Genomic DNA, 57,671 nt, shown 5'->3' on the forward strand with positions numbered 1-57,671 from the left:
TGATATTATCAAATGGAAGATAGGAATATAGAGACGTTCTAAAAGAAGGTGGTAGTGCGTTTCCGGTCGGCAGAGCAGCGTCTCTCATTAGCCGAGCTATTGGCCACACCTGCATCCTCTTGCTGGATGAAAGCGACCAGCACCTGGACGTGGTCACAGAGCAAATGGTGGCGCAGACTTGAGCATTGCCTTGCACCAGATTTTATCGCCCACGTTTAAGTATGTTCGTCATGGCTCGAACTTGATTCTGGTCATAGGACAGGGACAATTGTCGAGAGCGGTACCGCATCAGGACCTGCGCTGCAAAAGAGGCTTTATATACCAATCTGGTGAAAAACAGTGGAAGTAAGGCTCCCGCGTCCGTTTGCTCAGAAGAATTTTAAACCAGTACCATTTACACAGGTTACAGAAGCGCCCCCTGGGTGATATTGTCAGGGGCGCTTTCTGTACCTGTGTAAAAATTTTCTTTGGCATGTATACGCAGTAAATGATCTTTAACTTGTACCGGTGCGGTCACTGTTTCCTCGTGCTTCTGCTCTTTTTTCAACTGATGCTTACGCTGGAGAGCGGTCACCCAGCGATAGAGAGAGATCATCAAGTACAGCCAGAGCATTCTGAGAGATAGCCACCAAGGACATCTGTCAGCCAGTGTTCACCTTCTAATACCCGTGAATAGCCAATACCCAGGATAGCCGCAAAAGCAAAGATCTGGAAAGGAATAAGGATCCAATGATAGCGCCACTCGCGAACGGCTTTGGTAAAGGTAATGTAGAGTAATGAGCCATAGAAAACCACATCATGTTCTGTATGGCGGATGGAAAACTATTAAACATGAGTGGAGTATAAACATGAATGAGTTTCCCACTTGGACGCGGGCGTACCACATAATCAGCGATTAAAATGTTGAGACCGTTGCCCAGTCCTATAGTTAACAGGAAGAAAAGAGCATCTTTCCACCAGCGAATCAGCAAGAAGAATACAAACACAACGCTGACTTCGATGATCGAGGGCGTAATATCGTTTAAAGTGCTGAAAAATGTCAGTATCGCAAGCGCCAGGATGGATAATGAATCGCCTGTACGCTCGTGAAAAATCTACCTCACCTGGCAAGGGTCCTTTATGGGAATGAAAAAAGTAAGCGGCCCCGGCCAGAATACACAAACCAATAACCCAGAGTACTTTCTCTATGATCCGACGCACGCGCGTATCATGTACATCTTCCCCACCCAACGTCCTGTTTTCGTCGTGCGCGTCTCGGCAAGCGTCTGCCCCAGTATCATAAGTTTCGGACATACTGGTCCTCCTATTGAGTTATTTTATAGCTAATAAATAGCTATTGTGTACACGTTATTGCTGTGTATCAAGATGCAAAAGGAGAATTTCAGACTCGTAACTAAATAAATATTTTGCCAAAGCAGACGTATAGCAGTCTCATTGTAAGAAAGCATGCTGCTTGCTCACCTTGCATATTTCAGCGGCGCTATTATATGCTTTAACCTACTGTCATTTAGAACGTACACCATAGCAAGTACCAGGCTGAATAGGAGGCGCTCTGATGACGATTAGTATTTTGATTGTGGATGATTATCGTGTGGTTCGAGAGGGTTTACGGGCACTCCTTGTCTCTGATGAAGAACTCCAGATTGTGGCAGAAGCCAGCGACGGGCTGGACGCCGTAGAGCAGGCTCGCAGATGGCGACCAGATGTTGTGTTAATGGATGCTGAACTACCAGCTATGGATGGTATTGAGGCTACTGCCATCATCCGACAAGATTTGCCCACGACAGAGGTGCTTGTTTTAACTGAAACCCATGCAGGACTGGACATTATCAAGGCTATTCGCGCAGGTGCAATTGGCTATCTCCTCAAAAATGCCCAGGCCACAGATCTGCGTACCGCGATCAGGGCGGCAGCGGCAGGTCAGGTCTATCTTTCTCCCGTGAACTCCTGGCTGGCCCCAGATTTCGTCCGGCCATCCATCAGCCCATCTGGACACGATTTCTTTGCTTTGTAGCGCATCCGAAGCGAGATGATTTTAGCCTTGATGCAGGATTAAGCACGCAATGCCTGGAATTTCCAGGGTGTGTGCAACCTGGCGTATACCCTGCTCACTGATCTGATCGCTTGAGCCGACCAGTATCCACGTACCTGCTGGCAGCTTGAAGGGGATCGTGGCGGGGGTCGGATTATAGATCACCAGGATCTGTTTCCAGCTATCTTGATTGGCATGTGGGCCAAGTTGGAAGATCAGGGTATTGTGTGGACTATCTATAAACTTCAGGTGCTCCTGAATATCCTCTGCTGTTCGCATACGAAAGGCTGAATGGTTTTTGCGTAGCCGGATCAGCTCACGATAGTATTCAAAGACATCTTTATGGAATGCTTTACGCGTCCAGTCGAATTGATTTACCGCATCGCCTGCATTATAACTATTGTCATTGCCTCCCTTTGAGCGTAGAAACTCTTCGCCACCCTGGAAAAAAGGAATACCCTGCGAGGTCATAATAATCGCCTGCACCAGCTTATCCATTTTAATGCAGTCTGACTCGCTGGCCTGACTATTGCTGGCGGAAATTTTATCCCAGAGCGTGAAATTATCGTGACTGGAGGCATAATTGATGGTTTCCGCTGGCCGGTCCGTGAAATCATGGATACTGCCCAGCACGCCCTTCTTCACGGCATCAATCCGACTGGGATCGCCGGTCGCAAAACCTTTGGCCTCGCGTGAAAAGACGCTACCAGTCAGTGCATTGCGCAGATGATCATTGAAGGTTGCGATATCCAGACCCCTCTGTTTGCCTTTCAAGAATACTTGCTGATCTGCTAAGGCCGATGTCCCACCTGTCCATGGTTCACCATAGAGGAGCATATTGGGGTTAATCTGAATAAGATCCTGCGCAATCTGGCGCATCGTGTCGACTCCCAGTAATGCCATCAGATCAAAGCGGAAGCCATCGACATGGTACTCCTGCATCCAATACATCAGCGAATCCCGGATAAACTTCTGTACCATGGGTCGCTCACTGGCCAATTCATTACCACAGCCTGAACCATTGGTGTAGTGTCCAAACGCATCTGTGCGATAATAATACTGCGGGACAATTTTGTCGAAATCTGAATCCCCGACGGCAAATGTGTGATTATAAACGACATCCATGACGACCCCCAGTTGAGCATCATGGAGACTTTTAATCATCTGCTTATACTCATGAATCCTGGCAGTTCCATGGGGAGTCGTGGCGTACGCGCCTTCCGGTACATTATAGTTGCGTGGATCATAGCCCCAATTGTATTGATAATCTTTAAACTCATCGACGGTGGCAAACTCATAGGCGGGTAGCAACTGGACATGGGTCACGCCCAGATCTTTTAAGCTGGTGATTCCAGTTGAAAGTTGATCTGGACTACTGGTATTGTGTTCTGTGAAGGCCAAAAACTTCCCACGGTACACCATACCGGAGCTTTCATGGATCGAGAAGTCACGTATATGGAGTTCATAGATGATAGCATCCACGGGATTCGCCAGCGGCACATGCCGGTCAGTATCCCATCCCTCGGGCTGCGTTCCGGCCAGATCGACAATCATGGTCCTGGTTGCATTGACTGCCAGCGCTCGCGCATAGGGATCGACCGCCGTGTGTGTTTTTCCCTGGACCGTAATCAGGTAGAGGTAATACCAGTTCTCCAGTGACTGTGCAATGCTGGCTGTCCATGTCCCTGCTCGGCTCTCTGCATAGCAACTTGCTGGCTGATTGGCCCTGTTTCACTCTCGAAGAGGAGCAGCTGGACATCGGCCGCGCCGGGGGCCCAGAGGCGAAAGCGGGTTGTATCTGAAGTAAGGGTACAGCCCAGATCATTGCCAGCGTAGATGAAGCGTTCGGCATCCAGAATATGGCGTGGAATGATTGGCACCTCGGACATACCATGCAACTGTAACGCCAGACTATGCGTTACATCTGGAGTTGTAGCCAGGGTTATCTCTAGCAGATTTGTGGTTACATCCATGCTAGAGGGCAAGATGGCATCAGGAGTATTAATCGAGTCATAGACATGGGGCTGCTGCGTCTGGAGATCAAATGGCACATAAGAAAAAGTCACATGTGTATTATCGGCAGGTATGGTCAGGCCAATGTTGGTATGTGGTATGACATCACTCCAACTATTATTAAAGGCTACTTTATAATGATATCTACCGGCTGGAAGCGTGGCTGTATATTGATACAGATCAGGGTTAACCTCGTGCATGCGCGTGTGATCGTCTTCTGTACTCCAATCAGTGGCTGCACCCAGCAATTGCTGCAGATCACCAACCACACTGGCATGATAGGTATGAGCATTTTTCACTGCCCTGACTGCGAGTTGCTGGTTGCTGGTCGTATCAGTAACAGTGACATGGCTGATCGCATACGGTAGAGGAACGCCCGTGGTCAGTGCCACCAGGAGTGTGTTATCGCCATCTAGATATGCATTCATTATTGACGGCAGGATTTTTTCAGAGGTATTCACGTTTGTAATGTTCTCCCCAGATTCAGGAAAAGTAATTGTTCTGGTTGAATTATATCTCTATTTATGACTGAAGCACATAATTAATTGCCCCTGGTCTTTTTTGCTCATCTACTACAAATTATACGCCTGAACCGAAAAAAGTAGATGTAAAAAAAAAGGTCTCAAAAAGTATTGACAAAAAAATGCTGAGCGTTTATTATTATTTTCATCAGTGAGAGCATTCCTCGATAGCTCAATGGTAGAGCAATCGGCTGTTAACCGATTGGTTATAGGTTCGAGTCCTATTCGGGGAGCCAGCAAAAAAAGGGCCACTTCATAAGTGGTCCTTTTCTTTTGTCCGCTGGTTTATGCTCCTTAATTCGAGCCTTCATCTTTAACGCACCAGGCGCTGATAATCTGCTCCAGTTTTTCCTGGCCGCTCAAGAAATGTTCAACGGGAATACTCTCATTAGGTTGATGCGCTTGAGCCAGGGCCCCAGGACCACAGATATACGAGTTTATGCCCAGGTGTTGGAAGTTACCTGCGTCGGTGCCATAAGGAGCACCAGTTACGACTTTTTTCTCCATTACCCGACTGAGCAGGGCACTGAGCGAAGTGTGCATTGGCGATTTCATCGGTGGGGTGGAATGGAGATGTTCAATCACCACATCGCATTCTGGATCAAACTCGCGCATCTTGCTGGCCACTTTCTTTTCGATGCGCTCTTTTAACGTCCCAATAATTTCTTCAGAGCTATCACCAGGTGAGACACGCAGGCTCATCTTCAATCTGCAGGTGTCCGCAATCATATTGCCCGCCAGACCGCCATTAATGATGCCGCAATTGAAGGCAGAGGGAGGACACTCAGGAAAGAGTTCGATGTTTTCTGGCGTGATGCGTTCCTCTAGCTCTGCATCGATACCAGCAATAATCTGGATCACATCGCCCATCTTTTCAATGGCATTCAGGCCCTTTTTCGGTACGCTGCTATGGCCGCCTTTCCCATGCACGACCAGATCAAAGGTGGCATATCCTTTATGTGCCGGGAAAATCTCAAATTCTGTTGGCTCACCAATCAAGGCCACTTCTGGCATTGGTAAGGTCTCTTTAAAGAACTGTGGGAGGATCTTGATCAACCTGCCAGAACCCTGGCCAGCTACCTCTTCATCATAGGTAAAAATAAAGAGTAGCGGCCGCTTGAAATCCTGCTGCTGTTTCAGGACCTGTTTGGCGGCGACCATTGCCTGTGCCATGGCTATCTTCATATCTGCGGTGCCGCGTCCATAGATGCGCTTGCCATCCGTCTGCATCACCTGTGGATCAGTTTTCCAGCCCGGTTGTCCATCGAAGGGAACCACATCAATATGTCCCGAAATCATCAGGCCATTGCTCACCGCCGGACCATACCAGGCCAGCACTGACGCTTTTTTTACGCCCTCTACATCATCGACAAGTATCTTTACATTAAAACCAATCTCTTTCAGATAGTTTTCAAGATAAGCGACGGCTTCCAGATTGCTATGAGCACTGACCGTATCAAAGCCAATCAACTGGCGCGAAACTTCCCATAATTCGCTTTGTTGGATATCTGTATTACTCAAGTATATTTTCCATCCTTTTAAAGATATGCGGGCTGCATCCTTAGTAATAGTAACACAATAGCTAAATCCAGGCATAGAAAAACACAGGTATTTTTTCTATTAAAACTTTTAAACCTTGTAGTGTTGCTGGTGATTCATGACATACGTTGTCATATTTATCTGTTAGGATTACAATAGTGAAGCGAATGTATAACCATTGCGGGGAGTGTGCTATGCGTGCAGATCGTTTGTTATCTATCATGTTGCTTTTGCAAGTATATCGCAGAATGACGGCTCGTGAACTGGCGCAGCGGCTAGAGGTATCGGAGCGCACCATTCATAGAGATATGGAGGCACTCAGTATTTCTGGTATTCCCGTGACGGCCGAGCGGGTACTGGTGGTGGTTGGAGTTTGCTGGAGGAGTATCGGACCAATCTGACCGGACTGAGCGAGCCGGAGATACAGTCCCTTTTCCTGGCTCAGCCAGCGCATCTCTTAAATGATCTTGGCCTGCACAAAGCTTCTGAGGCGGCGCTGATCAAGTTGCTGGCTGTCTTGCCTGCTATGCATCGTCGTGATGCCGAATATGTGAGCCAGCGCATACATATCGATGGGAGTGGATGGCATAATCGCGAAGAGGCTATTCCTGCCCTACCCCTTCTTCAGCAATCGCTCTGGCAAGAGTGCAAGATCTGTTTTACCTATTTACGGGGTGACAACCAGGTCGAGCGCCTGGCCGATCCGCTTGGACTGGTGGCGAAAGGGAGCACCTGGTATTTTGTGGCTGCGATTGATGAACAGATACGCAGCTATCGTGTGTCGCGGATCCAGGCGGTTCAACTATTGGAGCAAGCGTGTGTGCGGCCACCAGATTTTGACCTGGCCGCCTTCTGGAAACAATCATCCCAGAACTTTACCTCCTCACTACGTTGCTATCGAGCCAGCATCAACGCGAGTCCTGAAGCCTTGCCACGTATCTATGGATCGAGCAGATTATTTCGTATCGAGCAAACCGACATCGTCGATGCTCATGGTTGGACCACCTTTCACCTGCGCTTTGACAATGATTATGAAGCATGTGCCTATATCTTAAGCTTTGGTAACCAGGTCGAAGTACTTGAGCCTGCCGACCTCCACCAGCAAATCATCCAGCTCGCCCAATCAGTCCTGGCGTGCCGGCAGCACTAGGGCGTGTTTGCAAATAGCCGATAGAAAGGAGTATGAGAAGAGGCGAATTGAGCGATGAGCAATGGGAAAAGCTGGCCCCCTTGCTGCCGCCGCAAAAGCCCCATGTGGGTCGTCCAGCACATGATCATCGTCTGATTCTGAATGGCATTCTTTGGATTTTACGGACGGGAGCCCCTTGGAGAGATCTTCCCGAGCGATATGGTCCGTGGAGAACCGTGGCAAGCCGATTTTATCGCTGGGTCAAGGCGGGAATCTGGCAGCACGTCCTGCAAGCCCTGCAGCAACAAAGCGATGCCGCAGGCCACATTGATTGGGAAACGCATAGCGTTGATAGTACCGTGATTCGTGCCCACCAACATGCAGCAGGAGCAAAAGGGGGATCAAAATCAAGAAGCATTAGGCAAGAGTCAAGGCGGTTTCAGCACGAAAGTGCATTTGCGAGTGGAAGGTCAAGGGAAACCGATGACGGTTGTGCTTACGGCAGGACATCGCCATGAAACGACCAAATTCGAATGCCTGATGGAGCAAGGGGCTGTCAAGAGAGCAGGACGAGGCCGTCCCAAGCTACGGCCAAAGCGGGTCCTGGGAGACAAAGCCTACAGTAGTCGTAAGATCCGGCGGTACCTCAAAAAGCGAGGAATTGATTACACGATTCCCCGCCGCAGCGACGAGACGCGCACCGGGCCATTTAACCGAGCCGTATATAAAAAGCGGAACCGCGTTGAACGCACGATCAATCGTCTCAAGCAGTTTCGGCGAGTAGCCACCCGCTATGAGAAGCGGGCGGTCAACTTCCTGGCTATGGTCACGCTTGCCTCTATTCTGCTTTGGTTATGATTTGCAAACACACCCTAGTAGTCTGTCAGAAATCATGTGATGGGGAGGCGGGGATGCTAGCGAGCATGCCGGGGGCATGATCAAGCGGCGAGCCCCTTGACTGGGGGATCGGGGCTGTGCCCCGGCCATCTCCCCCATGCCGCCCGCGTAGCGGGCGCACAACTCATCACATGGAGTTTGACAATGTACTAGTACTCTGTCATCCTTGATTTGATAAATGGGAACAAAAGGAGTATCCTTGAGTCACGAATCAAAAAACCGATCTCAAGGAGGCATCCATGAAGAAGTATAGCATCCAGTTAGACGCAGAACAACGCAAGCTGTTAGAGAGTATGCTCACCGGAGGCAAAGCTTCAGCGCGCAGCCAGACCCATGCGAGGATTTTACTGAAAGCCGATCAAGGAGAGCATGGAGCGGGTTGGGAAGATCAGCAGATTGCTGAAACCCTAGGCGTGGGAACGGCAACCGTAGGACGGGTCCGTCAACGCTTTGTGGAGGGAGGGCTGCTGGATGCACTCGTGCGGCGTCCCCAGCCGGAACGACCGGAGAAACGGAAAATGAATGGGGAACTGGAAGCGCAGTTGGTCACGCTCGCGTGTAGTCAGACGGAAGGAGGGCAAAAGCGCTGGACGATGCGCATGCTCGCGGACAAATTGGTGCAGTTGGGGTACGTCGATCAGATCAGCCACCAAACGGTGTGGGTGACGTTAAAAAAAATGAACTCAAACCGTGGCTAAAGAACCAGTATTGTATTCCCCCGGAGGCTAATGCAGATTTTGTGTATCATATGGAAGATGTGCTGGAGGTGTACCAGCGTCCGTATGATCCAAAGCGTCCAAAGATCTGCATGGATGAGGGAAGTAAACAGGTGTTGGCCCATACCCGCGAGCCGATTCCGATGGAAGCGGGTGAACCCGAACGCATCGATTATGAGTACGAACGGAAAGGAGTGTGCAGCGTGTTTGTGGCGATGGAACCCGAAACCGGGACCTGTCAGGTGCGTGTGAGTAAGCGGCGCACGAAAAAGGATTGGGCACTCTTTTTGCGCGAGATCATTGACGTCCAGTATCCCCATGCGGACAAGATTGTGTTGGTGATGGACAATCTCAATACCCATACCCCCTCTTCGTTTTACGAGACGTTTGAACCAGCCGAGGCCCGCCGATTGACCGAGAAACTAGAAATCCACTACACGCCCAAGCATGGGAGTTGGCTGAATATGGCCGAGATCGAACTGTCCATTTTAGCGCGTCAATGCTTGTCCGATCGCTTTCCAAGCAGAGAGGCGCTTGCCGCTCAGGTGGATGCCTGGCAACGTGAGCGCAACCAGGCAAAAGTAACGATCAACTGGCGTTTTACCACCGCGGATGCGCGCATCAAACTCAAACGCCTTTATCCATCAATTGAACAATGACAAACTACTAGCCACTGCAACCAATGGACATCTGAGCAAGAAGCGCTAAACATTGACGAGCGGAAAGGCGAAGCGTTTCTGGACACGTCAACGTGTGCCCTATATAATTCACACGATGTTCACATCCAAAGGAGGCTTACAATCGATACGCAAATGAAAACGCTAACTATTCATACCAGGAAGAAAGACGAGATCAAGGATATTACCGAGACGGTTGAAGAATATGTACAGCAAGGCAAAAATGATAGCGGTCTCTGCATGCTCTTTGTGGCCCACACCACCTGTGCTATTACGACAGCTGATCTCGATCCAGGAACGGACCTGGATTTTCTGGATGCTTTAAGAGCCATTTTGCCTGATCTCAACTATCGCCATCCGCATGATCCGGAACACGCTCCTGATCATATCCTCTCCTCCCTGATCGGGCCTTCCCTGGTTATTCCCTATACAAACCGTCGCCTGTTACTTGGCATCTGGCAGCGCATAGTGCTGGTTGAGCTTGATGGTCCCCGTCAGCGAACGGTCCAGATATCCTGCCTCTAACAGCATTTCGTCTATTCCTCAAAATCCCCGAAAGAAAGAGAAACCTTCGGGGATTTTTGCTACCCACGGTTCTGCAGATCACTCAATCGTAACTATTAGACTGTCAGACATTATGTGATGGGGAGGCGGGGATGCAAGGGGCGGCGAGCCCCTTGACTGGGGGATCGGGGGCTGTGCCCCCGGTATTTCCCCCCCCCTCCCGCCCGCGTAGCGGGCGCACAGCCCATCAAACGAAGTTTGACAAAGTACTATCGCTTCTTAGGCATGGTTCATGGTGAGCTTGAAACAATGTGACAGTTTGGAAAGTCAAAGATCATCCTTGCCAGGCTCAAAAAGCTTTTTTATGGCCTGGCACTACTGTTCAAAGTGTCACATTGATTTGAACCATGCCTTATATTAAAAAGGAAAATGTCGATAAAATTATATTGCAATTTTAGAATATATTAATGCTTTTTTGATGAAATTTACATGCATTTTCAACTTCTAAAGCTTTATAATCCTTACAATAAATACCAGTAATATATGTGCTATGACGAAAGGCTTATCTTTTATGTTTGGATTTCGGCCTGGCAAACAGGCAATTATAGATCAAGCAGTTTCGAGGTCCGTGCAGAAAAATGGCATGAGCGTAAGGCCTTCAAATATGTCTCATATATTTGCTAAAGATGCGAATGAGATCAAGCGTTTGGATTTTCAGCACTTTATTTTGCGCACCGCACTCGGCGGCAATTATCTGGCCCCGATTGTGGCGATGCAGAAGCCACATATGATTCTGGATGTCGGCAGTGGCACAAATTTGTGGGGCTGTGAAGTCTGTCGCGTTTTTCCCGAGGCAAAGATCTATGGATTGGATCTAGAGTTGGCGCCACGGCCGGATATGCCCGCGAATTATCGTTTGATAAAAGGCGATATCCGGCAACGCTTACAGTTCTCACGTGGAACATTCGATTTTATCCATCAACGTTTTGTGCTTGGCTCCGTGCCTGCTCAAGAGTGGCCTGTGATTATCAGTCATTTCTTGCAGATTACGACTCCAGGAGGATGGATTGAACTGGTTGATACTGGCAGTGAGCCATTAAAATCTATGGGGCCAATGACCGCGCAGATGATGGATAATATGGCGCAACTGGCTCCTATCCAACGTAATGATATGCTTTCAGGCAGTAAAATGGACGATCTCCTGAAGAGGGCGGGTATGATTAACCTGCATAAAAAGGTGGTGTATTTGCCCGTGGGAAAATGGGGAGGCCGCATGGGATCCCTGATGGCGACAAACCTGACGGCTGCTTTGCAATCCTTCAAAGATGTCTCTATGACATACTTTCACTATGCTCCCGAGTACTTTGATATTTGCCTGGCTTCCGCTGTCAGAGAATGGGATGAATATCATCTGCAATTTCCCGTCTATATATGTTTTGCCCAGAAGCCATAATCATCCTTTCCAGCTAGCATAGAAATAACATGAGGAAGCAAACCCGGACAATCTGTCCGGGGTTGAAAAGAAAGAAAAAAGAAGTGGATGTGTTCCTTTTGTTAAAGTAGAAGGCGTTACGTCCGTCATAATAGTACCTATTTTTTGTATTTTTCAATAAAATAGTAGTAAAATTGTTTTATGGGATAAGAAGATAGATATCAATCTGTAGATCAAGGCTGCCAGTGCGCACGATGGCGTAAAGATTGGGGCCCGAAAATATTGATGATTTTAAAATAATATGATACCTTCAAGAGTCTAGGCGTAATGCGCTCTGGTAGCAGCAATCTGTAACACCGTATCATTTTTTTGCTCTGGCAAAGATTTTGTGGCATACAAAAACGATATGGATCTGAAAGAGGAGCATGTGGCATGACCAGCATGGTAATAGGATCACTTATCATCAGCAAGTGACGTATTGTGGTAAGCCACGGTGTCGAAGATGTCGGGAGGGGATTGGACATGGTCCATACTGGTATGCTTACCAGACGGTGAATGGGCAGACTACACGCACCTATATTGGCAAAAATCTTCCGTCCGATATGCAATCAAATCCGGAAACACCATCTACCACTGCAGGAGATAGTGCTATGGACTCAAATCTCTCTTCTGTTACCTCGCAGCCAACGGCGGCAGAGCATACAGTATTGCGTATCTCAACGTTGGGCCAGTTTCGACTGGAGGAACGTGCTCAGGCGCGTAGCAAGCAAAAAAATCGTAGCTGGCATGTCATTGATGATGCTGCCTGGCAGCAGCGTTCCGTTCGTGCCTTGCTTGCCTATTTGATCTGTTGTCCAGGACGACGTTCGACCAGATCACAGGCTATTGTGGCCCTCTGGCCTAATGATGATGTCAGTACGGCCAGAAATACCCTGAATAAGACCCTGAATGTGTTGCGCAAAGTGTTGGGACATGCATCGGTCAAGCCTGGACAGGTGTCTCAGACTGATCAAGTTGAGCGCTTTTGGACGGATGGTGATTGGTTTATTCTGGGTGATCAAGAGCGTGTCTGGCTGGATGTGGATGATTTTGAGAAGCTGGTAGAGCAGGTAGAGCAGACTGATAGCCAGTCACCAGGGTATGAAGAGTTGCTCCAAAAGGCCATTGCTCTGTATAGTGGTGATTTTTTGCCTGAAGAGCGCAGTGCTGAATGGGTTATGACGCGTCGGCAGGCTCTACGCCGGAAGTGGATAGAGCTTCTCCTGACGCTCTCCAGCTGGCATATGGCGCATGATAAGTATTCGCAGGCGATCAATGTCCTGAATAGTCTGCTGGTAAAAGATCCGACTAATGAGCTGGCAATTCAGCAACTCATGATTGCGTTGATGTATCTGAAGCGCCGTGGTGAAGCTTTGCGGGCCTATCAACGTTTTGAGAATACGTTGTCGCGTGATTACAAGGCGACGCCAGCGCCGGAGACGCTCAATCTGTATCAGGTGGTGCGTTCAGGTGAAGGCCTGACAAATGGAAATCTGCTGACAACGTTGCCCCTCACGCTGAGTTTAAGTACAACCCCGCAGCAGGGGAAGACTTCTGAGCATGCGTCGCCTTTCTCCGGTTTGCGCCATCTCCTCACTCCCTCGGCCCCACATGAGCCGATTGGACGTATCCATTCCGGTCGGTTGATTGGTCGCGATACTGAATTGCAGCTTCTGCGGACAATGTTGCAGAACATTGAGCAGAACGCACGCTTGCAGCTGGTGGGATCGCGTCGCGCAGGCAGTATTCCATTAGATACCCAGCGCCAGCCGCAGTTGCTGTTCTTGAAGGGTGATGCAGGTATCGGCAAAACCCGTCTCGCTGAGGAAGTAGGACGCGAGGCCCAGCAAAGTGGCTGGAGCGTAATCTGGAATCATATCTATAACCAGGAGAGCGGCGTCCCTTATCGCGTCTGGATTGAGGCCCTGCGCAAGATCCTGAGCGCAAGCACTAATGTGGTATCCCTGTTAAGCATGGAGTCTTTGCGCGCACTCTCAACCTTGCCTGGATTACTGGACCTGCTTCCGGCTGGTATCGACGCGGATTCGACTCCCCATCCCCTCCTGCCTCAACAGGCCAAATATACGCTCTATAACGCGGTCAGTGAGCTCCTCAAACAGACAAGCGAGAATGGACCCCTGATGATCGTCCTGGATGATATTCAGTGGGCTGATGTGAGTAGCTACGAATTGCTAGGACACCTGGCACGTCAGCTGACAGGCTATCCCATCGTGTTTTTCGCCACCTGCCGCGAGAGTGAGGTTCCCAAGGATGTCTCGCATCCGCTGCGTAAACTCATCCTGGAGATGCAACGCGAACACACCATCAAAACGCTGGATATCGAACCACTGTCTCGTGAGCAGATCAAGCTCCTGGTGACCAATCTCTCAACATTGTCTGAAGAGACTGTCACCCATATTCAAACGTATGCGGGCGGCAATCCCTTCTTTGCTGAGGAACTGGCCCGTTCACAAACGGCAAACTTGCCGCTGACGATTACAGAGGCCCTTGGCTATCGTATGAAGCATCTGAAGCCGAAGTGCCGTGAATTGCTTGCCCATGCGGCCGTGCTGGGAGGCTCATTCGAGCTACCAATTATTTGTATGCTGGAAACAGGTTCAGTTATCGACGAAGATGATACGATCCTGCCATTATTAGAGGAGGCTCTGGAGGCACAGGTGCTTGCGGATGAGGGGAGTGGTACCCGCATCAGCTATCATTTCTGGCATCCTTTGCTGGTCACCTATCTGTATGAAGAAGGCTTATCCTCGATGCGTCGCGCCCGTCTGCATCGCCGGGCTGCCGATGCTATTCTGCATATGAATAAGGGTCGCGAAGATGATGTGGCGGCTACCGTCACGATGCACCTGGAGAAAGCCGGAGCCGAAGCCGAAAAGATTGCTCACTATGCGGAACTGGCTGGCAATAGTGCCTATATCATTTCGGCTTATGCGGATGCAGCCACCCATTATCAAAAAGTGGTTGATTATCTGGAAGCAGACCTGGAAGCGGAGGCGGTTCCGCGTTTGATTTCTCTGTTGGAGCGTCTGGCTGAATGTACGGTCAACAGCGGTGGCAATTATGGGCAGGTCTGCGAAATTTTTACTGGTATTCTTGAGCTGCGCCGCCGCTATACGCTACCAACTGTGGATCCTCAAGAAGAGGCACTGATTCAAGCCCTGCTCTGGGATCAAATCAGCTGGACCTGGCGCTATCGTGGGAATATCCGTCAGGCCTGGGATTGCCTGGATCAAGGCGAGCAGCTTTTATCGGCCGCTAACATTGCCGGTGGCCCTGTCTGGGCTCGCCTCTACTATACGCGAGGGAATCTCTATCAATCAGAGGGCTTGTATGATCAGGCGTTGAGTAGTGCGCAGGAAGCTGCTACCCTCTTTGAAGCTGATCAGACGCAACGTATCTTGCCTGTTGCCTCTAATCGCAAGATGTGCAAAACTCAGATTCAACGCATCATCGAAGGTGATCCTGAGCTATTTGGACGCATCCAGCGGCATATGGGCGCGATTGCGGTCGATATGGGACAGCTTAGCCAGGCGCTGGCATATCATAATAAAGCGCTGGCCTTTTTTGAGCAGTCAGACGAATTACGGCAGATTGCGCATATCTCTACCAATATTGGCTTTATCCATTTGAAAATGGCCCAGTATGAGGAAGCTAATGCCGCGCTGCGACGCGCCTTGAACCTGGCAGAGAAAATTGGTGACCTGGCTTTAGTATCCCTGGTGCATAGTAATCTGGGAGAACTCGGGGCTGCTGTCGGCAATCTCGAAGAGGCAGAGGCGCAATACAACAGTGCCTTAAAGCTGAATAGTCTGCTGGAAGATCCGCAGTATATGAGCAAATGGAACTCGGGTCTGGCTGGTATATTACAGGCACGTGGCGATCTACAAGGGGCCACTCGTTGTATCCGTACCGCTTTTTTTGTGGCTCGTTCTGTGTCGAATGCACCATGTATTGGACGGGCGCTGGTTGCTCTTGGCAATATACGGATTGCCCAGGCCATGCTGGCACGTCCAGGTCAGAAGCAGCGGACGCTCCTCCTGTCACATGCACAGCAAGATATCGAGCGTGCATTGGGTCTGGGGGTAGAGGCAGAGATCCGTATGAAGGGGGAACTGGCATTGGGCCAGATCATCTTGTTGCTTGGTCAAGCGCAAGAGGCACGAGAGGCCTTTGAGCAGGTCCGGGGAGAAGCCAGGAAGTCAGAGCATTTACAAATAGTAAAACAGGCTGAACAGCTTTTAGCGCAACTCTAAGTACAGCAGAGCACGACGTAGTGTTCTGCTTCTGGTCACAAACTGACCATGTATAGTAAATATCCTGCGCGATAGTAACAAGCCAGTTATCATGGTCAGGTAGCTTGTGTTGATGTTTTTATGTTTAGCGTTGATAGACACGAGCAACAATGGCTGTGATATTGTCGATCCCACCTTGAGCGTTGGCATATTCAACCAGGTGATACACACTTTCCTGCGGACCAAATTGTTCCACGATACTGGTGATTTCCTGATCGGTGATCATCCCGCAGAGACCATCGCTACACAGTAGCAAGGCATCGCCTTCTTCAACTGGCTCAACGAATACATCCACCTCCACCTCCGGGAAAGGTCCGAGGGAACGTGTAATAATATTGCGCATCGAGTGCAGTTGAGCCTCTTCCTCGGACATTTGACCCATCCGAACCTGCTCGGCGACCCAGGAATGATCCTGCGAAATCTGTCGTACGCTGCCGCGATGAACTAAATAAGCACGGCTATCACCGACATTGGCAATATAGGCCGTCGCCCCGCGTAAGACGGCCACCACACAGGTGGTACCCATGCCGCTGTGTTGCGCATTTTCCGTGGCGCGCTGGTAGATAGTAGCATTGGCATATTGAATAGCTCTGGTGATACTGGCAGGCACATCGGTATCCGCATCCTGGTAATAAAGCGTACACACCGTATCGACAGCGATCTCGCTGGCAACCTCACCGGCCGCATGTCCTCCCATACCATCCGCCACGATAAAGAGCGCACCCTTGTGTTCCAGTAACTGCTGATCCTTAGGAATAATATATGCCACACTATCTTCGTTATGCTGGCGCTTGCGCCCAACATCTGTACGTTGCGCAACATTCAGACCGAGGGGCCTGCTTTTCTGCCTGGCCTGTAATGATTCTGACTGCTTGAAGAAGCGGTTCCGAACACGCGAGATAACACCCTGGCGTGGCTCTTTCTGTATGGATACGTCATGAATGGTATGCGAAGGAAATATCTCCATGATGTTGCTCCAATTCCCATCATTTATGGAATATATGTGCTATATTGCTCGCTTATTATCTACCATATAATGATTGTGATCATGCTACTCACTTAATCAAAAGAATATCACAATTGCCGCAATTTCCAAAATTTTAGCCAGCGATCCTCTCAAAATACCAGTATACTCTTTAAACCAAGTTGAAATTATTCTATCCTTGAATCGCAGTATGCCAATGTTTATAAGATATGCAAGCTGCGATCAAGAATACAGCAAAAATCCCGTAGGCTATACAGTATTTACGCTGATTGGTGCGTTTCTATATAGAAATATTTTATACTACGAGGAGGTGAATTAGTATACTCTAACCCTCCCAAAGTACTACCTGTGTGTATGTTTTTGTTGCTTAGAATGATCAGGCGTCCCAAATTTTGACGATGTGCTGACACAGATTCTCGGTCACCAGGTCCAAATTTGTAATGGCTTTCTAGTTTTGCTCCGCTAGCATGCACAGGCAATTTGTAGACGAATCCGCCCCATTGCTTGCCTGCCCTCAAGTATACTTTTGACAGGGTGTGTGAATAAGAACTTGAGAAGCGTATCGGATTACTGGAACAGGTTCGCTCATTGGGTGTTTCTGCTTTCTCGTACATCATCATACGGTACACCGCTTCCTACCGCCTTACGCCTGTTAAGTTCTTTGCTCAGATTGGCTGCGCTCTAGCTATCTGAGACGCCCATGCACCCCATGATTTTTGCATATCTCATGTATTGAAATACTTCAAGTGATAGATGTTTACTCATGGTGAAAATAGTAGCTGCACTATAAGGTAGGTGTCCTTGTGAAGAAATTGAAATGGCTGGCGATCATCGCCTTTGTGCTCAATACATTTCTCTTTGGCTCCTATTACTCTGTTGGAAAAGCGATGCTGGGGCGTATCGATCCCATTGTCTTTACTTTTCTCACCATGATGACGCTGGTGCCTGCTGCGATCTGTATTTTGATTTTCTCCAGGCGACATATTACTCGCGAGGCGGTCAAGAGTGGTTTCTTATTAGGAACCTGCCTGTGCCTTGGACTCTTTTCCCTGGCGGTCGCCTTAAAATATAACAGTGCGACTGGCACTGCTTTTTTTTCCTTCGCTGAATGGTTTGCTGGCAGCGATTTTTACCTGGCTGTTCCTGCGTCAACCAATCACGAAGGCTACCTGGTTTGCTGGCATTGTCTCTGTGACCGGGGCGCTATTGTTGATGGCCAATGCATCGATGGGGGGAGCTCGGGGCGCGATTATCGCTTTTATTGGTGGCATGCTCTGTACCTTCTATGTGTTTCTGGCGGATCATGAGCAGCGTGACCAGTCGGCTTACTGGTCGCTCTTTGGGATTGAGTTGCTGACCATGGCGCTGTGGGCGAATCTCCTGGCTTTGCTTTTCGGAGACTGGCATACGGTCAATATCTCTATGCCCTGGGATATAGGTGTGATTGCCTATATCGGTTTAGGCACTATTTTTCTGCCGACCTTATTTACGGTATTACTGCAAAAATATATCTCACCGGTCACGGTCTCTTTTATCTATATTCTGGAACCTATCTTTGGGGCCCTGGTGGCTTATCTTTATCTCCATGAAGTATTGCCGCTGGATGGATATCTGGGTGGTCTACTGGTGGTCTCGGGTGTGCTTATTCACACCTGGGGAACAGTCGAGCGTCCGGAGCGCAGGCTCAAGAGGATGCAACAGCAGGCGTTGCTGGATGTACGTCCACAACCATCCTGGCTGCAGTCTTTCATGTATCCATTGATCCTGTGTATTCTGGGAGCCTTTGTGGTGGCCAGGCTTGGTGGTTTTCCGCCGACAGCCTGGCGGGACTTATATCGAGACTGGCCATTGCTCGCCAGTCAATTGCACAGTTCGCAACGCATGGATGCCATCTTGTTATTGGCCCAATCGCTATCCTGGTTGATGGCCTGGTTTGCTTTAGTCGTGATGGCGCTCTTAGTCTGCTATCGGGTGGGAAGCAAGCTTTTCCACACGGCCGCACCTGTTGCCGCGGTAGATGGGCGCAGTATGCGACAAATGGGGTATATGCCCTATGAACCTATTCCCCAACCAACCACACAGTATTGGGGAGAAGAAAACGAAGAATTTTTCCAACGACGCCGTCTCCATCGTCGAGTTCGTCTGGCGCATATCGAACCCAACGATGACGAAATATATGAAGCTCCAACCCATGTCCCTGGTAGACGTACGATGGTAACGCGAAAGCAGGATTACAGCGAAACAGTGAGCGATCGCTGGCCATAGGGGCGAGCATGGAGCTATGGAAGCGAGGGAATGATGAAAAAAAATGACTCGGGTGATTTCAGTGTCTTATATGTAGAGCCAGAAGATGATAAGCTGGCGCTCTTTCCAGTTATTGCTGGTCAGAAGAAGCCAATCGTCTTGATGCTGGCTGAACAGGCTCGCACGTTCCAGCGGCCCGATGACTTTACGATGCTGAAGCATATCAAGCGGCAATATGAGCTGACGATCATTTTTGTCATCTCCCATAGTGGTCAACTGGCCCAACTGGCAGCGAAAAATGGCTTTCCAGTCTATCAATCGATGGAGCAACTGGTGCAAGCTGTCAGTAGCGGTCAACTGGTCCGGCAGCGTGCCCTGACACGCCCCACTATTCCTCTGGAGAACCAGGTAGCAAGCGGGATCCCGACCAGGCCGCTGCAACAGCCTCCGCGGGTGACGCAACCCAATCTGCCTCCGGTGATTCCCAGCAGGCAGCCACCTGTTGTTGCCCCGCAACAGCTGTCGCCTGTAAGAACGCAGTCGGCGGCAGGGATTCCGTCCAGACCAACTTTTCGCGCGAACCAGCCCGAACCAGTGCTTCCGACCATGCAGCCTTTTCTGGCAACCTCGGCTGAGCCGATCTTCCCGACCAGTCAGTCGTCGCCTGTAGCCGCTCCACAACAGCAGCAACCATTGCCTGTTGTCACGCCACCAAAGGCGCGTTCAAAACGCTTGCCAACCATGCTGACGGTGATTACAGGGGCCTTGATTCTGGCTATCATTGGCTCTTTTTTAATCTTTTCTCATTCTTTTCAATCGATGGCTGTGCAGACACCTGCACCAACCAGTGTTGGACGGCTATCCTTTATTAGTAGCGGACAAGTGAACGAGAATACAAGTCAGGGTATCGCGGATCAAGTTGTGCTGGATGTGCACAGCCTGCCGAATCCTGGCGCGAATAAAAAATATTATGCCTGGCTACTTGGTGATAAAAATCAGAATGATCCTACTTCTATCGCGCTCGGCGCTTTGAATGTGAGTAATGGCAACGCGCACTTGATGTATCCAGGGGATTCGCAACACTCAAATCTGTTGCTGACAACCAGCAGAGTATTGCTGACAGAGGAAGATGCTACGGTCACGCCAATGTCGCCTTCGATGGATACGCATAGCTGGCGCTACTATGGCGAATTCTCAAGTACTCCGATCAAGGCACCGGATAATGTGAAGAATTATAGTTATCTGGACCATCTGCGCCATCTGCTGGCTTCTGATCCAACGCTTAATGAAGTGGAGTTGCCCGGTGGACTCAACAACTGGTTATACCGAAATACCAGTAAGATTGTTGAGTGGACTGGGAGTATGCGCGAAACCTGGGAAGATACGAAAGATAGTGCCTTTATTCGCCGTCAGACCATGCGTGTGCTGGCCTATCTGGATGGTACGACCTTTCTTTATAAAGACCTGCCACCTAAATCGCCGCTCCTGGTCAACGAACGGCTGGCCCGCGTTGGACTGTTAGAGGTCAATGGTCCTAATCAGGAGCCACCCAGCTATATGGCCCATATTGATCATCATCTGCGTGGACTCCTGCAGGCGGATGATGCATCGGCTCCTTTGCGCAAACAGATGAACGATCTCACAACTTCAATGAGTGATATTAATTCCTGGCTCAGTCAGGTGCGTAGTGACGCGCAAAAGATCGTCAAGATGGATGACAATCAAATAAAGCAACCAATGACACTCACACTCATCAATGACATGATCGCAAATTCCAATCATGCTTTCGCCGGACAACTTGATCCATCCACGAACCAGATGCGCCAGGGGGTGATCTGGCTCCATGATCACATGGAATCTCTGGCTACTTTAGATCTGACACCAGTCAAACCAGGAACCAGCAGTGTGATGCCACAGATGGTTCCTGGTCAGCTGAGTCCCAGAGCCTTTGTACCGTATCGGGCTAGAAGATGAAGAAACGCAAAAAATCAGATAGACTCAGAGCTTTCGAATGTTCGTTCCGTGTTTTGCATAATGATGGGGGAAAATAGCGCATGAACAAACGGTTAACCATTATCACGCTGATCATTATGCTGGTTATTGGTGGACTGATTTCGGGTCTCTATGCTGGTCCAATCCAGAAAGCCTTGACGCCAATCATGACAAATGCGATGGGGAACAATACACCCCAGAAGCCAGCAAATGCGGGCCAGGCAACAGCTCAGCCGCAGCAGCCAGGACAGGCGAAAAATCCTAATACAGGCGGTATGCAGAATAAGATGAATCCTAATCAGGCGAATGTGCTGGCCCAGGACTCTTTTCAGCGTACCAATCAGCAATTATGGGGTCAGTCCTCTGATGGCCGTAAATGGGAGGGGGACGCCAATACCTTACAGGTTTTCTCGATCGCTGGTGCTACGGGACAAATGGCTAATGGACAGGGGACTGTCAATGCGGTTCTGGGACCGACGAATGATAACGTTGATGTGCTGGCCAATGGGGCGGTCAATCAGTTTGGCAATGGCGTTAATTTTGGTGTTGTTTTACGCTGGACTAACGGACAAAACTGGTATAAGGCGCTCATCGATGGCCAGCATCTGAGCATTCTCAAGCGGGTCAATGGTAAATCTACCCAGATTGGGAGTGTTACTTTTGCGGCTCAGAAAGGTAGCGTGTATAGCATACGCTTCCGTGCTATCGGGGCAATGCTTTTCGCGAAAGTCTGGCGCAGTGACACCAAAGAGCCTGATCGCTGGATGATCGTCATCTCAGATCCAGAACTAAAAACCGGGCAGGCAGGCCTCCGCGTTGTCCTGCAGCCAACGACGGTTGTCCGCGTCACGTCATTTATCGCCACACCGGCCGCTATGGGGAATGATCTATAAAGGATAGTATATGGAAGAGCTCAATATATGTACTGTGGTCACGTAAAAGATCTGAAGCAAAAAGTTTGGATGGGAAATGATGAGCGAAAATATCAAAGAAGCCTATAGACAACAAGGCTGGATCAAGATGGTGTCACTGGTTGCCGTGGTGCTTGGGGCTTTGCTCCTCCTGGCGAGCTCAGGAGGCTTTCCACCCTGGGCCTGGCGTTTCCTGGTGCAGGTGCTACAGCAACTTCCGACTCTCTGGAAGGCCCAGGGGGCAGCAATCCTGTTACCACTCCTGGGCCTCTGCTTGCTTTCGCTATCACTTCTCATCTTATGGATAGCGATTGGCGTGCTGGGTTTTAAAATTGGCACCCATATCCTGGCTGACTTTAAAGTTCCACCATCCTCTTTTGAGGACGATTTGCGCGAGGCAGAACTGCTGGCCGAACAGGCGCTGCAGGAGCAGGATTTTGCTGAGGATGATTTAACCGAGCCGGTCCCGCTGCGTCCAGTGCCTGCTGCTCGGTCACAACAGAGCCAGTCATATTCACAGCCCGGGGTGCGCCGCTCCCGACCTTCGCGTCCAATCCAGGAACCACAAACACAGGCCGTCCCTGTTCCTGCTATGCGTTCGTCCGCCTATGCTCCAGCCGCGCAGGCGGTAGGGGATATTGGTTTTCCTGGTCTGTCATATCCAACTCCTATCTATCGCCAGCCAGGCAATAGCCGTGGGAGCGCGACTGGCAATCGTCAGACCACAAATCTGCGCCAACCATCTTACCCAAATACGCAGGATAGATTTGATGAGCCTCTAGAGTATGACGATGCTCAGTCGAGACCCTCGCAAAAATCTTTGCGGGTTGTCCCGCCAACCGCGTTGCGTGAGCGACCCGATACGTCTGAAGATGTCAATGTCGAAGCAGCTTTCGCGGAAATGGTTGAGCGCGAAGAACGTCAGCAGGCCGAACAAGCAAAGCAGCGGCAATTTGAGCGGCAGCAGGCTGAGCGTGAGCAAGCTGAACAAGCAAAGCAGCGGCAATTTGAGCAGCAACAGGCTGAATATGCCCGACAACAGCAATTGGATCAGCCGCAATTTGAATCGCCAGAAGACGAGTCACTCGACGTAGACCTCTGGGAAACACGGCCTGGAGATCTTGAAGAAGACGACCTTGACCTGGAGCAGTATGATCCTCTGGATGATCTGGATGATACCATACCGGCCTCTGAACGCGCTGCTCGTATGCAAGCCGCTTTATTAGCTCCTGATGCCGAAGAATTTGATTTTGATCAGCAGCATCTGCCACCGGTGAAAAAGAGCAGGCCTGCTCCAGTTCCAGAGGTTAGCGAGATTGAACCTGCACCGCGTTTTGTGGTTGGCATCGGTTTAGATCCTGGTTTGACGCGTAAGGATTCTCCCAATGAGGATAGCCTGTTTACCATTCAAGGTATGCGTGTGACCGATGAAGGATCCAAGCCAGCGGGACTCTTTATGGTCGCGGATGGTATGGGGGGCCATGCGAATGGACGTGAGGCCAGCCGTACCGCCATCCACGCTATCAGCGATGTCATTGTGCCCGCTCTTCTGCGGGATGTCAGCGGGAGTAGCGCGAAAGAAGAAAAGACCCTGTTCCAGGATATGCTCAAGGATGGTGTTCATCAGGCAAATCTGGCTCTTTATCGCCGTAATCGGGAGAGGACCAGGATGATGGGTACCACTCTTACGGCCGCTCTGGTGGTGGATCGGATGGCATATATTGTCAATGTTGGGGATAGCCGTACCTATCTTTATCGCGCCAGCGAGGGTCTGACACAGATTACTCATGATCATTCAGTTGTGGCGCGCCTCGTTGAGGATGGCGTGATCACCCGTGATGAGGTCTATACCCATCCCCAGCGCAACCAGATCTATCGTTGCCTGGGCGAGCATGCGTCCGTTGAGATCGACTCATTTGCTATTCCGTTGCAAGTCAATGATATCTTGCTTCTCTGCTCGGATGGTTTATGGGAAATGGTACGCGATTCAGCCCTCGAAAAAATCATGGCTTCCTCTGCGCATAATCCATCCCAAATGAGCGCCATGCTTGTACAGGCCGCGCTTAACCATGGTGGAGCCGATAACATCAGTGTTATTGCCGTTGGCCTCACCAGTGGCGAAGATGCCGTGAACTGGATGTTATAAGCGCCCCCTCCGTAGCGGCAAGCCTTGACGGCTGCGACCAGTCCACGTATAGTACGTGAAATGGCGCAGCCGTCAAGGCTTGCCGCTACATGATATTCTTGTCTGGCACAAACAGGGAAATTCAGGGGGGAAGGTCGCAATGGTCCAATTGACAACTACACATCTAACGCTGCGAGAATTTGAACCGGCAGACTGGCAGGCCGTCTATGCGTATGAGACGGATCCCAGGGTGGCAGCATATATGGCCTACTCGGCCTCAACACCCGAAGAATGTCAAAGCGACCTGGATTTCCTGGCGGATCAGCAGCAGGATGCGCATCGTCTCCTCTTTCATCTGGCGGTTATTTTACAGTCCAGCCAGCGCTTAATTGGCACCTGTGGTTTAAAGATAACCAATCGTGCGGTCGGCGAAGCTGAACTGGGCTATGCTTTACATAGCGATTACTGGGGCCATGGATACATGACTGAAGCGGCACGTGCTATGGTCAATTATGGCTTTAAAACCTTGCAACTGCGGCGTATCATGGGTACCTGTATCCCTGAAAATACAGCTTCTATCCGCGTTCTGCAAAAAATTGGCATGCAGCAGGAAGGACACTTGCGTGCAAACAAAATTATTAAGGGCACTATCTATGATTCCCTCATATTTTCTCTTCTCACCAATGAATGGCAAATTTTTTGAGTCATGTCATAAAAAGAATGTGCTGCAGATTTTTTAATATTCACTCAGAGATCACTAACAAGAGATGTTATGGGTATTAATTCAGTTGTGGAGTGTGTTTGGTGCGCGGCTGCAGCCGCGCACCAAACACACTCCACACTCCACACCTGGCGTCGCAGACGCCAAAAAGCAATATTAAAAAGTCCTGAATGTGTTAGAATACAATAGCATTATTGACCAGATATCAGGTATGATTTATATGAGAAATTGTAATCTTACTTGATTACTAAGAATGCCAGGGATTATGGGATTCAGGTTCTATATGTTTGAAGGGAGTTTTTTGTATGTCTCAGTCCCACCTTGCCAGTGGAATAGAAAATCTTGCGCGTCAATTTCAGGTTTTCGCTCAGCGGGAAAGCGATGTGAATCCTTCTCCTCTCTATAGTATACTTGCCCGCAATGTTGCTAAAGATTCTACTATGCTTACCCTGGCCAGCCACGCCAGACCAGGTCAGCCGGTACCTAATATATTTTTTGCCGCTGTCCACTATTTGTTGCTCAGCGGAACTCAGCATCCATTGGCAGCATTCTACCCAAGCCTCACTGCGCTGCCCGCTAAATTGATAGGTGTCTATCCAATTTTCCGTGCATTTTGCCAGCAGTACGAAGATCAGTTACGTGAGATCATCAGTACACGACGCGTACAGACCAATGAAATTTGCCGCTGTGCCTGTCTCTTACCGATGTTTGAAATAGTGTCCCAGCTTGGGCGCAAACGTCCATTAGCAATTATTGAGATTGGGACCAGTGCTGGTTTAAATCTGCTCTGGGATCAGTATGGCTACAGATATGGGGATGTCTTTTCCGGTGGCAATAGAACTTCTGCCTTACAACTTGATTGCGAACTGCGGGGACCAAAGGTGCCGCCGCTTCCTCCAGAGATGCCCGAAGTGACGCTGCGTGTAGGCCTTGATCTGCATCCCATCAATATCAGTAATCCAGATGCTGTTCTCTGGTTGCGCGCACTGATCTGGCCGGAGCATAAAGAGCGCTTCACACGTTTACAGAATGCGCTTGAGATCGTCAGACAACAGAGGCCCCTGGTTCTGGCCGGCGATGCGCTGAAATTACTACCTACCATCATGGCCAACGTGCCGATGGATACAACCTTATGCATCTTTCATTCTTTTACCTTCAATCAGATTCCTGAAGATGCGCGCCAGGAGTTCTCAAACATACTTATCTCTGCCAGTCGCCACAGAGAAATTTTCCGCATTGCCTATGAGGCTATTGCTGATGGAACAGATCCTACCCTGGATCTCTCCCTTTATCTACAGGGACTGGAAACCAGGCAAACACTGGCCAGGGCCGCAGCTCATGGTAGCTGGATGGAGTGGCTCGCCTAGCGGCATCTCCACCGCCAGCCTGGCTTACTGGTCTGCCCTATAAAGTGAGGACTAGCCGGTGAGCAGGCCAGTAGCATGGGATAGGCGACAAAGAGGTCGTCTTTTTTTTGGACATCCGTACTAATATTGGATGCTTTGGTAGTAAAACACCCATATAACATGCTTGTTCGGGGTGATTTTTTTGGCCAAAATCTGTTGCAGGATGTGATATTGTTGATATTGGAAGAATAAATCTTTTATCTCTATGGAGGTCATTTATGCAAGAGACTGAACAGGGCCGTGAACCCGGCCGCTATGGCTTTGAAGAAATTGCTGCTAACCAGCTCGAAGCCTGGCCTAATGCCTATCCTGATCGTGATTATGTCACCCATTTTGAAATTCCTGAGTTTACCTGTCTTTGTCCCCGGTCTGGCTTTCCAGATTTCGCTACTATTATTGTTGATTATGTGCCAGATAAAAATGTTGTTGAATTGAAGAGCTTGAAGTTGTATATTAATGCCTATAGAAATCGTCAGATCAGCCACGAGGCATCGACCAATGCCATTCTGGATGATCTGGTAGCTTTGCTTGCACCACGCTGGATCAGAATTGTGGGCGACTTTACTGTTCGTGGCAACATCAAAACGGTAATCACTACTGAGTATGCAATCCCCGAATACCACGGTCCACGGCCCGAGTTGAGACGGTTTATGCCTGCTATTGGCTAGCTCTATTCTCTGTATTCATCAGCGCATCCAGAAAGGAAATTATTATGCCTGCAAACAACCGGGCGGTGTTAATTGTCAGTGGGGGGATGGATAGTTGTGTCCTGGCCCATTATTATGCGGCTGCGGGTTTTCACCTGCACCTGATCTCGTTCGACTACGGACAAAAGCATGTGAAGGAGCTTACCTACGCGGAACGCTATATTGCTGATCTACGTTCACGCTACAGTCAGCTTGAGATTGTCCATAATACTATTGATTTACCAATCGCCAGTTTGTTGACCAATTCGGATTCCGCACTGATCAATACTGAGAAGCAGATGCCTCATGGCCATTATACCGATGACAGCATGAAGGCCACGGTTGTGCCCTACCGTAATCCCAATATGCTCCTGCAAGCGGCCACCGTTGCCTGGAACGAGCATGCCAGTGTGGTCGCCTATGCCGCGCACCAGGGCGATCATGCTCAGTATCCAGACTGCCGCAAAGTCTTTGTTGACGCCTTCAATGATTTACTGGCCGTCGCCATGGAAGGCCAGAAGATCGAGGTTGAATCGCCATTTATGCGCTTCACGAAAGCCCAGATTGCTCAGCTTGGTGCCAGCCTGAACGTTCCCTTTGATCTTACCTGGAGTTGCTATGAAGGTGGCAACTCAGGACTGGGTGATCAGCACTGTGGTATCTGTGGTACCTGTGTCGAACGCTACGAAGCATTCAAACTCGCCGGCGTCCCAGATCCCACCAGCTACGCCAACGACCCTGAACAATACCTCCACATCCCAGGCAAACGAGAGAGCTAAGTGTAAGACAGACAAGCGGGATCGTTAAGAGCCGCCTATTCACATTTTGACCAGGCAAGCGGGAATGTTTAAGGACAACACCTTAGCGTCTCGACCAGGCAAGCGGGAATGTTTAAGGACAACACCTTAGCGTCTCGACCAGGCAAGCGGGAATGTTTAAGGACAACACCTTAGCGTCTCGACCAGGCAAGCGGGAATGTTTAAGGGCAACACCTTAGCGTCTCGACCAGACAAGCGGGATTGTTAAGGGCAACAACTTAACAATTCGACCAGACAAGCGGGATTGTTAAGGGCCGCGGCCCTTAACCTGGGGTCCGGGGCTGCGCCCCGGTTCACTCTCCCCTCCCCCGCCACCGCAGGTGGCGTGTCACAACCTTAATAGAGGAAGATCGTAGGGAAGTGCTTACAGACCATAGAAAACATCATGCGAGGAAATCTGATGACTAAATACGCAATTATCACCAAAGAATTTGCTTTTGAAGCCGCCCATCACCTACCAGGTCATCGCGGCAAATGTCGTCGTCCTCATGGTCACTCCTATCGCCTCCAGATTTCCTTGCGCGGCCCCATTATCGCAGCGCCAGGAGAATCCAGTGATGGAATGGTCATGGATTTCGACGACCTGAAAAGCATCGTTAATGCAACGATTATCGAGAAGCTTTCGGATGCTGTACCCCGTGGCGAGGCTGCTGATCCGCTGCTAAAAGGCGGTATGGACCATAATGACCTGAATGCTGTGACGGGTATTCGTACCACCGCTGAAAATCTTGTGCACTGGATGTGGGATGCCCTGGTGGCAGGTGGGATACCCGATGTGCTCCTTTACCGCATCAGATTATGGGAAACAGAAAAAGGTTATGTGGAGATTACACACGACGAGCGGGGGGAGGCATAGCGGATGACACAAACCATTGAAAATAATCGCGTGCGCACCAAAACGATCCAGATCTCTGAGATCTTTGGTCCAACCATTCAAGGGGAAGGGGCGCTGATCGGCAAACCGACCGTGTTTGTCCGCACCGGTGGATGTGACTACCGCTGCTCCTGGTGTGACAGCCTCTATGCTGTATTACCCGAGCATAAAGCTGAGTGGGCGGCTATGGATAGCCAGCAGGTTTTTGCTGAGATCCAGCGCCTCTCAGGGAATACACCGCTTCTGGTGACGCTTTCAGGGGGAAATCCTGCGATGCAGCCGCTTGAAGCCTTGATCAATCTGGGTCATGAACATGGCTATACCTTTGCCATTGAGACCCAGGGGAGTATTGCTCAGCCCTGGTTTGCTAACCTGGATTACCTGACTCTTTCTCCCAAGCCACCAAGCAGTCATCAAGTGACGCGCTGGGAGCGCCTGGACCGTAGTATATTATATGCAACGGCCAATAAGTACGATCATGAAATACAGATCTGCCTCAAGATTGTTATCTTTGATGAGGAAGACTATGCCTATGCCAGATCTGTCGCGGAACGCTATCCTGCTTTACCCATGTACTTGCAAGCAGGAAATCATACGCCACCGCAACAAGCCAAAGAGATAGACATATCTGGTATCCTGGATCGTATGGATTGGCTCATCCAGCGCACTATTACAGATCGCTGGTATGAGGTGACAGTGCTTCCACAATTACACACGCTTTTGTGGGGAAACAAGCGAGGCGTATAACCCCTGATGAGGCAACGCAGCGAAATGCACTGAAATGAGGATAAATAAATATGGTATTGCACTTAGATCGGGATCACTCTATGAACAATGGCCACGCTCAGAATAATGGGCACCGGAAAGACGTCCCCCTTTTAGAACAAGAGCAAGAGCAGGCTGTTGTTGTTGAGGGTCAGCCAGCTATTCCGCAGGTTGATTATCCTCGCTTGCTGGAATTAGGGCGCGAGCTACTTGTCGCTCTGGGAGAAAATCCCGATCGCGAAGGATTAGACGGTACACCTCGCCGCTGGGCCGATTGGTGGCGCGAGTTTATCGAATATGATCCAGGGAAGACAGAGACAACATTTAGCTCTGACGCGACTGACCAGATTGTATGTGTCTCAGGTATGCGGGTCTTTTCACTGTGTGAGCATCACCTGCTACCCATGTGGTGTGATGTCGCCATTGGCTATATCCCCACCGACAAAGTCCTGGGACTCTCAAAGTTCGCGCGTATCGCCCACCAATTTGCGCATCAACTGCAGATTCAAGAGCGGTTGGGACAGCAAATTGCTGATGAGGTCAGTCGGATTACTGGGACCAATCATGTCGCCGTCATTGTCAAAGGCGAACACCTTTGTATGTCAGCACGTGGTATTCGCACACCAGGTGTCATGACGACATCCGTCATGCGTGGTACTTTCCGCAATGATCGTGACCTGCGCAAGGAATTCATGCAAATGATTCAACCATAAGCGTGGTGAAAATAAAGCAAGTGGTTTGCGTTGATATAGCGTGAACCACTTTTTTATTGCCAGCCCTTGCGCCGCTAGGTCGTAGCGACCAGCGCTGCCGGTACGGTAGGTCGCAGAGGGACTTCTGTCCGAAAACATGAGGAAACGTTGTTTGTTTTTATATACTGCTAACTGCAATCAGGTAAACCCCTGCCTGGATAAGCTCGTTGCTGGTGATACGTTCATGTTCCAGGTATAGCGTATAATTTGTATGTATCAAGTCGTTTCATCGCGTGTGGAGGCCAGATAGATTGTTTCATCAAAAGTCGCTGTATGCCATATCTGAGGAGGCTCCATATCTGCAACCGCCTCCAGGACGTCGTTATGTACGTTCGTTTCTATTTTCGCGCCGGGTAGATGCGCCAGTCGCTCGCGTGCACCTGTTGCTGCGTATCCTGCTGGTATTGTGCTTATCGGCGGCCCAGTTGCGGGCCATGAATATGACACCCCCTGATCTGGTGGGCGCACTGGTGTTGTGGATCCCCAGCATCGCCATATTTTTTCTGAGTGGCATGCATGGCAAGGTAGTACGTATCTACTTACTGCTAATCCTGCCGACCATGGTGAGCCTGTTCTTATCCTGGACAGTGCTGAATCCTATTGCCGGAAAAATGGTTTTTGTACAGCAGCCGATCTATCCCGGTTTTCTGACCCTGAGTCTGGCTGTCTGGCAATTGATCTGGCTGGCGGTTGTGATTGGATATTATAGATGGAAGCGCGGCATCGTGAACGGTATGGTTCTGGCCACGATCGTCTCCATCATCCTCTCCTATCTCCTGCCGCTACCATCCTGGACCTTTGCCCATATTCCGCTGTTTCATCCACTGACCATCTATATCAGTGATCAAGGGCTGATCATGGCTATCACCAAGGTTGTCAGCTATTCAGGCATGATGCTTTTAACCGTGGCCCTGGTGGTAACCAGTCGTGATATTGAGCTGATGGGAGCCATGCGCCAGTTGCGTATCCCTAATCCGATTATTTTCTTTTTAAGCACAGTCTTTCGAGCTTTAAATCTGGCTTTAACCGATTTTGAGACCATCCGTCAGGCGCAAATTGCGCGCGCGGTCGATGCCCGGCCACGTAGCTTTATCAGGCGTCTACGCGACCTTGCCAGTATCGCGGTCCCCATGGTGGCGATGATGATTCGCCGCTCAAGCGAAATTGGCGATGCCTTGTTGGCACGCGGCTATAACTTACGGCACAAGGACGTAGATTTCTATGAGAAGAGTCCTTTCAGACTGCTCGATGGCTGCGTGCTGGTGATCTGTCTCGTCTTGTTGTATATGGCTGTTGGTCCGTATCCTGGTCTGACGGCGCTATTTCAGAGATGGTGGTAAACGATGGTGGCACAAGATTTTAGCGAAAAGCCGTTTTCCAGTCTACAGATAGAGCCTGATGCAGTGAATCCAGCCGTTCCGAGCGCCATCAAGACTACCAGTCTATGGTGGCGCTATCCAACCTTTAGTGAGAAGGCCGGTGCCTGGACCTTACGCGCAATTGACCTGGATATCAAGCAGGGTGAGTGCTTTGGTATTACTGGTCCCAGTGGAGCAGGAAAAACCACGCTCTGCCGGGCCTTGATGGGTATTATTCCGCATACGACGCGCTTAACTAAAGAGCAGCAGCCACATCATTATCGAGGCCAGGTTGACATCCTTGGAGAGCCTGTTACCCCTGAGACAGCGACTTCGCACAAAATAGGTATGGTGTTACAGGATCCAGAGAATCAATTCTTACGTATGAGCCTTCTGCACGAACTGGCGCTGGGATTGCAGATTCAGGGTGTCTCCCAGGAAGAGATTCTGCAGCGTATCTATATCGCGCTGCAATGGGTGGGACTACAAAAGCTCTGGCATGGTGCGCTGTATCTGCATCCTTCCGATCTTTCGGGTGGACAGAAGCAGCGTATCGCTATTGCGGCCTTTTTAGCGCTGCGGCCAGAAGTGCTTATTCTTGACGAACCGACCAGTGATCTGGATCCAGTGGGGAAGCGCGAGGTTATCGAGACCATTGCGCGCCTGCGCCAGGATTATCAGATGACCGTGGTCCTGGTTGAGCAGGATTCCGATATCCTGGCTACCTTCTGTGATCGCATTGCTCTCCTCCATGAGGGACGCATCCAATTGCAGGCTCCTCCAGCTGAATTTTATGCTCAGCAGGACATCCTGGAGCGCTGTGGGGCCTCCGTTGGCGAACTGGCTCGTATCTCCTGGCTAACCAACCATACCTACCAGGGGCGGCCACCGCTCAACCTTGCGGAAGCTGAAGCCGCCTTTGAGCCAGTCATTAAGCAGCGTCAGCTCGTATCCATACTTCCTATAGCTACTCCCACGACCCAGGCAGAGGCAGTCGTGCAGGCGAAAGATGTGATCTATAACTATGGGGATGGCTCGCTGGCCCTTAAGGGTGTCAATCTGACGCTGTATCGGGGTGAGATGCTGGCGCTGCTGGGACCAAACGGAAGCGGCAAAACCACGCTGGCCAAAATCATTGCCGGTATCTATCGAGCCACGGGGGGCCAGTTACATGTCTTTGGACAGGATGCCGCCAGACGTAAAGTGCGGTCCCGCCTGCCAGGCTCGGTCGGCTATGTCTTTCAAAATCCAGATCACCAACTCTTTTGCCGCAAAGTCAGCGATGAGATTGAGTATGGTTTAAAGAATCTCGGCATCGATGCCCGGAAGCGGCGTATTATTGTTGAGGAAACCCTGGAAGCAGTGGGCCTGACAAGCTATGCCGATGAAGACCCCCTCTTCCTGAGCAAAGGCCAGCGCCAACGCCTGGCCGTAGCAGCCGTCCTGGCCATGGGACCTGAGATACTGGTGGTAGACGAACCAACCACGGGACAGGATCATCGCTCAATCCTGGGGATTATGAGTTTGCTGTGCGAGTTGCAACGGCAGGGCAAAACTATCCTGGTGATTACCCACGATATGACCCTGGTTGCTGAATACTGCCAGCGCGTTGTTGCCTTCCGTGACGGCGAACTCAGCTTCACCGGAACGCCAGCGGAACTGTTCAACAGCGTCGAGATCCTCCAGCGCACAGGACTCCGCCCACCAGCCGCCGCCGCTCTGGCCACCCGCCTGCGCGCCCGGCAGCCAGAACTACCATCCCTGTTGACCGCACAACAATGGAAAGAAGCACTCTATCCATTCCATGCGTAACGGCAGCTCTTGCGCCCAATACCTTTCGGTTAAGCCTTTTTATGGCTGCGAAAGACGTTATGGAGAAAAGCAGCGAATCATACGTGGAGAGGGCGTCACACGCGGAGCCCGGCATGCGGCGTGATGGTGGAGCGAGGTGCTCAACGAACATCGCATGCCTGTGGCGCCTACACCGAGACGGATCCTGTTTCGTGATCCTTTGCGCACCGGTACGAGGATCCACGCGCTCTCCCACCACGTTGCTGCGCGAGCAGGCGACGGCACACACGATCCCTGTAGGCGCCACAGCACTGCGCGTCGTGCTTGCACGCTGGCCTGCGCAAACGCAGCAGTGCGGCCTCCGCGTGTGGCGCCCTCTCCACGTACACATGGCTTGCTGGTCACGTCGAACCATCTCTCCAGGACTCATCACCGATACCAATCCCACGATTGTGGCTGGTGCAGCCATTCAAGCTGTATGGTCAGCTGTAGATTACACGCCAGCGGCTGAAGAACAGGCTTTGGTAGAACAGCTTATATTCCAAAGTTGGACGTACCCACCCGATACCATTCCTGATTTTGGTATGTAGATGTTGTGATTGATTAAAAGATCTGGTCTGCAGGCAAGCTTTGTATTTTGCTTACTTTGGTTACAGCACCTGTTCCTCTTGCTGTTCAGTGGGTGACACCAGCCATGGCGAGATTTCTTCGTGCCAGGGACGCTGCAGGCAATGCTCCGGTGCTCCCAGCAAGCGTTCTATCGCATCCGTAGTAGCAGACGTGATGCGTTCGAGTTGTGGCAGGTCATCAGGTGTGTGTTCTTCTGTCAGGAGTAGCTCAACTGTGGCATAGCCTATGTCTTCAAAGAGGGAAAGGATCATTCTGGCCGTCTGCTCAGGATAGGGTGTATGAAAGACGTCTTCTTGAATGCCCTGGCGGATTATCTCCTCCAACTCTGGCGTGAGTCGCTGAACTTTGGAGGCATAGAGCTTGTGCCGAAAGATGGCATTATCATCAGCATACCAGATGCGCATATACGCGAACACCAACCGCTTGTGGGAGAGTTTCCATTGGTCAAGTGCGCTGAAGAAGCGTTGCAGTTTGTCGAGGGCGTTGAGTGTGGGGTCCTGAACGATGGGGAGCAAGCGCTGATCTATCTGTTTTCCCAGGCGTTCGACAAGCGCCATCAGTAATGCTGGTTTGGAGTCGAAGTAGTGATAAAACGCTCCGGAAGAAATCCGTAGCTCGCTCAGTAGATCAGCAATCGCCATCTGCTCATAGCCTTTGGTAATAATGGCTTGCTGGGCTACATCCAGAATAGCATTACGCCTGGCAGTGTGGGCTGCTTCATTGACGATACGTGCCATAGTCTCCTTCTTTATGTTGATAAACAGAGTATCATATTGATAAACAGAGTATCGGTTTATCAATATACTAGTATAACATCATGCAACTACAAGCGTCAATGTAACAAACATACTGTCCATCATGTCATGCTAACTACAATTTTGTGCGCAATAGTTGTTCTGCATGATGCAGTATAGCCTGATAATACTCGGGATTGTGCGGACAGAAATCTGTAATTTTATAGCTAGAATGTGTTACTTGTTGTATATTATCCTGATCGCTGAGATAGTTATGGCCTGGAATGGTGTGGACTTTTTGCTGGAGTAATTGTGCAAAATCTTCTACTGTAATTTGTACGATAGCTGCAACTTCATCGCGCTGTAAGATCAATGCTGTAATCGGTTGCGTCAGCTTATAGAGATAGACATGGCAGAACTCGCGATCCAGAAATGATCCCAGCAGTATTGGATCCTGGATGATGCCTGCTGGAAAGAGGTCAGTAAACGTGAGTGTAAGCCCTAGCTCTTCCTGTATTTCTCGTACGCCATCACGTGGCGTCTCATAGGACAGCAAGTGTCCGGCGGCCGTGATATCGAGCAAAGCAGGAAAATCTTTCTTTTGGGCTGCGCGTTGTTGAAAGAGCAGATAATGTTTGCCATCCACTTCCTGTACAAACCAGCAATGAAATGTTTCATGCCAGGATCCCTGTGCATGTACCTCAGCCCTGCTCTGGACGCCAATGCGTTCCATCTGCTCCGTAAAGATCGCCAGCTGTTCTGTTTCCATAAATGCTCTTGATATCCTTTCAATAGCAAGTCACGAACCCCATCGCGTAGGTTCGTGGCTTGCCCACGATTGCCGTTACACGTTGAAGTTTTCCAGCACTATTTTGCCGATGGTTTTGCCGGATTCTAGTCTGGCATGTGCGGTACGCAGGTTGGCGGCGTTGATGGGTGAGAGTGTTTCAGTCAGGGTGGTTTTGATTGTTTGCTGCTCGATCAGTTCGGCCAGGGCGTCCAGGATCTTATGCTGTTCGATCATGTCGCTGGTCTGGTACATGGAGCGCGTAAACATAAATTCCCAGACAAAGGTGGCGCTTTTAGATTGGAGCGCACTCAGATTAAGCGGGCCATGGGTTTCCACGATCGAGCAGATCTTGCCCTGAGGGGCAATGATCTCGACCATCTGGTCCCAGTGCTTATCGGTGGCATTGAGACAAAAGATGTAATCGACGTTGTCTATACCCAGCGCTTTTAGCTGTTCCGCAAAGCCTTTGTGGTGATCGATCGTTTGTCTGGCACCGTGATCTCTGGCCCAGCTAATCGTCTCAGGCCGGGAGGCGGTACCAATCACGTTCAGGCCTGCCATTGCGGCTAGCTGGGTTGCGATCGAGCCTACGCCGCCGGCGGCACCGATAATTAAAATACTTTTGTTATTATTGTTGATGGGCGTGTGGTCGATTTCCAGGCGATCAAACAAGGCTTCCCAGGCTGTAAGCGCGGTTAATGGTAGAGCTGCTGCCTCGGCGAAATTCAAGCATTTAGGTTTATGTCCGACTATATATTCATCGACCAGATGAAACTGGCTGTTGGCGCCCGGGCGCGTCATGCTACCAGCGTAATACACTTCATCGCCAGCTTTAAATAAGTGGCAATCAGGACCAACCTGCTCTACTACGCCCGCTACATCCCAGCCCAGGATTTTTGGTGTTTTTTCTTGCTGTGGTTTGGGGGCACGTACTTTGGTATCGACTGGATTCACCGAGATGGCTTTCACTCTGACCAGCAGGTCTCGACCTGTGGGAGTAGGTGTATCGACTTCTATATCGATCAGGCTTTCAGGATCCTGAATGGGCAAATAGCGCTGTAATCCGATAGCTTTCATTGTATAACCCTCCTGTTAACAACAATGGTCTGTTCGTGACTGTACCTTCTTTGTAGGCACGTTTGATGGCGCCATCGCGTCTCAATAGCGTTCGAGCTTAAGAACTTAAGAACATAAGAGCTTAAGACATTTGTTGCGTTTACCCCATGAGCAATATAAATCACCCTCTCTATGGGTTAGATAGAGAGGGTGATTTATATTGCTGGCTATGATGCCGTCTGATTATTCAGATGCGCCATCATATTGGCTGGATTTTGGCATCTTGTTATAGACATCTAACCAGTTGTTTGCGATCTCGGTCTGGGCGGTTTTTAATGAGATCTTGCCATTACAAACCTGTGCATGTAAGTAATTCTCAACTTTATCTTTTTCGTGGAAACCAGGTTTGGGACTGGCAAGTTCAGGCCAGAGATTTGAGATATCATTGGAGCCACCCAGTTCCAGGCTTATCAGGTGGTCAACTTCATACTGGCCGGCTGTATGATGGGAGATACCATATGAGGCATAAACCTGGTTTTTTTCACTGACAGGCACATTGCGTACAGATTTCGAGTAGCCCTGCACACAGATTTTTGCTGCGGTCGCACTGGCAATAATTGCGCCTGGTGTGCACTCTTTATCCTGTATGCCTCCGCTGGCTCTACATCCGCTGGTTTTGGTTTGTTTACCCCAGTTAGCCTCGCCCGTTGACGTGTTCGATGAGCCTGACGAAGAGTTGTTGCCTGATTGGCTTCCACCATACGACTGATTGCCATTTGGATTGGTGCCAACACTGATTGAACTGCCGCTACAACCACTGAGTATCAGGGCCAACAGGCAGACCAGCCAGAGCCATTTAATTCCATGCTTCATAAGAATGCGACCTCCTTGTGATGAATCCGTTAAAAATTTTCCAATGAATTTATGCTGATTGAGATACCAGCCAGATATGATCAAATTTTTGCGCTTTTAAATCTGCCAGCTTGATCCAATAGTAGAGCATACCAGAACCGGGCCAGTTCATGCCAGTTCTTTCATCGCTATCGACTTGCAATAGCAGGTGCCAGTCGTTGGCGTCTTTGGATAGTGCTTTGACCTTTGGATCCTCGATATCGGTTACCCCATTGGTCATCATCTGGCACTGCAGCCGCATATCATCCTGCAGGGTGTCCGGGTGACCAAACATGAGATGACGGGGTTGTGTTTTATCTTTCGCATCGTTGAATTGCCCATAGACAGTATCATAATGCTCCTGGTCAGTATCGCTCCATTTTAGCTGCGTGACCTCCAGTTGAGGCTGCTGGGCCATGGTTAAATCTGATTTGAGCTTAACTGTACAGGCTTTGAAACGTGCTTCTTTTGGCAATTTATCTGGTACCGTTGCACGTTCGAGATGTTGTGTATCTGCGCTATAGAATACCTGCCAGCCACCAGCATTTTTGGGATCGTCACCATACGTCTCTTGTTTGGCATCATAAAAGAACCAGAGCATCCCCTGTTGTGGCAGCCAGTGATTGGCATCAGCAGCAGTGACATCTGAGAGCCGAATCTGTGCTACAAATGATTGTGGAAGACCGTTCCACTCCGGCCACTTCTGCCCCGGTGGTAGATCGGGCACGCCCCCAATTTTAGAAATTCCCAGTTCCAGCTTTGCTTCCGCACCTGCATCGGTCACTGGTGTAGCCTCAAGCTGAATAGCAGGTTGCAGCAATACATCAGTATATTGCGTCAAGCGTTCCAGGCCTTCTTTTTGCAAGGCACTTTTTGTAGCCGAAAGATCCATTTTATTCATCCTCCATCACAGACCATTCAATCGTGTGAGCCATGCTAGTACTCTGTCAAAGTTGATGCGAAAGGCAGAACCTTTTCGATGTCGTCTGACAGAGTACTAGTCGCGCTTGAGCGGCGTTCACGATTGTTTTCTTATCAGTATTTTATAAAAAATTATCCTGGCCGCTGCATGAGCAGAGTTGTTTGTGTCATTAATCGGTAGGATAGTGCTATATATAGCTTACTGCTACCGTAGAAAACATACTCTTATAGTACGTTGGACGCGAGTGTTTTGTGCCAGCTTTTCAGGGCATACGTCATTCTCGGGACTTTTCCCCGCGGGACCGGGATAGCAGTTTTTAGGGAAAATTTTGTGCGAGCAGTAAACTTTGTTGTGAAGCTGAATATCTTTGTTTAGCGTTGTGTTGAACAGAGTCTTATTGTTAAAGGTAACGGCAGCAAAAGGAAAATACAATACATGAAGACGCTGATTATCATTCCCACATATAATGAGGCCGAAAATCTGCCCTCACTTTTGCATGGTATTTTCTCGTATCTTCCACATACCGACGTACTGATTGTGGATGATAATTCTCCTGATGGCACAGGTCAGCTTGTCGAAGACATGCGTAAACAGAATCAGCAGATTCATATTTTGCATCGACCAGGCAAACTGGGTTTAGGGACGGCCTATATTACTGGTTTTAAGTATGCTTTGCTCCATAATTATGCGGCTATATTTGAGATGGATGCAGATTTCTCCCATGATCCACAGTATCTGCCCGCGTTTATTGCCGCTATTGAGGAGGCCGATCTGGTCATTGGTTCCCGTTATATTCCCGGTGGCAACACGCCCAACTGGTCATTGTTGCGCCGACTGATCAGCGGCAGTGGTAATATCTTTGCTCGTGAGGTGCTACATATCCCAGTCAGAGATTGTACCGGAGGTTTTCGCTGTTATCGACGCCAGACCCTGGAGGCGCTGGATCTGGACGCTATAAAATCCCGCGGCTATGCCTTCCAGATTGAGATGACATATCGTGTCCTGCGCCAGGGCCTCAAAGTCGTGGAGACCCCGATTATTTTTGTGGATCGGCGCCTTGGACAATCCAAAATGTCCCGTAAGATTATGCTGGAAGCCTTTACATATGTCATCAAAACACGGATAGCCAGCCTGCTGATGCGCCGCAACCGCGCCCGCATCGCCTATCACCATAAAATCTTACCACTGGGGCCATTGCCACAGCGCATAGAAGCTTCCATACCCGCGAACCAGCCAGCCAGCATCAATAAGCAAAAAACAGAAACCAGAGCAAACAGCAGAAGCACTCCTTTTCATATTCCCAATCGCCCGACACGGTCCTGACGCTCTTTTGTATCGGCCGCGCGAAAGATGACATGTAGATTCGTGGCTTGACCACGATTGGCCCTGATTATGATAATGTTCCCAAAAAAACCACCCCGCCAGACATGCATCGTGTCTGGCGGGGTGGTTTTTTTGGGAACTGGCCACGAGGGCTGCCGTTATCGGAGGGCGTCGCGAATGGTGAGTCCGAAGCGCTCGACAATGGGGCCTAGCTTGGCAAGCAGGACAGAGCCAATCACCAGTGTGACAATGATGTTAACGGAGGACCAGCTGATCCAGCCTACAAAAAACTGATTGGCGGGCTCCTGGCCCATTACCAGCAGGATAAAGTTGCCGTAGAGGCCACCAAGGATATTGGTTGGAATAACGGCGCAGAGCAAGAAAAAGATAAAACCGCGCAAGGTGAAGACGTCTTTACCGATCGGGTTGACTCCGAAGCGATAGGCCAGGAAGCGGTATAACAGCATTGGAATACAGAGCTGAATAAAGTCAGCGGCACCAAACGGAATGGCGACGAGTGGTGGGGTGCCTGACATGAGACCTGCTCCGATAAAATTACCGATGTAAGCAATTACAAAAGCCCAGCCGCCGAACCAGATGGCGAAAGGAATACCGAAACCGATGGCGACAAAGAATGAGCTTACGCCCAGCACAGGACCTGGCAATGAGAGCGAGAGCCAGGATAAGACGGTGTAGACGGCCGTAGCTACAGCGACTGCCACTAGCTGCGAGAGATTGGGCCAGCCGGTGAAGCGGAACGAATAACGGACCGTGGTTGATTCGCTACCAGCAACTTGTGGTGGCTCATCGGGATAATCATGAGCAATGTTGACGCGTTCTGGCTGTTTCAGTGAATCTTCCATTATGGAAAAGTCCTTTCTTTTTCATGGTGCAAAAATAATGCTCTGACCATAACAATAAATAGAGTGGTTCAATAATAAAGAACTACAATCCTTGATTTTTCTGTAGAATCAAGTGACGTAATTTATCAAGTTGGGCGAGAACTGCGTCGGTACTGGCCAGTAACTTGCTTGCGTTAGCTACTGGTTTGAGGGCAAACCGACATTGTTCTCTGATTTCTTGTCGCAGAGCCTGTTCGTCTACATTATGTAGCTTCCCATGTTCTACCACAACTTCTCCATTTACGATTACACTATCAATAGCGGTACCGCGTTCGCAATAGATCAAATGGAGATATGGATCGCGCAATGGTAGAAAGGCATCCGCTTCCAGATCTATTAGCAGGAGATCCGCTAACTGATTTTCTTCAATGCGACCAAGCTCTGCTGACAGTCCCAGGGCTGCGGCTCCGCCTTGCGTGGCTGCCTGCAAAATCTGGGTCGGTTGTGGCCATTGGTGATAATCTAGCTCTGGCAGATTATGCATCAGGCCTGTTTGTTTCAGCACGTCGAACATGTTCTGGCGATCATTGCTCGCCGAACCATCACTCCCCAGCGCCATCATCACGCCCTGATCGAGCGCATCCGCTAAAGGAAAACGGCCGCTGCCCAGACGTAGATTACTGATTGGATTATGCACGACCGTCGTACCAGTGTCTGCCAGGATGCGCAGGTCGCCGGGTTCCAGCCAGATCGTATGTGCCAGCGAGGTACCAGGACGGAGTAGCCCCATCTGCTTTAGATAGCGGATCCCGCCCTGTCCAAGCTTGTCCCGAATGACTGCCGCCTGTAACTCTGTCTCAACCGCATGCAGGTGCATACCGGTATGATAGCATTCAGAAATTTCCAGGCAGGTCTCTAACAGCTCTGGACTACACCAGTGGATGCCGCTTGGACCAACCAGACAGCGCAGGCGTCCATTGGATGTGTTATCCCAGGTTGAGATAAATTGTTCCATGGCCGTTACCTGGCGGCCAATCGGTGCCCATTCTTTAAAGCGATCAGTAAAGGGATGGCTTGGAAATGTCATGCCATATTGACTGCCTGCTTCAAGCACGAGATCCTGATCCTCAATCGATGGTGCCACGGCCGCGCGAATGCCAGCATCCTGATAAGCGTGCATCGTTGCATCCAGATATTCAGTTGAAACTCCAGCATTGGTCCAGAGGTGATCCAGCACAGCCGTTGTCCCGGTTTTTAACATTTCTAAAGCACCTAGCAACGTGCTAAGATACACTAAATTTGGCGACCATTCAAGTGTGTCTGCAAACAACGGCACCAACCATAATTCCAATGGCACCGACAGCGAGGTCGCCTTCATGAGATTTTCCAGCGAATGTGTATGCGCATTGATCAGACCAGGTACCACCAATCGATTCTTACCTGTAATGACTCTTTGCACCCGCTGTGGATTAAATGACAGGGTGCCAGTTGGACCAACTGCGGCGATTCTTTGACCCGCGATCAGGATATCCTGGTCATGCAATAATTTTCCTGGTTCATCGGGTGCCAGTAAACTACAGCCACGAATCAGTAAATACTGCAGGTTTACTCGAGGATTCTCTACCGCAGTTCCAGGTGTATATGATGGTAAGCGTGGAAGTGTTTGCATACAAAAACTCCTCTATATCTCGACCACGTACAATAGGCAGTGGCATGGTCAATGCTGGTCGTCAAAAAGTGTGATCGTCAGTGTCAGCGCACACTGGAATGTAGCTGATCAGCGCGGTCATAGCAATCCATGGCTTCACGATGTCGCCCCATGGCATCCATGGCGGTGCCGCGGTTGATCCAGATTTGTGGATCACTGGGATCGATGTGCATGGCCTGTTCATAAGCCATCAGCGCTTCTTTGTAGCGCTCAAGCGCGAAATAAGTATCACCCAGCGCCAGCCAGATATGCGCCTTTTCTGGATGCACTTCAATGGCGCGATGATATGCTTTCAGCGCTTCCTCATAGTCCCGTAAGGTAAATAGCTTATCGCCGCGCTTCTCCCAATCCTCGGCCGTTAAGGGCGTGGCTGGTGTAAGTGGCGTCGCAGGTAAAGCCGGTGTCAGTGGACCAGATATCAAGGCCGGTACTGGTGTTACTGGCGTATTGTAGCTATGTGAGCCACTGGATCCTCTGGATGCCTGGGACTGTACACGTGGCAATGAGCCCGATGATGCCCGACCTGGTTCGGTATTCAGCGTTGGTCGTTTAAATTGCTGTCCCGCCCTGGATGCGCTTGGGCGACCAAGCAACGTCACCAGATCCTGTACCAGCAGATCCAGCGAAGGATAGCGCCGCTCTGCTTTTTGATGCATGCCACGATTGAGGACCGGCAGTAATGGTTCACATTCATGGCGCTGCAAGATCTGTGGGAACAACTGATGGCACAACACTGCGAACATATATTGATCGCTGGCTGGATTGGTTGCGTTCCAATAGGCCTGTACATTACCCTGTTGTGCGGCCTGTGCCGCTCGATATAATTCCGGTGCCAGATACGGAGCTGGTGGTGGCTGCAAGCGTGCCAGGCCAAAATCAGCGATCCAGGCCCGCTCATGGCTAGAGAATAAGATATTGCCAGGTACCAGGGCACCATGGCTGAGTCCACGCGCATGAGCCGCCGCCAGGCCTGTTCCCAGTTGTTGTAAGATGCGTGTCAGTACCATTCCAGGCGAGCTGCCCTGCTCATAGAGTGAGCGCAGGTTGTCATTAGTCTGTAGATAGGTGACAAAATGTTGGATCGTGCCAGGAATATACTGACAGAGCGTTAATAGATAGGCCTGGGAACCTGTATCCAGGCGCTCGAAAAACGCGCCACTACCGCCGGTTGGCTGTTCAGGTGACCAGGTGCTACAGCTAAAAACGGAGAGGATTGAGTCGTGGCGTAACGTGGTTGCTACACGCACTTCACGCCGGGCCGCCTGCCATAGCTCAGGATTCGCTGTATGGGCTGCAAATAACTTGATCGCTACAGGTTGACCGGAGCGTTGATGATGGGCCAGATAGGCATGACCGCTTCTTCCAATACCCAGAAGTGTTTGGACCTGATAGATCCCCACAGTGGTATAAGCTGCCAGCGCGCCACATACGCGGCAAATGACCTCCTCCGGCTGCAGCGCGTGTGAAGGATGGCCAAGACAAAATGGAGCCATTTGTTTGCCCTGTGGCTCGTATTGTGTGTTGTAATCCATCTCATTCTGCCTCTCTTCTGAGATATTGGAAGCCTGCTTAAAAACACATTTTTGATCAGGTGGGATATTCTCAGTTGCTAAAGCCTCCAGGAATATCCCTCAACATACGTACTTTTAACTATTCATCTGAATGCATTTGCTCTAAATGGTGTGATTGTTGCAGCTGCCGACTAAATGTATTTTGATTGTTCGGTTGCAAGGCACGTGCCAGACCTGCATCAGGTGAGAGCACCGAGCGCACTGGATGGGCCGCATCAGTCCTGGGTTGTCGAACTGGTGATTTCTGCTGAATATCATCGGTCTTTCTCGGCTGCTCCTCACGTTGTGCATTGTGGGAGACCTGTCCAATGATATTATTTTGCTGTTCGGATAGGAGATCGACCTCACGAATAACGCGATCCAGAACCATACGCTCGAAACTGGCATTTGTCTGACCCTGAAAGAGATTGGAATGTTTGATCTCATTCAACGCTTCATGGATGCGGCTCGTCAGCGTGCTGATGGATGCCAGTGCGCTTGAGATACGGCGCCACTGACCTTCCTGGCGGCGCTGGATATGTGCCAGTCCCAGATAGACCGAGCGCATTTCAGCTGCACCCTGTGGCATCTGCTGATTAGGAGCCCATGGCGGCAATCCCTGTCCCAGTCGATCTACACCTTCTTGTAACACCCGGCACTCATGTGCCAGCTGATCATATCTGGCACCGCGCTGAGAGAGAGCACTGATACGATCCAACATCAGATTCAAGCTCATGGCGATTGGTAGCAATGGACCACTTACCGTTGGGGCGCGAGCGACCATATCGCCGCGAGCCACCCGTGCATGGACCTCACGCAGCGCGGCAATCCCTTCTTCCATGATCTGTTTATCCTGAGCTGAGCGGGTGGCTTCATCCGCCTCACGCCGGCTCACCTGTAACTCACGGCGCGAGATAACCAGTTCGCCGCGCATCTGCATCGTCAGGCGGTTATTTTCTAGCAACGTCATCGCCTGGCGGGCAATAACGATCAGGATCAAGGCCAGGGCTACCAGATCTGCCAGCAGCAGGACTGAGCCACCGCGACGTGCCACGTCCGTTAAAAGGATGGCGCAGGTCCCCAGGACCAGGATGAAGGGAGCAATTGTCTGTGCCGTCATACTAAACTGTGTCAGGCGATTCGGCATCAAATGGGAGCTACCCGTCAGGCGTACATTTTTCAGGCGCTCATCTTGCTCCTGCTCACGAGCCACACTGCGTGGATACTCGACCGCCGCCAGACCAATCAGCGAGAGACTTAATGGCCAGAGCACATCTTGCAGGGTGCCAGTATTGAAACTGCCCGAGAGATTATAGAAGGCCAGCAGACTATCGGTGACCGCCAGAAAGAAAAGTCCCATGCACAGGAGAATAAAGACAGGTTGCTGGGCGCGATTCGCCAGCGGACTGAACATTAAGAAGGCACCGATGGCGACCAGAAACAGGTCTCCAGTTGGAAAGTAGATCGAGAGAATTGAGACGCCGGCGCTCGGCGACTGGGCCAGGCCAGCGATCAACGGACTCAACAGGTAGAACCAGGAGAGCGCTAATGCTGTACCGATAACCGCCAGTGCATCTAACAGGAGCCGGGCCCGGCCGACAGAGGCTTTATTGCGGCGCGTCAGGAAAAGTGTACCCAGCAGAAAGAAAGGATACGAAGCTACAAAACCGATATCATAGAGACCAGGAAACGGTACATCGGCACTATTCATGCGTATATCGTAGCTGGTCCAGATCGCCTGGCCGCTGGCATAGAGTGCGATGGCACAGGCCAGACATGCCCAGGCCAGAAACGCTCGCCGCGCTGCCTGTGCCTCATTATGGATATTGGCCAGCTCATTGGCTGTGCGACGCTCAGCCTTTTGTTGAATCAGCTGATGGCGTACCTGGTTAGAAACCTTATATAAACGCAGCGCGATACGTGCACAGAAAAAGAAACCAATACCCTCACCAAGAAACTGGAAGATATCAGAGGCGCTCTTCAAAGAAAAACTCTTGCCAGGTACCTGTCCAAATAGCACCATAATTACCAGGAAAAGCGAGAAGGCAGCCGAAAATCCCAGTACAATCCAGGGTCCATTCTTCTCGGACCAGAAGTCTCGCGCCAGAGCCTCACCATGGAAGAATGACATATCCTGAGCTTTATTCGGTCCAGCGCCGGGGAATTGTTCCTGATGAAAGGCAGGTCCAGCATTTTGCATCATCGGATTGGGCGTTTGCGAACCCGCCGATCCACCCAGGTAGCCCGAAAATTGAGATGCTTCATTGTAAGCCATAAATGATCCTCTCAGACTACGCATACACTATCCGTTGCAGCCAGTGCTGCTCCGGTCATCGACCTGGCCGGAGCCAGCGATCCAGGCTAAGATACTGACCCGCGTTGCTTAGCAGCAGGCCAACAAACACCAGTAGAAACACCACCATTACTCCTACATCAAATGAGCCCTGGCCAAAGAAACCGTTCAGCAGACCGGTTCCCATACCGCCCAGTAGTGTCAGGAAAATGCCGCCACCACATGTGAGCCTGGTCATAGCTCCGCAGATAAGACCGACGCCCAGGCAGATTTCGAGCAACATCACGATCGCTACAAACGCATGAGCATTCAACTGCGCGATGTGTAGCCAGCTGTCAAACCAGATACTTGTAACCGGCGTCTGGCTACTGGCAGCATGGGTTAGTAGTGAAAGATAAGCACTTTCAAAGTTGGTATGCCACTTCAGCCAGGCATCTCCAACACAAAAGCAGCCCATCAGAACCCGCAACAGAACAATAATCCGCCAGCGCCATGCTACCAGCTCCACATTTGCGACTGGGCGAGAAACGGTCCGTGCCAAGGTAGAATGTGAAGTTGAGCCAGGCCTGGCAGCATCTGTTTTTACCAGAAATGGTTTTTCCGCTATCCTACGATCCTGTTGCAACTCTAAAATTGATTTGTTTTTCACAAATACTCCCTCCAGGCACGCCGCTCTTGCATGCATAAGAGGTTAAAACTTCAACTACAATTGCCATCTACCCTGACAGAAGAGATCGATCCAGGTAAAGAGCCAGATGCCGCTTCCCGCTCAGTCTGGCTCTACTTGCTTTTCCGTGTGGTTGCAGGAAAAGTGTCTTCTCATCCAGGTGATATCACTACAGGTACAAAATCTATGTTGAGTATAGAGTCTCAAGCTTTCGATCATCTCCCAAATTTCTCCGGCCTCATCTTTATGCTGCCTTAATACAGGCCGGGTGAGCTCATAAAAGAGCGCAAAAATATCAGGCCGCAACACCGCAGAATGAGATCTTGCGTGCACGTATTGTGCTATGCGCGGCAAAAAAGCTGAGGATAGGGCCACAGTAGTGGCAGACCATCAACCTGAAAGGCGAAAATGAGGATATTTATAGCTGCGGATAAATAAAATTCAGGAGCTACGTATAAGAAAAGACAAATGTCTTGTACCTGATAAATAGTGTCCGGCAGAAAAAAAACTTTGTCTTATACCAGTCTTACGCGCTTCACTTTATCACTAAGAACAGTAAAGATGTCTTATTCCATCATGGAATGATAGCGATGATAGGTAGGGGAGCTGATTAAGAATCTGGTTACTGCTAAATGAGTGTATAAGAGTTAAAATATGAAGTGATCTTACCCATTATATGAAATTTATCTTTTGTTGTTGACAAATTCACAGAGCGAAACTACTATACATAACAGGTATTATTGTGACTGAAATTTCATATGTAGATTCTCGCAGGAGCACCTGATGGTTGATCACGTTGGTGAATGTATTGGTAGTTATCAATTAATAAGGCTGCTGGGACAAGGAAGTTTCGGTAACGTTTATCTGGGTCAACACGTTTATCTTGATCGGCAGGCTGCTATTAAGATGCAGTTGCCATTCTCTCTCTCTCAAGATCATCAGATCTTTTTAACTGAGGCTCGCACCATTGCGAAGCTCGATCATCCACATATTATCCACTTACTCGATTTTGGTGTAGAGTCACACCAGGGTATTCCGTTTCTGGTAATGGAATATGCTCCTTACGGTAATTTACGCCAGAAGTATCCTTCAGGTAGTTATCTCTCTTTGCATGAAGTTGTCGACTGCGTGAAACAGATTGCCGCTGCTCTGCAATATGCACATGACAAAGGTGTGATTCATCGAGATGTCAAACCAGAAAACGTTTTGATTGGGCAACAAGAAAAAATCCAACTGAGCGATTTTGGTATCGCGGTTGTTTTACGCAGTTCATTTGAGGAGAGCGAGCAGACAATCGGGGGAACCATTACCTATATGGCTCCTGAACAATTGCAAGGTAAGCCGGTTGCGGCCAGCGATCAATATGCCCTGGCTATACTTACCTACGAGTTGCTGGTCGGAACTCCTCCTTTTACCGGTACAAATTTTGAGGTTGGCAGTCAGCATCTTTTTGCTCCTGTTCCTCTACTGCATGAGAAGAATGGACAGCTTTCCCAGGGTGTGAACGATGTAATACAAACGGCCCTGGCAAAAGATCCTGCTCAACGTTTCTCTTCTGTTGAAGCTTTTGCGCAGGCTTTAGAACAGGCCGCGTCCACTTCAGTCGAAGTATTTTATGAGAGTCAGGCTCAAAGTGATGTGGTACAAAAGCCAGCCTCAACCTTCTCCAACCTTTTATTGCCTCCTCCGGCTTCAGTAAAACGTTTGACCAATTGGATTGAACTACAGGTACAGCGTAATTTTTCCGGTACACACAAGCTCTATTGTCAATATTTAAGTTATCAACATCGTGATCTGGATGTAAAAGGCCTTGGCACTCAGAATGTCTATACACTGGCCTTAGATCAAGTTTTTGTTGAACTGCGTATCGTTCCTACGCCTCTGCATGCTCTCTCTACTAATCCATTGCAAATAGATAACGAGCTCCAGAGTGGAAAAATGGGAATCTGGGATTTCCTGGCCGCTTCGGCTTTGAGTCAGCAGCATTTTGTGTTGATTGGTGTACCTGGAAGTGGCAAAACGACGCTGCTGAAATATATTGTGCTGGCGCTTGTGGGTGAGCGTAAAGGTAATCAGCAGGTGGCGCTTCCTCCGCTCTTACCACTCCTTCTTTTCCTGCGGGATCATGTTGAGCGCATCAAACTGCAACCTGCGCAGTATTCACTGGAAGATGCAGCTGCTGATCATCATAAAAAATACTGGAAACAGCAGATGCCAGATGGCTGGCTTCACCAGCGGCTCCAGCATGGTCAATGTCTGATTCTCCTCGACGGTCTGGATGAAGTTGCAGATCCAGCTGCCCGTACACTGGTAGTGGATTGGGTACAACAACAGATGCTGGTCTATGGCCAAAACAGGTTCATTATTACTTCACGTCCTTTTGGGTATAAAAGCAATCCACTTACCAGCGTCACGGTGCTGGAAGTGAACGCTTTTACGCAGGAGCAGATTGAACAGTTTATTCAGCACTGGTATCAGGCGAATGAGATTATGAGTGCGCAACGCGATGATCCTGGTGTGCGTATGAAGGCTCGCAGCGGGGCGGATGATCTTTTGGGCCGGCTTTATGATGTGCCAACACTATTCGCGCTGGCAGTCAATCCATTATTACTGACCATGGTCGCGACGGTGCATCGCTATCGCGATACCTTGCCTGGTAAGCGTGTGATGCTTTATTACGAGATTTGTGAGGTTTTCCTGGGAAAAAGGCAAGAAGCCAAAGGTATGAAGCTGGATTTTACCGTTGCGCAGAAGCGTCAGGTGCTGCAGTCACTGGCATTTGCCATGATGTGTCAGGGCCTGCGTGATATTCATTTGCAGCAGGCCAGCCAGATTATTGCTGCCCCGCTGGCCCAGATTAGCTTGAAGATGCAGCCGGCGGCCTTTTTACGTATGATTGAGGATAGTAGTGGTTTATTGCTGGAACGCGAGCAGGATGTCTATAGCTTCGCCCATTTAACCTTTCAGGAATACCTGGCTTCAGCATATGTGAAAGATGAAGGATTGGATCATGTCCTGATTGAACAGAGGCATAGCAGTTGGTGGCATGAGACTATTCGCTTATACTGTGCTCAAGCAGACGCAACTTCGCTACTCACGGCCTTTTTAAGCGAACAACCTGTTTCGATCAGTGTCTTAACGTTAGCGCTTGAATGCCAGCAAGAGGCACTCAAAGTGCAGCCATCTGTAAGGGAACAGCTAGATGTGTTGCTTGATCGTGGCATTGAAGATGGCGATCCTGAACAGAGCCGTTTAGTTGGCAGTGTGTTGCTGACACGGCGCTTGCTCCAGATGGTCCACCTGCATGGTGAAACCTACATTGATACATCCTTTGTGATGTGTGGTGAATACCAACTCTTTCTAGATGAGCAGGAAGCTTCTGGCCATAATTTTCATCCTGACCACTGGCAAGTGCGCCGCTTTCTGCGAGGACAGGGCCATGTTCCCCTTTTAGGTTTGCGCTCCTCGGATGCTCTGGCCTTTTGTGACTGGCTCAATGAACGTGAACACAATTCCTGGTCTTACCGTTTACCGACGCTGTATGAAAGCCAGATGATTGTGTCTAATAGCATGCTTACCTCTCAATTAGCTGTGCATACCGGCTACTGGACTGCCAGTAAACAGGTCCTTGCTCCAAGTACTCCTGCTATGCTTAGCGCCGAAGAGAAAAGGCTGCTCATGGTAGGTATTTTTGACCAGGATTATGCACGTGTACAAACACTGAATCAAGATCTGGTCCAATATTTGAACGTGGCGCTGGAGAGTGCTCGCACTCTTGCGAGCGATTATCAGTTGGAGGCAGCGCAACGTATCCTGGATACAATTATCTATGTTCTTGAGCATGATTTTCCTCTTAAACTGTTGATTGATGCTGCGCGTACCTTTCACCTGCTTCGTGCAGATAGCGAACAACTCACGGATTCCTTGTTGCGTGTATTCACCAGAGCCTCATCTCTGGCTAATGTCAGGGATAATGGACGCGCCCATGAACGCGTACGCATGGCTCAACGTGCCTGGGAACTGTCAATAGCACTCAAGCATGCTATTCTAGCCACCTATATTCTGGCATCAGCCAGTAGTCTTAGCCTTGAACAAATACGGCCTCTTGATCTGGATGATTTTTTTGCCCTTGCCTGTACACGTAACAGTGTCTGTAACCTGGACCTTGGATCTGCCTTTGCCACGACACTTTCCTTTACGAATCAGTATGCAGGAGATTTTGTGCGCAAAAATGCCCATGAAAAAGACCGTGTCCACGAACTTGTCAACGAGCTCAAAAATGCACTGGAATATATCTTAGATCGTGCCCACTTGTTTCCTGAAACTGGTGATAATGCCATGCTACAGCAGAATGATCGCATCCTGTTCCGCTGGTATATTCGCATCATTATTCAAGCCCTGACTATCTGTGTCTACAATTGGTGGTCTCGTTCAACCACGTCGTCAACATCCTTAGAAAAAGCGCGTACGTTTATGCAGGCAGAGAAGAGCAGTAGTCAAGATAGTCTGGGAGAGGAGGCTCTTCACAATTATCTGGATTTGTATGTTACTTTTGCACTGTTAGAAAAACGCATTCAGGACCATGCAGAAGCTACTGAAGGGCTTATTCTAGTGAAAGAGCGGCATAAGATTATATGATACCAGGAATACTACTTTGCGGGGAGGAGATTGAGGCAAAAGCGGCTACCTTCTCCCGGGCGGCCTGAACTCTCGATCCAGATGCGGCCTTTCATTGCTTCAACCAGTTGCTTACAGATGTAGAGTCCCAGTCCGGTTCCGCGTGTGGAGCCGCCCAGATCTCGTTTAAGACGCACAAATCTCTCAAAGATCATCGGCTGTTCAGCGACGGGAATACCAGGACCGGCATCCTGTATATGTAGATATACCATTGCAGAAGGATCGACTTGTGTGGCCTCGATGTGGACCTCAGTCTGTCCGGGCACATATTTAAAGATATTAGAAAAGAGATTACGTAGTACCTGACGTAGAAACTGAGGATCCGCCCAGACCATGATCTGCTCGGAAATCTGTAGACAGATCGTATAGTTGGTCAGATCTTGTTGCGATAGATGGGCAAGTACTTGCTGTAGCAGGTGTTTGAGATTGATGGCTTCCGAATGTGCGCCGGGAACATCCCCAACGATCTCTGTCGCATCTAGCACATGATCAACCAGCGCCACCAGGTCTGCCTGGCTCTCAAGGGCCTTTTGCAAAAAATGTGCTCGCTTCATTGCGTCTAACTGTTCGCCAAACTCATAGAGTAGTTCCAGGGAACCTCCTAATACGGTCAGCGGGGTACGCAACTCGTGACTTACATTCAGCAGGAATTGATCTTTTAACGCATTTATCTTACGCTGCTGTTCATAGGCGAGCGTGATCTGTTGTTCCTTCAATAAGATGCGCAGCCGTTCTTGCTCTGCCGCAAGTGCCTGCTGACGAGCCACCTGTACCTGATCAACGGCTGCGCGCAGCCAACAAATGATTATACCCAGTCCCAACGAGGTGACAAAACCAACGATGCCTCCTTCTACGAATGCTTGATCTGGCAACATTCCACGCAAGAGGAAGATGTACATCAATTGGAATGCAATGCCATTGAGGAAAAGACTGATCAGCAGGCCTCGATAGCGAAAAAGCCAGCAAGAGGTGACAATAGGCAAAAACATGCTGGCCCCATTATGGGTTGGAGGAAACAAGAGCCAGATGCCGACAATTCCTAGTCCATAGGAGAACGCAATGAGGAGTAGTTGAGAACCTCGTGAGAGATTAAGCCAGTTTAGTGGCACTGTGCTTAGTCGATATCGCAGGAGGTGGCAGCGCTCAAGATATTTCATTGGCGCTTTCCCCCCATCGCATGTTCCCTTCATCGCATGTCCATTGCCATCTGTCCCGAGCAAAGCGCAATAGCGCAGAGGGGACATAGATTTGCGTCTGCAGTATCTGCGTGAGTTTTGTAGGCATCGATGGTGGTTTTACCATGCAAAATAATGTCCTTGTGCGAAAAGAGCCAATAGTATCATTGCCTGGCATATTTACTGCTCAGTATACCTGTGCATGTTGTAATTGTCAAAAAACCATCTGATTGGATCAGGTGGTTTTCAGCAGGAATTGAAAATAGAGCGCATGCTGTCGGCCTGGCCGAATGTGCTAAGAGACGAATTGCTTCATGACAGCAGAGACAAGTTCGGCATTACCCTGAGTCTGATTTCCATCTGGCAGGGTCAGGGTATCTTCAAGGCCGATACGTGTATCATAGCTATGGGCAAGCGCCAGCTTGAGCACGGTCCAGGTTGTACTATCGACACCATGGAGCAATCTTGGTGTGAGTATATTCGCTTGATTGAGCGCATGGATTATCTCTGCTGTATTGTTGAGAGCGGCTTCCGTGTCTGTCTCTTGCGGCTCGATCAAAATGCGCAGGCACTGTTCACGCAGGCCAAGTTTCTGCAGCAGTTGCACCTCTGCCGTGCTTGAGAGACCTGCTTCTATTCCAATACCCAGTTCACGTAGCGTGTGACAGAGATCATCTGCCCCTGCTTCAGAAAAGTTGACTGAAGCAAAATCGGGCAAGACTTTCCACTCGCGTACTTTACGCAGCCGCTGCGCGACATCTGGCTCGATCCAGATACCCGTACTCACACCGATTGCAATACCAGGACAGCGAGTACGAATGGCCGTCAGCGCCGCCGTTATATCCTGCGCGTTGAGTGATTGTTTGCCATCCGCCTGGCGAGGATGAATATGGAGTGCCTGCGCTCCCGCTGCCACAACGCGTTCAGCATCGCTGGCTAACTCCTCAGGCGTCAAAGGAAGTGCTGGATGTTCTCCAGGTTCGCGGCTTCCATTAAGACAAGCTTGAATGAGCAAATAACACCTCCTTTTTTTTTCATACTGTATGCAGAAGCTCATTATATTGATTAGTTTACAACTGAACTATGCTATGGCATTTTCTTCACCCAAAAGCATACCCGATTTTTATGAAATCCGCAACAAAGGAGCCAGACTGGCAGGGTTTTTCAGCACGCAAGGGCCTTTGAAGCGAGGTGACAGAGAGAATATGCTTGATGTGCTAATGGGTCAGTATAAGCATGCTATAATGGACATACATGTATAAATGTATAGGACTGTAAGAAGCATGATAGCTGTCTATAATCGGCGTAAATCTCTAGAGAAGATTCTGCAAGAACATCCCCAGGCAGCCATTTTTGATATGACTTCTCGTAGCTGGATCGCTTGAGCGATGAATAGCTATCAACATTCAGTCTACTGATTACTGTTTTGAGTGATGAATAAAGCTACAGCATAAATGAAAGGCATCTATGGATATATCTCTGGCCGTACAAAAGAGTATTGTTGCACACATTCAACAGTTCTTGCAGATCAGAAGGCGTAGATGGACAGGTATGCAGGCTTTTCTTGCTGAAAGCCAGCTGTCGCGTCCAGAGCTTTTCCTGTTACGTGCCCTGGATGGCGAAACTGTCAGCGAACAAAGTTTGACGGTGCCACAGATGCGCGCAGACCTCTTTAATCCTTACGCGACAGAGTGGTCGATTCTGGATTATCTTCCACATCTGGTTGAGCTCGATTATCTTCAACAGCAGGATAATGGATATATTGTTACAGAGGCAGGGCGTACGCTGATTAATCGCATGGAGCTTGCGGCTCGTGCTTATCTGGGGTCGCTTGAGGTGCCAGCTTCAATAGCTTTATCTGAATTAGCGGAGGCGTTGGTTGAGCGCGTGCATCGTTCCTGGCAGGCGGCAGAGCCGGTCATCAAAGCGCATCAAGCCCGCACCCAACGGCGCTTACCTGTTCAGGATGCTCCGGCACTGGTGCAAATTGATTGGGCAATTTTAGGCTTGTGGGAAGCTCGTGACGACGCCCATATGGCTGCATGGCGCGCCCGAGGATTCTCCGGACCCGTCTTTGATCTTCTGAGTCGCATCTGGGCGCATGAAGCGCACACGCTCTCCAGTCTGGTTTCCCTTCTGACCGACTCCCAGACGCCCGCTGATATCCAGCAAGGCCTGCAAGAACTTACCGGATTGGGATTAATTACTACTGCCGCAGATCAACTTGAACTTACCCCGCAAGGACAGCAGTTACGAGACGATATTGAGCGAGAGACTGACCGCATCTTCTTTGCTTCCTGGGATCAAGTAGATAACAATAAAGCGAACTGGCTCGTCGGGCAGCTAAGCCAGCTATGTGCTTATTTTAGAGAAAGATAGCAGTAAAATAATGCTTCAATACATTATTTACTGCTGAGGCGTTGCTATATCCTGTTCCCAGACTTCTAGCGTACGGATGGCTTCAAAGCCGATAGAACGATAGAGAGTGACAGGTGCAACGGCACCACCATCCACACCGAGTGTGACGGAGCTGGCTCCTTGCTTGCTGAGATAGTTTAATGCTACGGTCAGCAGCATGCGTCCCAGTCCTTTGCCACGTTGGGAGGGATCAACGGTGAGATTGGAAATCCAGGGATCGGACTCATCGCTTGAGCGGTCAAATAGCACATGAACGGTACCCAGCATCCGTGTGTCATCTGTTTGATCAACGGCCACAAAGAAACTGTCATAATTATCTTTTAGATCATCGAGGAGCGCTTCCATCGTGATCGGATGAAAATTCCATGTATTGGCCCAGGCGCGGTTCAATGTCTCCAGGAGCTGTGGCTCCTCGCCTGTCCGTAAGGAGCGAACGTGAATGCCTTCGATCTCACTGAATGGGAGCGGTGTGGCTGAGATGGGGCGCGACATCATATGTCCTGTGCGCAATAAAGAGAAATTTTGCTGTTGTATGGTGGATTTTACCCAATCTGCGGTCGCAGAAGTCGCGAGGATGAGCCGTGCTTTGTGCTGTGTTTGCGCCACGGACCGTACCTGCTTCACCAGTAATAGAGCCAGTGAGGTTTGGCGGAATGCAGGCAGGAGGGCAAGTCGGGCCTCGGCTTTGTCATCATCTGGCGTATAACGAATGGCTGCAACCCCAACAGGTGTTCCATCCTTCACCAGCAGCCAGCTAGCAGTGGCCCAGTCATGGAGCGACCACCAGCCATTGCGTGGCCGAAAGGCTACATCATCAGCATCCTGAGATGCTGACCAGATACTCTCAAGCGTGGTGACAGCGCTCTCATCTGAGACATGCATCATCTGTGTGCCATCCTGTTCCGATGTGTGGGTGAAAATTTGCGCAGCCTGTGCTCTATCCTCATTGTCTTTTGTAGTGCTATCCATTCTTTATGTATTACTCCTTATTGTATTGATGCTTTTTGATAGATGTTTTTATAAGAGCTACCATTGAAAAAGATGTGGCATGTGGATCTCTATATATCGTATCCTTTACATTTATACGCGCACCCCGTGGGAGGGGGTCTAAAAAAACTTTATCACAAGCACCCGGAAAACACAAGTGACGAGCGTGTGATGGCAGTGCTATCCAATTCTGGTTGCAAGCGGGGATGCAAGGGGCGGGCCAGCCCCTTGCCGGAGCACGAGGCGTCCTCGCATCTCCTCCCTCTTCTCCCGCCGAAGGCGGGACAAAAAGAGAATTGGAAAGCCCTGCGTGTGATGGAAAGATTGATGAAGAAATAAAAAAAGAGCAGTTTTAAGACATGCTCAGGTCGTTGGGGATTTTTAGTGCTGATACAGCAGCTTAGCGGCGGCCGGAACGGTTAGCGGCAGCGGCACGGCGTGCTGGATTTGATGTTGTGACTTTGCTCTTTTTTTGTGGAGCCTGAAACTGTGACTCAGGAACCGCAAAGGCGTGGTCTTTTTCTTTATAGGTGCTCTGATTGCGGCCGAAACGAGCTGGTCGACCGGTACCTCTTCTGCCATTTCTGGCACTGCCCGCACCAGGATGCTGTGGCCGTGAGAAGTCCTCTGACTGCCATTCAGGTGTATAGGCTGGTACCTCATTGACAACATGCTTGCGGGGCACGCGCACTGTATCGGTATCTGCATAGCTGTCCTGCATGGGTCTTGTGCGTGGTCGGCGCTCCTGTGTGGAGAATGATGGTTTACGTCCACCACGTCCGGCTGGCTGTTCGCGTCTCTGAACTGGCTCTGCAATAGCTACCGGGGCGGCTGGGCGAACGAATGGTTTCGCCACCATGGCATCCTCAGCAATTGGGAGTCGCTCTAACGAGACTGCCTGACCCAGATTCTGGGACATGCGTCGCCATTTACGGACATCAGATGGCACCAGGAGTGTAATCGCTCGACCCTGACGGCCCATACGACCTGTACGCCCGATCCGGTGTGTAAAGAGTTCACTGGATTCTGGCAGCTCGTAGTTGATAACCTGAGTGATACCTTGAATGTCCAGTCCACGGGCGGCCACATTGGTTGCCAGTAATGTCTGTACCTGACCATGGCGGAATGCGCTGAGAACCTCTTCACGGGCCCGCTGGCTCTTGTTACCATGCAGGGTGCCAACCGTAAAGCCGAGTTTGCTTAGCTGTTTGCCGAGTTTCTCAACGCCAAACTTGGTTTTACCAAAGATCAGGCTGCTCTCGCCTTCGGCTGAATTAAGCAGAGTACAGAGTGCGGCCATTTTCTGTTCCTGTGGAACCTGATACGCAATCTGTTCGATCGTGCTCTGAGCGCCGTCTGCGGATGTAATAGAAACTTTGACTGGATCTTTCAGGAATTTCTCCTGAATTTTCGCGACCCAGGTTGGCATCGTGGCTGAGAATAAGGCCATCTGTCGGGTGTCGGGTGTGGTGGTCAGAATCTCTTCGATCGCTGGTGCAAAACCACTATCCAGCATCTGATCTGCCTCGTCCAGTACGCAGATACGTAATTGACTGAGGACAAGACTACCGCGCTCCAGATGGTCCTGGATACGTCCCGGAGTGCCAACGATGATCTGTGATCCATATCTTAGAGCAGACATCTGGCTATTATAGGGGCGTCCTCCAACCAGGAGAGCTGTGGTCATGCGACGGCTGGCGGCCAATCTGCTTAAGACGGTATTGACCTGAACGGCCAGTTCGCGAGTAGGTACGATAACCAGGGCTTG

General features: G+C 50.0%; 46 protein-coding genes, 1 tRNA gene and 1 pseudogene (1 of these 48 running past the window's edge). 29 read left to right on the forward strand and 19 right to left on the reverse strand.

Going from position 1 to position 57,671, the window contains the following annotated elements; all coding sequences use genetic code 11:
• Positions 1 to 54 precede the first annotated feature (54 nt).
• Complete coding sequence (locus KDW_RS31985) at positions 55 to 219, forward strand: hypothetical protein (protein WP_162005574.1); 165 nt, start codon at positions 55 to 57, stop codon at positions 217 to 219.
• 375 nt (positions 220 to 594) lie between these two features.
• Here the strand turns inward: KDW_RS31985 and KDW_RS24205 are convergent, their stop codons facing one another.
• Positions 595 to 795, reverse strand: coding sequence for a phosphatase PAP2 family protein (locus tag KDW_RS24205; protein WP_162005575.1), 201 nt, complete (start codon positions 793 to 795; stop codon positions 595 to 597).
• A 760-nt stretch (positions 796 to 1,555) separates the two neighbouring features.
• Between KDW_RS24205 and KDW_RS24210 the strand changes: the two genes are divergently transcribed.
• Positions 1,556 to 2,014, forward strand: a complete 459-nt coding sequence (locus KDW_RS24210; RefSeq protein WP_151757415.1) for a response regulator — start codon at positions 1,556 to 1,558, stop codon at positions 2,012 to 2,014.
• 21 nt (positions 2,015 to 2,035) lie between these two features.
• Here KDW_RS24210 and pulA read toward each other — a convergent pair whose 3' ends face one another.
• Together pulA and KDW_RS24220 are read right to left on the reverse strand one after the other, a co-directional pair.
• Complete coding sequence (gene pulA, locus KDW_RS24215; protein ID WP_151758524.1) at positions 2,036 to 3,700, reverse strand: type I pullulanase; 1,665 nt, start codon at positions 3,698 to 3,700, stop codon at positions 2,036 to 2,038.
• The gene (locus KDW_RS24220) at positions 3,661 to 4,506 is read right to left on the reverse strand and encodes a pullulanase X25 domain-containing protein (protein WP_151758525.1); all 846 of its coding nucleotides are present in this window, start codon (positions 4,504 to 4,506) and stop codon (positions 3,661 to 3,663) included. The genes pulA and KDW_RS24220 overlap by 40 nt, the downstream gene beginning before the upstream one ends.
• 221 nt (positions 4,507 to 4,727) lie before the next feature.
• Here KDW_RS24220 and KDW_RS24225 point away from each other — a divergent pair.
• Positions 4,728 to 4,802, forward strand: a tRNA-Asn gene (locus tag KDW_RS24225).
• 58 nt (positions 4,803 to 4,860) lie between these two features.
• Here the strand turns inward: KDW_RS24225 and KDW_RS24230 are convergent.
• On the reverse strand, positions 4,861 to 6,087 hold the full coding sequence (locus KDW_RS24230) for a M20 family metallopeptidase (protein ID WP_162005364.1): 1,227 nt from the start codon (positions 6,085 to 6,087) through the stop codon (positions 4,861 to 4,863).
• A 212-nt stretch (positions 6,088 to 6,299) separates the two neighbouring features.
• Here KDW_RS24230 and KDW_RS33175 point away from each other — a divergent pair, with 212 nt between their 5' ends.
• The 7 genes and pseudogenes from KDW_RS33175 to KDW_RS24260 all read left to right on the forward strand — a co-directional run bounded on the left by KDW_RS33175 (position 6,300) and on the right by KDW_RS24260 (position 15,773).
• Positions 6,300 to 6,506, forward strand: a complete 207-nt coding sequence (locus KDW_RS33175; protein ID WP_198925518.1) for a helix-turn-helix transcriptional regulator — start codon at positions 6,300 to 6,302, stop codon at positions 6,504 to 6,506.
• Entirely contained in the window at positions 6,479 to 7,255 is a 777-nt protein-coding gene (locus KDW_RS24235) for a helix-turn-helix transcriptional regulator (protein WP_198925520.1), read from the forward strand. The genes KDW_RS33175 and KDW_RS24235 overlap by 28 nt, the downstream gene beginning before the upstream one ends.
• A gap of 32 nt (positions 7,256 to 7,287) precedes the next feature.
• Positions 7,288 to 8,092: pseudogene (locus KDW_RS24240) on the forward strand (IS5 family transposase).
• A 278-nt stretch (positions 8,093 to 8,370) separates the two neighbouring features.
• Positions 8,371 to 9,506 (forward strand): IS630 family transposase gene (locus KDW_RS24245; protein WP_151757411.1). Its coding sequence is split into 2 segments (ribosomal slippage): positions 8,371 to 8,791 and positions 8,791 to 9,506, totalling 1,137 coding nucleotides; the frame shifts between segments, so codons are not numbered across the junction.
• A 153-nt stretch (positions 9,507 to 9,659) separates the two neighbouring features.
• Positions 9,660 to 10,049 carry a secondary thiamine-phosphate synthase enzyme YjbQ gene (locus KDW_RS24250; protein ID WP_151757410.1) on the forward strand — a complete coding sequence of 130 codons (390 nt, stop codon included), beginning with the start codon at positions 9,660 to 9,662 and terminating at the stop codon, positions 10,047 to 10,049.
• A 643-nt stretch (positions 10,050 to 10,692) separates the two neighbouring features.
• Positions 10,693 to 11,481 carry a class I SAM-dependent methyltransferase gene (locus tag KDW_RS24255; RefSeq protein WP_162005363.1) on the forward strand — a complete coding sequence of 263 codons (789 nt, stop codon included), beginning with the start codon at positions 10,693 to 10,695 and terminating at the stop codon, positions 11,479 to 11,481.
• A 404-nt stretch (positions 11,482 to 11,885) separates the two neighbouring features.
• Complete coding sequence (locus KDW_RS24260) at positions 11,886 to 15,773, forward strand: DUF6788 family protein (RefSeq protein ID WP_151758526.1); 3,888 nt, start codon at positions 11,886 to 11,888, stop codon at positions 15,771 to 15,773.
• A gap of 124 nt (positions 15,774 to 15,897) precedes the next feature.
• Here KDW_RS24260 and KDW_RS24265 read toward each other — a convergent pair whose 3' ends face one another.
• Entirely contained in the window at positions 15,898 to 16,779 is an 882-nt protein-coding gene (locus tag KDW_RS24265) for a Stp1/IreP family PP2C-type Ser/Thr phosphatase (protein WP_151757407.1), read from the reverse strand.
• An 821-nt stretch (positions 16,780 to 17,600) separates the two neighbouring features.
• On the opposite strand from KDW_RS24265, the gene KDW_RS24270 reads away from it, so the two are divergent.
• The 15 genes from KDW_RS24270 (at position 17,601) to KDW_RS24340 (ending at position 33,830) form a co-directional block, all read left to right on the forward strand.
• A complete protein-coding gene (locus tag KDW_RS24270; RefSeq protein WP_151758527.1) occupies positions 17,601 to 18,104 on the forward strand; it encodes an EamA family transporter in 504 nt (167 codons plus the stop codon).
• A complete protein-coding gene (locus KDW_RS24275; RefSeq protein WP_151758528.1) occupies positions 18,010 to 19,062 on the forward strand; it encodes a DMT family transporter in 1,053 nt (350 codons plus the stop codon). The genes KDW_RS24270 and KDW_RS24275 overlap by 95 nt, the downstream gene beginning before the upstream one ends.
• A gap of 30 nt (positions 19,063 to 19,092) precedes the next feature.
• Positions 19,093 to 21,015: a hypothetical protein gene (locus KDW_RS24280; protein WP_151758529.1), complete on the forward strand. Its 1,923-nt coding sequence runs from the start codon at positions 19,093 to 19,095 to the stop codon at positions 21,013 to 21,015.
• An 80-nt stretch (positions 21,016 to 21,095) separates the two neighbouring features.
• Complete coding sequence (locus KDW_RS24285; protein ID WP_151758530.1) at positions 21,096 to 21,926, forward strand: hypothetical protein; 831 nt, start codon at positions 21,096 to 21,098, stop codon at positions 21,924 to 21,926.
• 76 nt (positions 21,927 to 22,002) lie between these two features.
• A complete protein-coding gene (locus KDW_RS24290) occupies positions 22,003 to 24,090 on the forward strand; it encodes a protein phosphatase 2C domain-containing protein (RefSeq protein ID WP_151758531.1) in 2,088 nt (695 codons plus the stop codon).
• A 139-nt stretch (positions 24,091 to 24,229) separates the two neighbouring features.
• Positions 24,230 to 24,772, forward strand: coding sequence for a GNAT family N-acetyltransferase (locus KDW_RS24295; RefSeq protein WP_151758532.1), 543 nt, complete (start codon positions 24,230 to 24,232; stop codon positions 24,770 to 24,772).
• Positions 24,773 to 25,095: 323 nt separating this feature from the next.
• Positions 25,096 to 26,157 carry a DUF2332 domain-containing protein gene (locus KDW_RS24300; RefSeq protein WP_151758533.1) on the forward strand — a complete coding sequence of 354 codons (1,062 nt, stop codon included), beginning with the start codon at positions 25,096 to 25,098 and terminating at the stop codon, positions 26,155 to 26,157.
• Positions 26,158 to 26,414: 257 nt separating this feature from the next.
• Positions 26,415 to 26,864: a preQ(1) synthase gene (gene queF / locus KDW_RS24305; protein WP_151758534.1), complete on the forward strand. Its 450-nt coding sequence runs from the start codon at positions 26,415 to 26,417 to the stop codon at positions 26,862 to 26,864.
• Between the two features lie 44 nt (positions 26,865 to 26,908).
• Positions 26,909 to 27,661 carry a 7-cyano-7-deazaguanine synthase QueC gene (gene queC / locus KDW_RS24310; RefSeq protein WP_151758535.1) on the forward strand — a complete coding sequence of 251 codons (753 nt, stop codon included), beginning with the start codon at positions 26,909 to 26,911 and terminating at the stop codon, positions 27,659 to 27,661.
• Positions 27,662 to 28,100: 439 nt separating this feature from the next.
• Entirely contained in the window at positions 28,101 to 28,556 is a 456-nt protein-coding gene (locus KDW_RS24315) for a 6-pyruvoyl trahydropterin synthase family protein (RefSeq protein ID WP_151758536.1), read from the forward strand.
• Positions 28,557 to 28,559: 3 nt separating this feature from the next.
• Positions 28,560 to 29,321, forward strand: a complete 762-nt coding sequence (gene queE / locus KDW_RS24320) for a 7-carboxy-7-deazaguanine synthase QueE (protein ID WP_151758537.1) — start codon at positions 28,560 to 28,562, stop codon at positions 29,319 to 29,321.
• A 50-nt stretch (positions 29,322 to 29,371) separates the two neighbouring features.
• A complete protein-coding gene (gene folE / locus KDW_RS24325; protein ID WP_233097895.1) occupies positions 29,372 to 30,052 on the forward strand; it encodes a GTP cyclohydrolase I in 681 nt (226 codons plus the stop codon).
• A gap of 290 nt (positions 30,053 to 30,342) precedes the next feature.
• Positions 30,343 to 31,431, forward strand: coding sequence for an energy-coupling factor transporter transmembrane component T (locus tag KDW_RS24330; RefSeq protein WP_151758538.1), 1,089 nt, complete (start codon positions 30,343 to 30,345; stop codon positions 31,429 to 31,431).
• Between the two features lie 3 nt (positions 31,432 to 31,434).
• Entirely contained in the window at positions 31,435 to 33,261 is a 1,827-nt protein-coding gene (locus tag KDW_RS24335; protein WP_151758539.1) for an ABC transporter ATP-binding protein, read from the forward strand.
• Positions 33,262 to 33,452: 191 nt separating this feature from the next.
• Positions 33,453 to 33,830, forward strand: a complete 378-nt coding sequence (locus KDW_RS24340; RefSeq protein WP_151758540.1) for a hypothetical protein — start codon at positions 33,453 to 33,455, stop codon at positions 33,828 to 33,830.
• A 60-nt stretch (positions 33,831 to 33,890) separates the two neighbouring features.
• On the opposite strand, the gene KDW_RS24345 is transcribed toward KDW_RS24340, so the two are convergent.
• The 5 genes from KDW_RS24345 to KDW_RS24365 form a co-directional block, all read right to left on the reverse strand.
• Entirely contained in the window at positions 33,891 to 34,607 is a 717-nt protein-coding gene (locus tag KDW_RS24345) for a TetR/AcrR family transcriptional regulator (protein WP_151758541.1), read from the reverse strand.
• Between the two features lie 133 nt (positions 34,608 to 34,740).
• Positions 34,741 to 35,373 (reverse strand): NUDIX hydrolase, encoded by a 633-nt coding sequence (locus KDW_RS24350; protein ID WP_151758542.1) that lies wholly within the window; start codon positions 35,371 to 35,373, stop codon positions 34,741 to 34,743.
• A gap of 75 nt (positions 35,374 to 35,448) precedes the next feature.
• Positions 35,449 to 36,471, reverse strand: coding sequence for a zinc-binding alcohol dehydrogenase family protein (locus tag KDW_RS24355; RefSeq protein ID WP_151758543.1), 1,023 nt, complete (start codon positions 36,469 to 36,471; stop codon positions 35,449 to 35,451).
• Positions 36,472 to 36,693: 222 nt separating this feature from the next.
• Complete coding sequence (locus KDW_RS24360; RefSeq protein WP_233097896.1) at positions 36,694 to 37,323, reverse strand: HNH endonuclease signature motif containing protein; 630 nt, start codon at positions 37,321 to 37,323, stop codon at positions 36,694 to 36,696.
• A 49-nt stretch (positions 37,324 to 37,372) separates the two neighbouring features.
• On the reverse strand, positions 37,373 to 38,233 hold the full coding sequence (locus KDW_RS24365; protein WP_162005576.1) for a YwqG family protein: 861 nt from the start codon (positions 38,231 to 38,233) through the stop codon (positions 37,373 to 37,375).
• Positions 38,234 to 38,698: 465 nt separating this feature from the next.
• Here KDW_RS24365 and KDW_RS24370 point away from each other — a divergent pair, with 465 nt between their 5' ends.
• Entirely contained in the window at positions 38,699 to 39,586 is an 888-nt protein-coding gene (locus KDW_RS24370) for a polyprenol monophosphomannose synthase (RefSeq protein WP_151758545.1), read from the forward strand.
• Between the two features lie 158 nt (positions 39,587 to 39,744).
• Here KDW_RS24370 and KDW_RS24375 read toward each other — a convergent pair whose 3' ends face one another.
• From KDW_RS24375 to KDW_RS24395, 5 genes are all read right to left on the reverse strand, one after another.
• Positions 39,745 to 40,449: a hypothetical protein gene (locus KDW_RS24375; protein ID WP_151758546.1), complete on the reverse strand. Its 705-nt coding sequence runs from the start codon at positions 40,447 to 40,449 to the stop codon at positions 39,745 to 39,747.
• 82 nt (positions 40,450 to 40,531) lie between these two features.
• Positions 40,532 to 42,097: an amidohydrolase family protein gene (locus KDW_RS24380; RefSeq protein ID WP_151758547.1), complete on the reverse strand. Its 1,566-nt coding sequence runs from the start codon at positions 42,095 to 42,097 to the stop codon at positions 40,532 to 40,534.
• A gap of 83 nt (positions 42,098 to 42,180) precedes the next feature.
• Positions 42,181 to 43,668: a serine/threonine protein kinase gene (locus KDW_RS24385; protein WP_151758548.1), complete on the reverse strand. Its 1,488-nt coding sequence runs from the start codon at positions 43,666 to 43,668 to the stop codon at positions 42,181 to 42,183.
• A 118-nt stretch (positions 43,669 to 43,786) separates the two neighbouring features.
• Complete coding sequence (locus tag KDW_RS24390) at positions 43,787 to 45,961, reverse strand: hypothetical protein (protein ID WP_151758549.1); 2,175 nt, start codon at positions 45,959 to 45,961, stop codon at positions 43,787 to 43,789.
• Positions 45,962 to 46,016: 55 nt separating this feature from the next.
• Entirely contained in the window at positions 46,017 to 46,628 is a 612-nt protein-coding gene (locus tag KDW_RS24395; RefSeq protein WP_162005577.1) for a DoxX family membrane protein, read from the reverse strand.
• Positions 46,629 to 46,658: 30 nt separating this feature from the next.
• On the opposite strand from KDW_RS24395, the gene KDW_RS24400 reads away from it, so the two are divergent.
• Entirely contained in the window at positions 46,659 to 46,904 is a 246-nt protein-coding gene (locus KDW_RS24400; RefSeq protein WP_151758551.1) for a hypothetical protein, read from the forward strand.
• Between the two features lie 525 nt (positions 46,905 to 47,429).
• Positions 47,430 to 51,284, forward strand: coding sequence for a protein kinase domain-containing protein (locus KDW_RS24405; RefSeq protein WP_151758552.1), 3,855 nt, complete (start codon positions 47,430 to 47,432; stop codon positions 51,282 to 51,284).
• An 11-nt stretch (positions 51,285 to 51,295) separates the two neighbouring features.
• Here the strand turns inward: KDW_RS24405 and KDW_RS24410 are convergent, their stop codons facing one another.
• Together KDW_RS24410 and KDW_RS24415 are read right to left on the reverse strand one after the other, a co-directional pair.
• On the reverse strand, positions 51,296 to 52,480 hold the full coding sequence (locus KDW_RS24410) for a sensor histidine kinase (RefSeq protein WP_162005578.1): 1,185 nt from the start codon (positions 52,478 to 52,480) through the stop codon (positions 51,296 to 51,298).
• Between the two features lie 313 nt (positions 52,481 to 52,793).
• On the reverse strand, positions 52,794 to 53,513 hold the full coding sequence (locus KDW_RS24415; protein ID WP_151758554.1) for a 3-keto-5-aminohexanoate cleavage protein: 720 nt from the start codon (positions 53,511 to 53,513) through the stop codon (positions 52,794 to 52,796).
• Between the two features lie 452 nt (positions 53,514 to 53,965).
• On the opposite strand from KDW_RS24415, the gene KDW_RS24420 reads away from it, so the two are divergent.
• Positions 53,966 to 54,877, forward strand: a complete 912-nt coding sequence (locus tag KDW_RS24420) for a helix-turn-helix domain-containing protein (RefSeq protein WP_151758555.1) — start codon at positions 53,966 to 53,968, stop codon at positions 54,875 to 54,877.
• A 27-nt stretch (positions 54,878 to 54,904) separates the two neighbouring features.
• On the opposite strand, the gene KDW_RS24425 is transcribed toward KDW_RS24420, so the two are convergent.
• Positions 54,905 to 55,885: a GNAT family N-acetyltransferase gene (locus KDW_RS24425; protein ID WP_151758556.1), complete on the reverse strand. Its 981-nt coding sequence runs from the start codon at positions 55,883 to 55,885 to the stop codon at positions 54,905 to 54,907.
• Positions 55,886 to 56,303: 418 nt separating this feature from the next.
• On the reverse strand, positions 56,304 to 57,671 hold the 3' portion of the coding sequence (locus KDW_RS24430; protein ID WP_162005579.1) for a DEAD/DEAH box helicase. The gene runs 210 nt beyond the window's last position; the window shows 1,368 of its 1,578 coding nt (coding positions 211–1,578); its start codon lies off the right edge, out of view; its stop codon occupies positions 56,304 to 56,306.

This window comes from Dictyobacter vulcani, from assembly GCF_008974265.1.
Taxonomy (GTDB): Bacteria; Chloroflexota; Ktedonobacteria; order Ktedonobacterales; family Ktedonobacteraceae; genus Dictyobacter; species Dictyobacter vulcani.

Excerpts from the sequence above, each read along its gene's own strand:
- KDW_RS24350 (WP_151758542.1), bottom strand. The coding sequence starts at position 35,373 with ATGGAAACAGAACAGCTGGCGATCTTTACGGAGCAGATGGAACGCATT.
- KDW_RS24365 (WP_162005576.1), bottom strand. The coding sequence starts at position 38,233 with ATGGATCTTTCGGCTACAAAAAGTGCCTTGCAAAAAGAAGGCCTGGAA.
- KDW_RS24265 (WP_151757407.1), bottom strand. The coding sequence starts at position 16,779 with ATGGAGATATTTCCTTCGCATACCATTCATGACGTATCCATACAGAAA.
- queF (WP_151758534.1), top strand. The coding sequence starts at position 26,415 with ATGCAAGAGACTGAACAGGGCCGTGAACCCGGCCGCTATGGCTTTGAA.
- KDW_RS24355 (WP_151758543.1), bottom strand. The coding sequence starts at position 36,471 with ATGAAAGCTATCGGATTACAGCGCTATTTGCCCATTCAGGATCCTGAA.
- KDW_RS24410 (WP_162005578.1), bottom strand. The coding sequence starts at position 52,480 with ATGAAATATCTTGAGCGCTGCCACCTCCTGCGATATCGACTAAGCACA.
- queE (WP_151758537.1), top strand. The coding sequence starts at position 28,560 with ATGACACAAACCATTGAAAATAATCGCGTGCGCACCAAAACGATCCAG.
- KDW_RS24425 (WP_151758556.1), bottom strand. The coding sequence starts at position 55,885 with ATGGATAGCACTACAAAAGACAATGAGGATAGAGCACAGGCTGCGCAA.
- KDW_RS24335 (WP_151758539.1), top strand. The coding sequence starts at position 31,435 with ATGGTGGCACAAGATTTTAGCGAAAAGCCGTTTTCCAGTCTACAGATA.
- KDW_RS24275 (WP_151758528.1), top strand. The coding sequence starts at position 18,010 with ATGGCCAATGCATCGATGGGGGGAGCTCGGGGCGCGATTATCGCTTTT.
- KDW_RS24260 (WP_151758526.1), top strand. The coding sequence starts at position 11,886 with ATGTGGCATGACCAGCATGGTAATAGGATCACTTATCATCAGCAAGTG.
- KDW_RS24210 (WP_151757415.1), top strand. The coding sequence starts at position 1,556 with ATGACGATTAGTATTTTGATTGTGGATGATTATCGTGTGGTTCGAGAG.
- KDW_RS24380 (WP_151758547.1), bottom strand. The coding sequence starts at position 42,097 with ATGCAAACACTTCCACGCTTACCATCATATACACCTGGAACTGCGGTA.
- queC (WP_151758535.1), top strand. The coding sequence starts at position 26,909 with ATGCCTGCAAACAACCGGGCGGTGTTAATTGTCAGTGGGGGGATGGAT.
- KDW_RS24360 (WP_233097896.1), bottom strand. The coding sequence starts at position 37,323 with ATGAAGCATGGAATTAAATGGCTCTGGCTGGTCTGCCTGTTGGCCCTG.
- KDW_RS24285 (WP_151758530.1), top strand. The coding sequence starts at position 21,096 with ATGAACAAACGGTTAACCATTATCACGCTGATCATTATGCTGGTTATT.
- KDW_RS24385 (WP_151758548.1), bottom strand. The coding sequence starts at position 43,668 with ATGGATTACAACACACAATACGAGCCACAGGGCAAACAAATGGCTCCA.
- KDW_RS24345 (WP_151758541.1), bottom strand. The coding sequence starts at position 34,607 with ATGGCACGTATCGTCAATGAAGCAGCCCACACTGCCAGGCGTAATGCT.
- KDW_RS24255 (WP_162005363.1), top strand. The coding sequence starts at position 10,693 with ATGTCTCATATATTTGCTAAAGATGCGAATGAGATCAAGCGTTTGGAT.
- KDW_RS24420 (WP_151758555.1), top strand. The coding sequence starts at position 53,966 with ATGGATATATCTCTGGCCGTACAAAAGAGTATTGTTGCACACATTCAA.
- KDW_RS24375 (WP_151758546.1), bottom strand. The coding sequence starts at position 40,449 with ATGGAAGATTCACTGAAACAGCCAGAACGCGTCAACATTGCTCATGAT.
- KDW_RS24290 (WP_151758531.1), top strand. The coding sequence starts at position 22,003 with ATGATGAGCGAAAATATCAAAGAAGCCTATAGACAACAAGGCTGGATC.
- folE (WP_233097895.1), top strand. The coding sequence starts at position 29,372 with ATGGTATTGCACTTAGATCGGGATCACTCTATGAACAATGGCCACGCT.
- KDW_RS24315 (WP_151758536.1), top strand. The coding sequence starts at position 28,101 with ATGACTAAATACGCAATTATCACCAAAGAATTTGCTTTTGAAGCCGCC.
- KDW_RS24370 (WP_151758545.1), top strand. The coding sequence starts at position 38,699 with ATGAAGACGCTGATTATCATTCCCACATATAATGAGGCCGAAAATCTG.
- KDW_RS24300 (WP_151758533.1), top strand. The coding sequence starts at position 25,096 with ATGTCTCAGTCCCACCTTGCCAGTGGAATAGAAAATCTTGCGCGTCAA.
- KDW_RS33175 (WP_198925518.1), top strand. The coding sequence starts at position 6,300 with ATGCGTGCAGATCGTTTGTTATCTATCATGTTGCTTTTGCAAGTATAT.
- KDW_RS24390 (WP_151758549.1), bottom strand. The coding sequence starts at position 45,961 with ATGGCTTACAATGAAGCATCTCAATTTTCGGGCTACCTGGGTGGATCG.
- KDW_RS24280 (WP_151758529.1), top strand. The coding sequence starts at position 19,093 with ATGATGAAAAAAAATGACTCGGGTGATTTCAGTGTCTTATATGTAGAG.
- KDW_RS24295 (WP_151758532.1), top strand. The coding sequence starts at position 24,230 with ATGGTCCAATTGACAACTACACATCTAACGCTGCGAGAATTTGAACCG.
- KDW_RS24250 (WP_151757410.1), top strand. The coding sequence starts at position 9,660 with ATGAAAACGCTAACTATTCATACCAGGAAGAAAGACGAGATCAAGGAT.
- KDW_RS24405 (WP_151758552.1), top strand. The coding sequence starts at position 47,430 with ATGGTTGATCACGTTGGTGAATGTATTGGTAGTTATCAATTAATAAGG.
- KDW_RS24400 (WP_151758551.1), top strand. The coding sequence starts at position 46,659 with ATGCATAAGAGGTTAAAACTTCAACTACAATTGCCATCTACCCTGACA.